This is a genomic window from Lysobacter capsici, assembly GCF_018732085.1.
In the GTDB taxonomy this organism is placed as follows: Bacteria; Pseudomonadota; Gammaproteobacteria; order Xanthomonadales; family Xanthomonadaceae; genus Lysobacter; species Lysobacter capsici_A.
This window is the reverse complement of sequence record NZ_CP076103.1, coordinates 5,276,308-5,333,978: the sequence shown is the minus strand read 5'-3', so window position 1 is coordinate 5,333,978 and position 57,671 is coordinate 5,276,308. Positions and strand designations below refer to the sequence as shown.

The 57,671-nt window shown below is 66.6% G+C and carries 40 protein-coding genes (2 of these 40 only partly in view); 25 read left to right on the top strand and 15 right to left on the bottom strand.

Annotation, left to right across the window (positions count from 1 at the left end; genetic code table 11):
• Window positions 1-214: the 5' end (the start) of a carboxymuconolactone decarboxylase family protein gene (locus KME82_RS22265; RefSeq protein WP_215495950.1), read on the bottom strand. It extends 233 nt beyond the left edge of the window; only the first 214 of its 447 coding nucleotides appear in the window; it begins with the start codon at window positions 212-214; its stop codon lies beyond the left edge, outside the window.
• A gap of 98 nt (window positions 215-312) precedes the next feature.
• On the opposite strand from KME82_RS22265, the gene KME82_RS22260 reads away from it, so the two are divergent.
• Window positions 313-1,218 carry a LysR family transcriptional regulator gene (locus KME82_RS22260; protein WP_215495949.1) on the top strand — a complete coding sequence of 302 codons (906 nt, stop codon included), beginning with the start codon at window positions 313-315 and terminating at the stop codon, window positions 1,216-1,218.
• A 285-nt stretch (window positions 1,219-1,503) separates the two neighbouring features.
• Window positions 1,504-1,719, top strand: coding sequence for a hypothetical protein (locus KME82_RS22255; RefSeq protein WP_215495948.1), 216 nt, complete (start codon window positions 1,504-1,506; stop codon window positions 1,717-1,719).
• A 428-nt stretch (window positions 1,720-2,147) separates the two neighbouring features.
• On the opposite strand, the gene KME82_RS22250 is transcribed toward KME82_RS22255, so the two are convergent.
• Both KME82_RS22250 and KME82_RS22245 read right to left on the bottom strand, forming a co-directional pair.
• Window positions 2,148-2,783, bottom strand: a complete 636-nt coding sequence (locus KME82_RS22250; protein ID WP_215495947.1) for a nucleotidyltransferase family protein — start codon at window positions 2,781-2,783, stop codon at window positions 2,148-2,150.
• Window positions 2,780-3,802, bottom strand: coding sequence for an XdhC family protein (locus tag KME82_RS22245; protein WP_215495946.1), 1,023 nt, complete (start codon window positions 3,800-3,802; stop codon window positions 2,780-2,782). The genes KME82_RS22250 and KME82_RS22245 overlap by 4 nt, the downstream gene beginning before the upstream one ends.
• Window positions 3,803-4,141: 339 nt before the next feature.
• On the opposite strand from KME82_RS22245, the gene KME82_RS22240 reads away from it, so the two are divergent.
• The 3 genes from KME82_RS22240 (at window position 4,142) to KME82_RS22230 (ending at window position 7,560) form a co-directional block, all read left to right on the top strand.
• The gene (locus tag KME82_RS22240) at window positions 4,142-4,597 is read left to right on the top strand and encodes a (2Fe-2S)-binding protein (protein WP_215495945.1); all 456 of its coding nucleotides are present in this window, start codon (window positions 4,142-4,144) and stop codon (window positions 4,595-4,597) included.
• 183 nt (window positions 4,598-4,780) lie between these two features.
• Window positions 4,781-6,967 carry a xanthine dehydrogenase family protein molybdopterin-binding subunit gene (locus KME82_RS22235; RefSeq protein ID WP_252255468.1) on the top strand — a complete coding sequence of 729 codons (2,187 nt, stop codon included), beginning with the start codon at window positions 4,781-4,783 and terminating at the stop codon, window positions 6,965-6,967.
• Window positions 6,968-6,987: 20 nt separating this feature from the next.
• Window positions 6,988-7,560, top strand: a complete 573-nt coding sequence (locus KME82_RS22230; RefSeq protein WP_215495943.1) for a hypothetical protein — start codon at window positions 6,988-6,990, stop codon at window positions 7,558-7,560.
• A gap of 394 nt (window positions 7,561-7,954) precedes the next feature.
• Here KME82_RS22230 and KME82_RS22225 read toward each other — a convergent pair whose 3' ends face one another.
• From KME82_RS22225 to KME82_RS22205, 5 genes are all read right to left on the bottom strand, one after another.
• Window positions 7,955-8,851, bottom strand: a complete 897-nt coding sequence (locus tag KME82_RS22225) for a cation diffusion facilitator family transporter (RefSeq protein WP_215495942.1) — start codon at window positions 8,849-8,851, stop codon at window positions 7,955-7,957.
• 126 nt (window positions 8,852-8,977) lie between these two features.
• Window positions 8,978-12,202 (bottom strand): efflux RND transporter permease subunit, encoded by a 3,225-nt coding sequence (locus tag KME82_RS22220; protein WP_215499171.1) that lies wholly within the window; start codon window positions 12,200-12,202, stop codon window positions 8,978-8,980.
• Window positions 12,203-12,257: 55 nt separating this feature from the next.
• Window positions 12,258-13,268: an efflux RND transporter periplasmic adaptor subunit gene (locus tag KME82_RS22215; RefSeq protein WP_215495941.1), complete on the bottom strand. Its 1,011-nt coding sequence runs from the start codon at window positions 13,266-13,268 to the stop codon at window positions 12,258-12,260.
• The gene (locus KME82_RS22210) at window positions 13,265-14,596 is read right to left on the bottom strand and encodes a TolC family protein (RefSeq protein WP_215495940.1); all 1,332 of its coding nucleotides are present in this window, start codon (window positions 14,594-14,596) and stop codon (window positions 13,265-13,267) included. Before KME82_RS22210 ends, KME82_RS22215 begins: the two co-directional genes overlap by 4 nt.
• A 128-nt stretch (window positions 14,597-14,724) precedes the next feature.
• Window positions 14,725-15,141: a hypothetical protein gene (locus tag KME82_RS22205; protein ID WP_215495939.1), complete on the bottom strand. Its 417-nt coding sequence runs from the start codon at window positions 15,139-15,141 to the stop codon at window positions 14,725-14,727.
• A gap of 301 nt (window positions 15,142-15,442) precedes the next feature.
• On the opposite strand from KME82_RS22205, the gene KME82_RS22200 reads away from it, so the two are divergent.
• The 5 genes from KME82_RS22200 to hemC all read left to right on the top strand — a co-directional run bounded on the left by KME82_RS22200 (window position 15,443) and on the right by hemC (window position 20,672).
• Window positions 15,443-16,480, top strand: a complete 1,038-nt coding sequence (locus KME82_RS22200) for a TonB family protein (RefSeq protein ID WP_215495938.1) — start codon at window positions 15,443-15,445, stop codon at window positions 16,478-16,480.
• Window positions 16,481-16,752: 272 nt separating this feature from the next.
• On the top strand, window positions 16,753-17,454 hold the full coding sequence (locus KME82_RS22195) for an alpha/beta hydrolase (protein WP_215495937.1): 702 nt from the start codon (window positions 16,753-16,755) through the stop codon (window positions 17,452-17,454).
• Window positions 17,455-17,487: 33 nt separating this feature from the next.
• Window positions 17,488-18,537 carry a sensor histidine kinase gene (locus KME82_RS22190; protein WP_430538864.1) on the top strand — a complete coding sequence of 350 codons (1,050 nt, stop codon included), beginning with the start codon at window positions 17,488-17,490 and terminating at the stop codon, window positions 18,535-18,537.
• Between the two features lie 20 nt (window positions 18,538-18,557).
• Window positions 18,558-19,292, top strand: coding sequence for a LytR/AlgR family response regulator transcription factor (locus KME82_RS22185; protein WP_036114843.1), 735 nt, complete (start codon window positions 18,558-18,560; stop codon window positions 19,290-19,292).
• A gap of 441 nt (window positions 19,293-19,733) precedes the next feature.
• Entirely contained in the window at window positions 19,734-20,672 is a 939-nt protein-coding gene (hemC, locus tag KME82_RS22180) for a hydroxymethylbilane synthase (RefSeq protein ID WP_215495936.1), read from the top strand.
• Between the two features lie 192 nt (window positions 20,673-20,864).
• Here the strand turns inward: hemC and KME82_RS22175 are convergent, their stop codons facing one another.
• The 5 genes from KME82_RS22175 to KME82_RS22155 all read right to left on the bottom strand — a co-directional run bounded on the left by KME82_RS22175 (window position 20,865) and on the right by KME82_RS22155 (window position 26,927).
• The gene (locus KME82_RS22175) at window positions 20,865-21,539 is read right to left on the bottom strand and encodes a DUF481 domain-containing protein (RefSeq protein WP_215495935.1); all 675 of its coding nucleotides are present in this window, start codon (window positions 21,537-21,539) and stop codon (window positions 20,865-20,867) included.
• A gap of 189 nt (window positions 21,540-21,728) precedes the next feature.
• Window positions 21,729-22,676, bottom strand: coding sequence for a dimethyl sulfoxide reductase anchor subunit family protein (locus tag KME82_RS22170; RefSeq protein ID WP_215495934.1), 948 nt, complete (start codon window positions 22,674-22,676; stop codon window positions 21,729-21,731).
• 102 nt (window positions 22,677-22,778) lie between these two features.
• Complete coding sequence (locus KME82_RS22165; RefSeq protein ID WP_215495933.1) at window positions 22,779-23,597, bottom strand: 4Fe-4S dicluster domain-containing protein; 819 nt, start codon at window positions 23,595-23,597, stop codon at window positions 22,779-22,781.
• Window positions 23,594-23,815, bottom strand: coding sequence for a hypothetical protein (locus KME82_RS22160; RefSeq protein ID WP_036114828.1), 222 nt, complete (start codon window positions 23,813-23,815; stop codon window positions 23,594-23,596). The genes KME82_RS22165 and KME82_RS22160 overlap by 4 nt, the downstream gene beginning before the upstream one ends.
• Window positions 23,816-23,897: 82 nt before the next feature.
• A complete protein-coding gene (locus KME82_RS22155; RefSeq protein WP_215495932.1) occupies window positions 23,898-26,927 on the bottom strand; it encodes a molybdopterin oxidoreductase family protein in 3,030 nt (1,009 codons plus the stop codon).
• Between the two features lie 119 nt (window positions 26,928-27,046).
• Between KME82_RS22155 and KME82_RS22150 the strand changes: the two genes are divergently transcribed.
• The gene (locus KME82_RS22150) at window positions 27,047-27,262 is read left to right on the top strand and encodes a hypothetical protein (RefSeq protein WP_215495931.1); all 216 of its coding nucleotides are present in this window, start codon (window positions 27,047-27,049) and stop codon (window positions 27,260-27,262) included.
• A 54-nt stretch (window positions 27,263-27,316) separates the two neighbouring features.
• Here KME82_RS22150 and KME82_RS22145 read toward each other — a convergent pair whose 3' ends face one another.
• Window positions 27,317-27,901 (bottom strand): hypothetical protein, encoded by a 585-nt coding sequence (locus tag KME82_RS22145; RefSeq protein ID WP_215495930.1) that lies wholly within the window; start codon window positions 27,899-27,901, stop codon window positions 27,317-27,319.
• 89 nt (window positions 27,902-27,990) lie between these two features.
• Between KME82_RS22145 and KME82_RS22140 the strand changes: the two genes are divergently transcribed.
• From KME82_RS22140 to KME82_RS22105, 8 genes are all read left to right on the top strand, one after another.
• Window positions 27,991-28,959 carry a helix-turn-helix transcriptional regulator gene (locus KME82_RS22140; RefSeq protein WP_036114817.1) on the top strand — a complete coding sequence of 323 codons (969 nt, stop codon included), beginning with the start codon at window positions 27,991-27,993 and terminating at the stop codon, window positions 28,957-28,959.
• On the top strand, window positions 28,959-29,900 hold the full coding sequence (locus KME82_RS22135) for a patatin-like phospholipase family protein (protein ID WP_215495929.1): 942 nt from the start codon (window positions 28,959-28,961) through the stop codon (window positions 29,898-29,900). The genes KME82_RS22140 and KME82_RS22135 overlap by 1 nt, the downstream gene beginning before the upstream one ends.
• A gap of 482 nt (window positions 29,901-30,382) precedes the next feature.
• Window positions 30,383-44,809: a putative Ig domain-containing protein gene (locus KME82_RS22130; protein WP_215495928.1), complete on the top strand. Its 14,427-nt coding sequence runs from the start codon at window positions 30,383-30,385 to the stop codon at window positions 44,807-44,809.
• A gap of 30 nt (window positions 44,810-44,839) precedes the next feature.
• The gene (locus KME82_RS22125) at window positions 44,840-45,205 is read left to right on the top strand and encodes a hypothetical protein (protein WP_215495927.1); all 366 of its coding nucleotides are present in this window, start codon (window positions 44,840-44,842) and stop codon (window positions 45,203-45,205) included.
• Window positions 45,206-46,670: 1,465 nt separating this feature from the next.
• Entirely contained in the window at window positions 46,671-47,033 is a 363-nt protein-coding gene (locus tag KME82_RS26705) for a hypothetical protein (protein ID WP_252255466.1), read from the top strand.
• A 441-nt stretch (window positions 47,034-47,474) separates the two neighbouring features.
• Entirely contained in the window at window positions 47,475-49,598 is a 2,124-nt protein-coding gene (locus KME82_RS22115) for a prolyl oligopeptidase family serine peptidase (protein WP_215495926.1), read from the top strand.
• Between the two features lie 159 nt (window positions 49,599-49,757).
• A complete protein-coding gene (locus tag KME82_RS22110) occupies window positions 49,758-51,908 on the top strand; it encodes a S9 family peptidase (RefSeq protein WP_215495925.1) in 2,151 nt (716 codons plus the stop codon).
• Window positions 51,909-52,494: 586 nt separating this feature from the next.
• On the top strand, window positions 52,495-52,869 hold the full coding sequence (locus tag KME82_RS22105; protein WP_252255856.1) for a YbaN family protein: 375 nt from the start codon (window positions 52,495-52,497) through the stop codon (window positions 52,867-52,869).
• A 126-nt stretch (window positions 52,870-52,995) separates the two neighbouring features.
• Here the strand turns inward: KME82_RS22105 and KME82_RS22100 are convergent, their stop codons facing one another.
• Window positions 52,996-53,214: a tautomerase family protein gene (locus KME82_RS22100; RefSeq protein WP_036101648.1), complete on the bottom strand. Its 219-nt coding sequence runs from the start codon at window positions 53,212-53,214 to the stop codon at window positions 52,996-52,998.
• A 233-nt stretch (window positions 53,215-53,447) separates the two neighbouring features.
• Between KME82_RS22100 and lptM the strand changes: the two genes are divergently transcribed.
• The 6 genes from lptM to hslU form a co-directional block, all read left to right on the top strand.
• The gene (lptM, locus tag KME82_RS27250; RefSeq protein WP_215495923.1) at window positions 53,448-53,798 is read left to right on the top strand and encodes an LPS translocon maturation chaperone LptM; all 351 of its coding nucleotides are present in this window, start codon (window positions 53,448-53,450) and stop codon (window positions 53,796-53,798) included.
• A gap of 4 nt (window positions 53,799-53,802) precedes the next feature.
• The gene (gene dapF / locus KME82_RS22090) at window positions 53,803-54,693 is read left to right on the top strand and encodes a diaminopimelate epimerase (RefSeq protein WP_252255464.1); all 891 of its coding nucleotides are present in this window, start codon (window positions 53,803-53,805) and stop codon (window positions 54,691-54,693) included.
• Entirely contained in the window at window positions 54,690-55,376 is a 687-nt protein-coding gene (locus KME82_RS22085; RefSeq protein WP_215495922.1) for a DUF484 family protein, read from the top strand. The genes dapF and KME82_RS22085 overlap by 4 nt, the downstream gene beginning before the upstream one ends.
• A gap of 73 nt (window positions 55,377-55,449) precedes the next feature.
• Window positions 55,450-56,346, top strand: coding sequence for a tyrosine recombinase XerC (gene xerC / locus KME82_RS22080; RefSeq protein ID WP_215495921.1), 897 nt, complete (start codon window positions 55,450-55,452; stop codon window positions 56,344-56,346).
• Window positions 56,347-56,566: 220 nt separating this feature from the next.
• On the top strand, window positions 56,567-57,118 hold the full coding sequence (gene hslV / locus KME82_RS22075) for an ATP-dependent protease subunit HslV (RefSeq protein ID WP_215495920.1): 552 nt from the start codon (window positions 56,567-56,569) through the stop codon (window positions 57,116-57,118).
• A 113-nt stretch (window positions 57,119-57,231) separates the two neighbouring features.
• Window positions 57,232-57,671 carry the 5' end (the start) of an ATP-dependent protease ATPase subunit HslU gene (gene hslU, locus KME82_RS22070; RefSeq protein ID WP_430538752.1) on the top strand. It continues 934 nt past the right edge of the window, so 440 of the gene's 1,374 nt are visible here — the first part of the coding sequence; the start codon lies at window positions 57,232-57,234; its stop codon lies beyond the right edge, outside the window.

Here is a 57,671-nt window from a genome sequence, read left to right as displayed (position 1 = left end):
GCAGATGCAGCCGGCGATGGCTTTCGCCGCGTTCCACCGCTTCCTCGGTGTGAAGGCGGATGCAATACGCGCAACCGTTGAGCTGCGACACGCGCACGTTGACCAGATCGATCAACGACGCTTCCAGCGAACTCTTGCCGACATGGTGGCTCAGGCCGGCTATCGCGAGGGTGCCTTGCGGGTCGATGGCGTTGTAATCCAGGCGAGCGGACATCGGAATTTCCTCGGCAGGGGCGTCGTGCGACGCGAGGCCGGCAGGTTAGGATGTTCATTGCTGAAATACATTCCGCCACCAATGCAAGGCCAGATTGCATGAATGAACAAGCCTTGGCCTGGGACGATTACCGCTTCGTGCTCGCGGTCGGCCGCGCCGGCTCGCTCAACGGCGCGGCCAGGCAACTGACGGTCAGCCATCCGACCGTATTCCGCCGGATCAACGCGATCGAACGCAGCCTGGGCGCGCGATTGTTCGAACGCGCGCGCGACGGCTACACGCCGACGCCGACCGGCGAGGAAGTCATCGCGGTCGCGGCGCAGATCGAAACCCGGATCGCCGCGACCGAACGTCGTCTGGCCGGCCTGGACGCGCGGCCGAGCGGCAAGGTCCGGCTGACCACGGTCGAGCCGCTGCTGCACGGCGTGCTGCCGCCGCTGTTGGCGCAGTTCCGCCGCGGTCACCCGGGCATCGTGCTGGAGTTGATCACCGACAACGCGGTGCATGACCTGAGCCGGCGCGAGGCCGACCTAGCCCTGCGTCCGGGCGCCAAGCCGCCGGAAGGCCTGATCGGCCGCAAGGTCGCGCGCATGGCCTCGGCGGTGTACCGGCCGCGTTCGCTGCGCCTGCCGCGAACGGCCCGGCCGGACGATCTGGCCGATTACGACTGGCTGGTGCCCGACGGTAACCTGGCCCATATCGCCATGGCCCAGTGGCTGCGGCACAAGCAGTACGACCGGCGCGCGGTATTCAGCGCCAACAGCCTGATCGCGTTGCGCGACGCCGCTGTCTGCGGGATGGGGCTGACGGTGCTGCCGTGCCACCTGGGCGATGCCGAGCGCCGGTTGGTGCGGGTCGGCGATCCGGTGCCCGGGATCGCGGTCGATCTGTGGCTGCTCAGTCACCCCGACCTGCGCCGCACCGAGCGCATCCGGGTCTTCGCCGACGCGCTGCGCGATGGGCTGGCGGCCTTGCAGCCGATATTCGACGGCCGCGGCGGTTAGCGCGGCGGCATGTGCCTGCGGGCGTACCCACGGTGGAATATTTCATCCGTGAAGCAGGTCCACATGAACAAAAGCTATGACAAGTCCACCGGTTCATTTTAAACCTGTGACGCAAGGCACATCAGATTAGGAAAATTCCTACACGCTTACAGGCGTTCCGACGACGGTTTCCTGTTCACGCAACAAGCATCTTTTAAACGCTCCGACGGCACCACCGAGTCATAGATCCGCCTCAAGGCGGGCACTCCCCCAGACCGGGCCGGCTGAACTTTACAAGGATGACCCATGTTCCGCGTCGAACTGAAGCAGCGTGACGGTAGCGACGACAGCGCGCTGACCGTGGCGATGGCCGAAATCCAGAAGGAATACCGCAGCGCCGAAGCGGCGTTGCGCGCTGTGCTGCCGCAGGCCCGCAAGTACGCCATGCATGCGCCCAAGGGCCTGTGGCTGCGGATCTACGACGCGGAATCGCAGCCCGTGTTTGGCACGCTGGTTCCCTAGGGCTGGCGTGCGGTTTGCGTCGCCCGGCTGACAGGATGTCCGGCCGGGCGGCGCGGGCCTCCAAGCGCGGTGCGCGGAGTTGCCGCGGACGCATCGGTCTAACGCCCTTTTTCGACCTTTTCGATTGAGACGCCCGGTGCGCGCGTCGGTGAGGCTGCCTCGAGCATTCGAAGCCCCTCTCCCGCGTGCGGGAGAGGGAAAAAGCGGGGCAGGACGATGTGTCGAGGCCTTGTATAGGAGCGGCCTGTAGGAGCGGCGTGAGCCGCGACCGCGATACCTAAGTAACGACGAAGGCCCGGCCGCAAGCCAATCGACATGCTTGCAACATCGTGGTCGCGTCATAAGCGAGGTATCGCGGTCGCGGCTCGCGCCGCTCCTACAGGGCAGTAGCGGACATGCGGCAGCAGCGGGTGTTCGGCGCGGGACGTCTATACGCCCGGTATCGCCGTGGTATCCGCATCGATCCAGCCGCGCTCGATCGCCACCGCCACATCGGCCGGCGTATCCAGGTCCCATTCCAGTTCCGGCGCCTGCAGCCGCCAGACCGCGCCCGGGATCTGCTGCGCCAGGGTCGCGCCGAAGCCGCGGTCGCCGTGCAGGCCGGTGCCCTGCCGCCACAACGCCGGCGCTAGCAACGCCGGTATGCCCAATGCATCGCCATGCGCGGTGGCCGCGCAGGCGCCGGGCGACCACGACGCGCCCGCGATCAGCGCGGCCAGGTGAGCGCCGTCCAACGCCGGCTGATCGCAGCCCAGCACCAGCACCGAGCCGGCGAAATCGTCGAGCGCGCGCGCGGCCGCGCGCAGGCTGCTCGACAAGCCTTGTTCCCAGTCGGGGTTGAACACGCTCTCCACCTCCAGCCCGGCCAAGGCCGCCTGCATCGCTTCGCGACGCGCGCCGAGCACGATCACGGTGCGCAAGGCGCCGCTCGCCACGACCAGCCGCGCCGCGCGGTGCAACAGGGTTTCGCCGTCGCGGGTCAGCAGTTGCTTGGGCCGGCCCAGGCGGCGGCTGGCGCCGGCGGCGAGCACCACGGCGGCGTGCGTCGCCGCGGCACGGGTCATGCCGGCACCTGCGCATGACGATGGCTCTGCAATTGCGCGGCGATGCTCAGCGCGATCGCTTCGGGCCCCTCGCCGCCGAGCTTGAGGCCGATCGGCGAATGCAGGCGTGGCAGCAAAGAAACACCCACCGAGGCCGGCAACACCCGGAACAAGTCCTCGCGCCGGCGCTGCGGACCGAGCAGGCCGACGAAGCCGATCGCCTGGCCGCTGAGGCTTTCGGCCAGATGCTCCAGCGCTTCGCGGTCGAGCTCGAAATGATGGTGCATGACCAGGGCCGCGTCGTGCGGTCGCGCGGTCGCCAGCGCCTGCGCGGGGCTGCGCGCGAGCGCGTGGTCGGCCAGCGCGCCCAGGCCGGACCAGCGCGGGCGGCGTTCGACCAAAGTGGTCATCCAGCCCAGCGTGCGCAGCAGGGGCAGCAGGGCCGGAGTTTCCGGGCCGGCGCCGAACACCAGCACCGACGGCGGCGTGGCGATGTCCAAGGTCCAGTGCGCGCCGCCGTCGATCGGCCACGGCAGGGACGTGACCGGCACGGTCCAGCGCATGCGCTCGTCGCCGACCGCGGCGCTGACCGCGCCGGTGCTGCGAATGTCCAGGCGCAGGTCGCCGTGGCCGCGCCGCCATTCGTCGATCAAGGCCGGCCAGCCGTCGAGCGCGGCCAGCGGCAACAACGCCAGGCGCAGCCGGCCGCGACAGCCGACCGCGGAACCGGCAAACAGGTCCTCGTCGCTGCGGGTGTCGATGTCCATCCACTCGATGCCCTGCGACGCAGCCGCTTCGGCCGCGCGCAGTTCGATCTCCGGTTCGATGCAGCCGCCGCTGAGCCAGCCGACCTGGCCGACGCGCGCACCGAACAAGGCCAGCGCACCGGGTCGCACATAGGTCGAGCCTTCGGTTTCCAGCACCACCGCCAGGGTGGCTCGATCGCCGCGCGTCGCCGCCGCGGCGCTGGCTTCGACCACCGCGCGCGCCCCGCCGGGCGCGGTTCGCGTCGCAGTGGGAGGTTCGGGCGAATCGGCCATCGCAGTGCGCCTCGCGGGCGGTGGATGCTTCGAGTCTAGAGCGATCGCGGGGAAAAAACGCATGCGCCGGTCGCGGCCGGCGCCGCGCCGTGGCGGTTTGGGCAAGCCCGGGCGAGCGGCAGGCGAGGGCGCGCAGGCTTTCGGCGGACGCGCTTAGGGCGATGACAGATTCATCCGCCCGTCGCGGCCGGCCGATCAAGCCGCCTGCAAGCCTGGAGGATCGTGCAACGCCGCCGAATCGACGTCGGTCACGCAGTGCCAAAGTCGTAGACCCGCAGGCTGGCCGTGGCTGCGAGGCGGGAGTAGGCTCGACCTACCCCAGCCGCCGCGAGGGATCCAATGAAGCTCAACGTCAACGGCACCGAACACGAGGTCGCCGCTCCGCCGGACATGCCGCTGCTGTGGGTCCTGCGCGACCTGATGCAGCTCACCGGCACCAAGTTCGGTTGCGGCATCGCTCAATGCGGTGCCTGCACGGTGCACGTCGACGGCTCGCCGCGCCGCGCCTGCGTGACCCCGGTCGCGACCGTCGAAGGCAAACAGATCACCACCATTGAGGGCCTGTCGAAGGACGGCAGCCACCCGGTGCAGCGCGCCTGGGCCGAGATCGACGTGGTCCAGTGCGGCTACTGCCAGTCCGGCCAGATCATGTCGGCGGCGGCGCTGCTGACCAAGATTCCCGCGCCGACCGATACCGATATCGATCAAGCCCTGTCCGGCAACATCTGCCGCTGCGGCACTTATCCGCGCATCCGCGCGGCGGTGAAGCGCGCGGCCGAGATCGGCAAGGCGTGAGCGGCGTGGGGTCGATCGCGATCGCGCATTCCCGCGGCGGCGATGTCGCCTGTGGCGGCGGCGCGCTCTCGATCGACATCAGCGCATCGGCCCGCACGAATCCAGGCCGCGCGCGCACGCCGCGGCCATCGACTTGAACCGGCGCCGCGAGCGCGCGCCGTCCCCTTTGCATCGGAGGTTCCCGTGAACGCCGTGCCATCGAATTCCCGCCGGCAATTTCTCAAGACCGGCGCGCTGATCGGCTCAGGACTCGTGGTCGGCTTCGTGCTGCCCGCGGCCAGCCGCTTCGCACAGGCCGATCCCGCCGCCGCCGCGGCGGCCGCCGCGCAACCCTTCGCACCGAACGCGTTCCTGCGCGTGGGCAGCGACGACAGCGTCACCGTGCTGCTGTCGCATTCGGAAATGGGCCAGGGCATCTGGACCGGCCTTGCGATGTTGATCGCCGAGGAACTCGATGCCGACTGGTCGACGATCAAGGTCGAACACGCGCCGGCGGCGCAGGCCTACGCGCACACCGCGTTCGGCATGCAGATGACCGGCGGTTCGACCAGCACATGGTCGGAGTTCGATCGCTACCGCCAGGCCGGCGCGACCGCGCGCGCCTTGCTGGTCGCCGCGGCGGCGCAGCGCTTCGGCGTGCCGGTCGATCAGGTGCGCACCGAGAACGGCGTGGCCATCGCCGGCGACAAGCGCGCGCGCTACGGCGAACTCGCGCTCGACGCGGCCAAGCTGCCGCCGCCGAAGGCGCCGCTGCCGCTCAAGGACGCGAAGGACTGGAAGATCATCGGCAAGTCGACCAAGCGCCTGGACGGGCCGGACAAGATCACCGGCAAGGCCAAGTTCGGCATGGACGTGCAGTTCGACGGGTTGTTCACCGCGGTGGTCGCGCGCTCGCCCGTGTTCGGCGGTTCGGTGAAATCCTTCGACGCGAGCAAGGCCAAGGCGGTGGCGGGTGTTCGCGACGTGGTGCAGGTGCCCAGCGGCGTGGCGGTGATCGCCGATCACTACTGGGCGGCCAAGCAGGGCCGCGACGCGCTGGTGATCGATTGGGATCTGGGTCCGAACGCCGGTCTGGACACGGTCAAGTTGCGCGAGCAGTTCCGCGCGCTCGCCGCGACCGAAGGCGCGGTCGCCGGCCAGGCCGGCGACGTCAAGGGCGCGCTGGCGAAAGCCGCCAAGACCCTCGAGGCCGAATACAACGTGCCGTACCTCGCGCATTCGCCGATGGAGCCGTTGAACTGCACGGTCAAGATCGACGCCGACGGTTGCGATGTCTGGACCGGCACCCAGTTCCAGACCGTGGACCAGAAGGTCGCCGCGGAAATCACTGGCCTCAAGCCCGAGCAGGTGCGCATCCACACCATGTTCCTCGGCGGCGGTTTCGGCCGTCGCGCCACGCCGACGTCGGACTTCGTGACCGAAGCGGTGCATGTGGCCAAGGCCGCCGGCAAGCCGGTCAAGACGGTGTGGTCGCGCGAGGACGACGTGCGCGGCGGCTACTACCGGCCGATGTACCTGCAACGCGCGCGCATCGGCCTGGATGCGCAGGGCCTGCCGATCGCGTGGGAGCACGTGCTGGTCGGGCAGTCGATCACCGCGGGCACGCCGTTCGAACCGATGATGGTCAAGAACGGCATCGACGCGACCTCGGTCGAGGGCGTGGCCGATTCGCCGTACATCACCGGGCTCAAGGATTTCCGCGTCGACCTGCATTCGCCGCGCACCGGTATTCCGGTGCTGTGGTGGCGTTCGGTCGGTCACAGCTACAACGCGTTCGTGATGGAGAGCCTGGTCGACGAACTGGCGTATGCGGCGGGCAAGGACCCGGTCGAGTACCGACGCACCTTGTTGAAAGATCATCCGCGTCATCTTGCGGCGCTGGACTTGGTCGCCGACAAGTCGCGTTGGGGTTCCAAGCTCGAACCCGGCCGCGGCCGCGGCGTGGCGGTGCATGAATCCTTCGGCAGCTATATCGCCCAGGTCGCCGAGGTGTCGCTGGTCGATCAGCCCGGCGGCGGCAAGGGCATTCGTGTGCACAAGTTCTTCTGCGCGATCGATTGCGGGATCGCGGTCAATCCCGACGGCGTGCATGCGCAGATGGAATCGGGGATCAACTTCGGTCTGGGCGCGGCGCTGCACAGCGCGCTGAGTTTCAAGGACGGCCGGGTGCAGGAATCGAACTACCACGACTACCGCGTGCTGCGGCTGGACGAAGCGCCGCAGATCGAAGTGCACATCGTGCCGAGCACCGAGAAGATGGGCGGCGCCGGCGAACCCGGCACCGCGCCGGTCGCGGCGGCGGTGGCCAACGCGGTGTATGCGCTCACCCAGCAGCGGTTGCGCGAACTGCCGCTGCGGCTGCCGGCCTGAGGAGAACGACGATGCGAGCGATGCCTATCGTTTTGACCATGCTGGCCGCCTTGGGCTTGAGCGCGTGCGGCGGTTCCAAGGTCACGCCCGAGCAACGCGATAAAGCGATCGCCGCGTTCGCGACGGTGCAGAAAGTGTTCCAGCATCCGCGCTGCCAGAACTGCCATATTCCCGGCGACCAGCCCTTGCAGTTCGATGCCGGCATTCCGCACGCGATGGGCGTGGTGCGTGGACCCGACGGCAAGGGCGCGGCCGGGTTGCCGTGTTCGACCTGTCACGGCGAAGCCAATCTGCCGGCGAGTTACGGCGTCAACGCGCCGCCGGGCGCGCCGCATTGGTCGCTGCCGCCGCCGGACCACAAGATGGCCTGGATCGGCCTGCCGGCGCCGAAGCTGTGCGAGATGATCAAGGACAAACGCAGCAACGGCGGCCGCGATTTCGCCGCATTGATCAAGCACGTCAGCGAAGACAAGCTGGTGCTGTGGGGCTGGGAACCCGGTGGCGAGCGCAAGCCGGTGTCGGTGCCGCATCCGGAATTCGTGGCGGCGTTCAAGACCTGGGCGCAGGCGGATGGGCCGTGTCCGGCGTCGTGATGTTGCGCTGAGGATTGTGTTGTAGCGCCGAGCCTTGAAGCCCCTCTCCCGCTTGCGGGAGAGGGGTTGGGGTGAGGGTTTCACGGCTGGCAATAGTTGCGGTCGCGACTACGCGAAAAGGCACGTGTAAAGGCATTCGCGCCGTTGGCGCTCGTTCCCTCACCCTGGCCCTCTCCCGCAAGCGGGAGAGGGAAAACAGCCGCGAGAGACGTGTGTCGAAGCCCCTGTAGGAGCGGCGCGAGCCGCGACCGCGACACCTCGCGTATGACGCGACTACGATGTTGCAAGTAGGTTGAACGGCTTGCGGCCTGGCTTGCGTCGTTAGCGACGTGTCGCGGTCGCGGCTTGCGCTGCTCCTACAGGCAGATAGCGAACATTCGCGCCAAGCGGGTATTCAGTGCGAGCTGTCGCAGGCTTCTCCGCAACTCGTGGTCTCGATCTGCAAGGTGCAATGCTCGATCTCGAACCGCTCGTCCAGCAGCGTGCTCAATTCGCGCCGCAGCGCCTCGCCGTCCACGCCATCGGCGATCACCAGATGCGCGGTCATCGCCGGCGTGCTCGATCCCAGCGACCACACGTGCAGGTCATGCACGTCGACCACGCCCGGCGCCGAGGTCAACAGGCTGCGCACCGCCTCCAGGTCGATGCCCTTGGGCACGCCTTCCATCAGCACGTTGCCGGCTTCGCGCAGCAGGGTCCAGGTGCGCGGCAGCACCCACAGGCCGATCAGCACGGCGAGGATCGGGTCGATCACGGTCCAGCCGGTGAAGCCGATCACGATCGCGCCGGCGATCACCGCGACCGAGCCGAGCATGTCGCTCCACACCTCCAGGTACGCGCCCTTCATGTTCAGGCTTTCGCCGCTGCCGGCCTTGAGCAGGCGCATCGCGATCAGGTTGATCGCCAGGCCGAGCGAGGCGATCACCAGCATGCCGGTGGTCGCGACCTGCGGCGGCTGGCTGAAACGGCCGACCGCTTCCCACAGGATGTACGCAGCGACCGCGAACAGCAGCAGGCCGTTGACCATCGCGCCGAGCGCTTCCATGCGCACGTAGCCGTAGCTGCGTTTGGCGTCGGGTGGCTTGCGGCTCAGCCGCACCGCGGTCAGCGCGATCATCAGCGCCAGCGTGTCGGTGCCCATGTGCGCGGCGTCCGACAGCAACGCCAGGCTGTTGGTGAGGAAGGCGCCGACGACTTCGGCGATCAGGAAGCCGCCGGTCAGGCCCAGCGCCCACCACAGGGGTTTTTCGTGACGGATCGCGGTGGTGCCGTGGTCGTGCCCGCTGCCCATGTCGTTTCTCCGGTTGTGAGCGCCGCCGCGCGGGCGAGCGCTCATGGAAGTGCTTATTGAATCCGACCGCCCGTGAGCGGCGCGCCAGTGAAGCGGACCGCCGGGTGGCGGTCCGCCGTGGATGGATCAGTGCGCGGGCGAAACCTGCGTGGCCGCACCGGGCGCAGGCCGCGATTCGAGTTCGCGCTCCTGCGCATCGTTGCGGTGCAGCCAGCGGTACAGCACCGGCAACACCAGCAAGGTCAGCAGGGTCGAGGAGACGATGCCGCCGATCACCACCGTCGCCAGCGGCCGCTGCACTTCCGAGCCGGCGCCGACGTTGAAGGCCATCGGGATGAAACCCAGCGATGCCACCAGCGCGGTCATCAACACCGGCCGCAGGCGGCCGAGCGCACCGTCGACGATCGCGTTGTCGAGCGGGTCGCCCTGTTCGCGCAGCTTGCGGATGAAGGCGATCATCACCAGGCCGTTGAGCACGGCCACGCCCGACAGCGCGATGAAGCCCACGCCGGCGGAGATCGACAGCGGTATCCCGCGCAGCGCCAATGCGATCACCCCGCCGGTCAACGCCAACGGCACGCCGCTGAACACGATCGCCGCATCCTTGGCCGAGCCGAACGCCATGAACAACAAGGCGAAGATCAGCACCAGCGTGACCGGCACCACCACCGCCAGGCGCTGGCTGGCCGAGATCAATTGCTCGAAGGTGCCGCCGTAGCCGATCCAGTAGCCTTCCGGCAGTTTCACCTGCGCATCGATGCGTTGCCGCAACTCGCCGACGAAGCCGCCCAGATCGCGATCGCGCACGTTCGCGGTCACCACGATGCGACGTTTGCCGTTCTCGCGATTGATCTGGTTCGGGCCGAGCACCGAGCGGATCGTGGCGACTTCGCGCAGCGGCACCGTGCGCGGCGCGCCGGTGGCCCAGGTGGCGTCGCGGCTGGATTCGTCGCGATCGGCGCCGGCGGCCGGCAACGGAATCGGCAGGTCCTCGAGCGCGGACGGGTCCTGGCGCAAGGCCTCGGGCAGGCGCACGATCAGGTCGAAACGGCGGTCGCCTTCGAACAACTGCCCGGCCACTTCGCCGCCGACCGCGGTCGCCACCGTGTCCTGCACCGCGGCCGGGTTGAGCCCGTACACCGACAGCGCGCGGTGATCGGGTTCGATGCTCAGCATCGGCAGCCCGGTGACCTGCTCGGTCTTGACGTCGGCCGCGCCGGGTACCTGCTTGGCCACCGCTTCGATCTGCTGCGCGACCTTGAGCAATTGCTGCAGATCGTCGCCGTAGACCTTGACCGCCACGTCGGCGCGCACCCCGGAGATCAACTCGTTGGTGCGCATCTGGATCGGCTGAGTGAATTCGAAGTTGCTGCCGGGTAGGGTGCCGGCGATGGATTCGATTTCTTCGGTCAGCGCGTCCTTGGTCTTGTTCGGATTGGGCCATTGCTTGCGCGGCTTGAGCATGACGAAGGTGTCGGCGACCGACGGCGGCATCGGGTCGCTGGCGACTTCGGAGGTGCCGATCTTGCTGAAGACGCGTTCGACCTCGGGCATCGCCAGGAACGCTTGCTCCATGGTTTTCTGCATCGTCACCGACTGGGTCAGGCTGGTGCCGGGGATGCGCATGGCCTGCACCGCGACATCGCCTTCGTCCAGGCTCGGGACGAACTCGGTGCCCATGCGCATCGCCAGCGCGCCGCTGAAGATCACCAGCGCGGCGGTGCCGGCGACGACGATCATGCGGCTGCGCAGCGCCCAGGCCAGAGTCGGCTCGTAGCGGCGCTTGATCCAGGCCATCGCGCGGTTTTCCTTCTCGGCGACCTTGCCGCCGAGGAACAGCGCCACCGCCGCCGGCACGAACGTGAGCGACAACACCATCGCACCGGTCAGCGCGAGCACCACGGTGATCGCCATCGGGTGGAACATTTTTCCTTCGATGCCGCTGAGCGCGAAGATCGGCAGGTACACCGCGGCGATGATGCCCAGGCCGAACAGGCTGGGGCGGATCACTTCGGCGGTGGCCGAGGCGGTGAGGTCGTGGCGTTCGTCGTCGGTCATCTGCCGGCCGAGCAGATGCTGTTGTTCGCCGAAACGGCGCAGGCAGTTTTCGATGATGATGACCGCGCCGTCGACGATCAGGCCGAAGTCGAGCGCGCCCAGGCTCATCAGGTTGCCCGACACGCCGCCGCGGACCATGCCGGTGATGGTGAACAGCATCGCCAGCGGGATCACCGCGGCGGTGATCAGTGCCGCGCGGAAATTGCCGAGCAAGAGGAACAGCACCACCACCACCAGCAATGCGCCTTCGACCAGATTCTTCGAGACCGTGGCGATGGTGCGGTCGACCAGGGACGTGCGGTCGTACACGGGGCTGGCGGTCACGCCCTTGGGCAGGCTGGCGTTGGCGACCTTGAGCTTTTCCGCCGAGGCCAGCGACACGTCGCGGCTGTTCGAGCCGACCAGCATGAACACCGTGCCGAGCACGACTTCGTGACCGTTCTGGGTGGCCGCGCCGCTGCGCAGCTCAGGACCTTCGCCGACGCTGGCGACATCGCGCACGCGGATCGGCACGCCGTCGCGGCGGTCGAGCACGATCTCGCCGATCGCTTCGAGGTTGGCGATCTGTCCGGGCACCCGCACCAGGAACTGCTCGCCGTTGCGTTCGATATAACCGGCGCCGACGTTCTGGTTGTTGGCCGCGAGCGCGGCGACGAGGTCGCGCTGGGTCAGGTTGAGCGCGCGCAGCCGCGCCGGGTCGGGGGTGATGTGGATCTGCCGCGCGTAGCCGCCGATGGTGTTGACCTCGGTGACACCGGGCGTGTTGCGCAACTGCGGGCGGATCACCCAATCCTGCAGGGTGCGCAGATCGGTCGCGGTGTAGGCCGAACCGTCGGGCTTGCGCGCCTTGGGATCGGCATCGACCGTGTACATGAAGATCTCGCCCAACCCCGTCGCGGTCGGGCCGAGCTCGGGTTCCAGGCCGTCGGGAATCTGCGACTTCACCTGCTGCAATCGCTCGGCCACCTGTTGCCGGGCGAAGTACAGGTCGGTGCCGTCCTTGAACACCACGGTCACCTGCGACAGGCCGTAGCGCGACAGCGAGCGGGTGTAGTCGAGCTTGGGCAGGCCGGCGAGCGCGGTTTCGATCGGGAAGGTGACGCGCTGTTCGGATTCCAGCGGCGAATAACCCGGCGCCTGGGTGTTGATCTGCACCTGCACGTTGGTGATGTCGGGCGTGGCGTCGATCGGCAGCTTGCCGAAACTCCACACGCCCAGGCCGATCAGCGCCACGGTCATGGCGAGCATCAGCCAGCGCTGGCGGATCGCGAAGCGCAGGATGCGTTCGAGCAGGCCGACGTTCGAATCGTGCGATGGCGGTGTGGATGCGGGCGCAGTGGGCCGGGACTCAGTGTTCATGCGAGGCCCCCGCTTTTTCGATGTCGGCCTTGATCAGGAAGCTCTGTTCGACCACTACCTGTTCGCCGGCCTTCAGGCCCGACAGCACCTGCACGCGTCGCGCGTCGCGGCGGCCGAGTTTCACCGGCCGCGCGCTGTAGCGCTCGCCTTCGCGCACGAACACCACATCGCTATCGTCCATGCGCTGCAAGGCGGTCAGCGGCACCGCCAGATCGACCGGCAGTTGTTCCACCGTGACCCGCGCGCGCACCGCCGAACCCGGACGCCACAGGCCGTCGGCGTTCTTGATCGAGGCGCGCGCGACGGTGCTCTGGCTGGCGGTCGCGGTGCCGGGCAGGATCCGGTCGAGCGTGGTCTCCACGCCGTTGTCGTCGCCCATGCGCATCACCGTGACCGGCAGGCCCGGGCGCAGATGGGTGGCGTCTTCGCCGAACACGTGCAGGTCGACCCACAAGGTCGACAGGTCGGCGATTTCGAACAGCGCCATGCCTTCGACCGCGACTTCGCCGACCGAGGCGTTGCGCGCGAGCACCACGCCGGAGATCGGCGCGGCGATGCTGTAGGTGGTCAGGCTGAGGTTGCTGTCGATGGTCGCCAGCGCTTGGCCGGCGCTGACGCGATCGCCGACGTTGGCGCGCAGCGAACGCACCGGCCCGGGGTAGCGCGCGGTGATGCGCGCGATCCGGCCTTCCAGCGGGGTGAGCAGGCCTTGCACTTCGTGTTCGTCGGCGATGGTGCCGGCGCCGACCGCGACCACGCCGATGCCGGAGCGGCGCGCGATCTCGGTGCGGATCACCGTGCTTTCGACTTCGGCTTGCTCGCCGTGCCCGGCTTCGCCTTCGGCGTGTTCGTGGCTGTCGGCGGCTTCGTCGGCGTGTTCGCCCTTGGCGGATTTCGTTTCGGCCGATGCCTGCGCGGCGGCGTTTGGATCAGACCCGCCGCCGCAAGCGCTCAGGCTCAGGGCCAGCAGGCCCGCGACGATCATCAATTCGGGCTTCATCGGGTGGCTCCTGCGGGAATGGGCGAGGCGGCGAGGAAGGACTCGCCGGTGAGGCGCTGGATTTCGATCAGCGCCAGTTGCGCGTCGAGCGCGGCGTCCAGGCGCTGCGTGCGCACCGCGACGCTTTCGGCCTGCAGCAGCGCCAGTTCCAGATAACTGATCGCGCCGGCGCGATAGGCGTATTCGGCCGCCTTTTCGGCGCGGACCATGCGCGGCAGCACGTCGTCCTTGAGCCGCGCGACTTCCAGCGCGCCGACCCGGTAGCGGCCGTGCGCTTCGACCAGGGTCGAGTACAGCGACAGGCCCTTGGCTTCGCGTTCGATGTCGAGCAAGGCCAGTTCGGCCTGGGCGCCGCGGATGCCGGGTTCGGCGCGGGCGCGCGCGCCCAGCGGCATCGACACGCTGCCGATCAGTGCCATGTCGTTGCCGTCCTGCAGGCGGCGCAGGCCGACCTGCCAGTCCAGGTCGGGCGAGGCCTGGCTTTGCGCCAGGCGCACCCGCGCCTCGCCGATCCGGCGCGCGTCGACGAAGCGGCCCAGTTCGGGATTGCGGTCGAGCAGGCCGGCCAGCGCGGCGGCGTCCTCGATCTGCGGCAGGGCGTACGGATCGCCGGCCACGGTGGCGAAATCCGGATCGCGTTCGCCCCACAGCGCGGCCAGGTGCTGGCGCGCGGCCAGCAGACTGCGTTCGCCGCGCGCGCGGTCGAGTTCGGCGCGCGCCTGCGCGGCCTGCGCGGTCAGCAGGCCCGATTCGGGCGAGGCGCCGGCCTGCAGGCGCACGCGCGCGGCCTCGACGCTGCGCTTGCGCTGGCCGATGTCGAACTGGGCCAGTTCGATCCGGCGCTGCGCGGCGAGCACGGCCAGATAGCGGCGCGCGGTTTCCGCCAGCAGGTCCAGGCGGCGGCTTTCGCGCTCGACCGCGAGCGCATCGATACGGCTCTGGGCGAAGGTGCGGCGGGCGTCGAGCTTGCCGCCGCGTTCGAACACCGAGGCCAGGCTCAGGGTGATCTCGGCGCCCTTGACCCCGCTCAGCGCGCCGCTGCCGAAGATGTTTTCGACCGACACGCCGCCGACCAGCGCCGGCCGTTGCGCGGCGCCGTCGCGCTCGGCTTCGAGCACGCGGCGTTGGCCGCCGAACAGGCGCAGGTCGGGGTGGGCGTCGCCGATGCGCGCGAACGCGTCGTCGAGGGTGAACACCGAGCCGGCGCGTTGCGGCGCGGCGGTTTCGGTCGGGGCGGTGGGACTTGTGGGGGCGAGAGGCGGCCGCGCCTGTGCCGGAAAGCACAGCGCAGCCGTCAGGGCGGCCAAGGCCGCCGGACGTAACCGCATGGGGAATTCTCCTGAAACTCGAACGGCGCCGCGGCGGCGCGAGGCCGCACGGCGATGACCGATGCCGATGGCGGCCGACGCGAAGCCAGCCGACACGGCAGCGGGCCGGCGCTAGGCCGGGCTCGGGATCAGGCGAAGATGGGTGGGCGGAACGGGACCGCGGTCGGGCTGGGCACGAACGAGGTCGCGGCGGCCGGCTTGGGCGCGGCGGCGCTGAGCAACGACAGGCCGATGTGGAAACGCGGCATCAGCGCGGCCTGCATGGCGCAGCAGTGGCTCAGGTGCCACTGGGTGTCGCCGCAGCCGTCGGGGTCGTGATCGTTGGCCGGGTCGGTCTGGGCGGTGGCGGCGTCGGACGTATCGGTGGTGTCCGCGGTGCCGTGCCCGATCCGGGCCTGCGCGTGATCGTGGGCCGCGACGGCCGGGACGGCGAGTTCGCCGATCTCGGTCGCGAACGCCAGCACCGGTTTGATCAGCATCACCGCGATCAACACGCCGTAGGCGAGGTGGCGCAGAGCGATCGCGAGGGAGGGCAGGCCGGGCATGGCGGCGATCATAGGAGCCGCGGCCGGCGCAATACAATTTCAGCGCGTCGGCCGCGTTCAGCCCGGTCCCGGCGAAGGTCGCCGCGCGGCACGGGCGCGGGCCGCCGGATTGCGCATCGCGCCGGTCCGGCCGCTGCGTCCATAATCCGCGCCGCGCGGCAGGAGGCTCGGCATCGGGAGACGGTCACCGTCGAACAGGATGAGCAAACTGCTGAGCAGCAACGCCGTCACATGCCGTACCTAGTCTGCGCGCGCAGTTCGCAGTTTCTGGGTAAGGGGTTGTGCAGTGAAGGTTGTGAGCATGCCGACGCGCGCTGGCGCGGTCGGTCGCTGTAAAACGATGGCGCCGACGGGCGCGCGGGTGCTGTCGAAGGCCGCTTCGGCGCGCGCGGCCGGTACCGGCCTGTGGTTGGCGCTGTGCCTGGGCCTGGCTGGCTGCGGCGCGGCGGCGCCGGCCGATCCGCCGCAGGCCGCGGCGGCGCAGGCCGACGCGGCGGCCTTGCCCGAGCCGCTGGTCGAGCTCGACGGCGAAGGCTTGCGCGCCCGCGCCGCCCAGGCGCTGCGCGAGCAACGCATCCACACCCCGGCCGGCGACAGCGCGGTCGACTACTACCTGGCGTTGCGCGACAAGGAGCCGGGCCAGATCGACGTAATCAGCGCGCTCGGCGAGTTGCAGCCCTATGTGGTGATCGCCGGCGAACAGGCATTGCTCGACGACGACCTGGCCGAATCGCAGCGCCTGCTGCATCTGCTCGAACGCATGGACCCGCAGGCGCCGGCGCTGCCGCGCCTGCGCGAGGGCCTGCGCACCGCGACCGCCGCGCGCGATCGCAAGGCGCGCGAGGAGACCCAGCGCCTGCTGTCCGAACGCGCCGATACCGCGCCCGGCACGCCGGCCACGCGGCCCTTGCCGGCCGCCGCCAGCGCCGCGATCAAGGCCGACGCGGTCGCCAGCGCGCTCGCCGCCGACGAGGCCGCGGCCCGGGCGAGCACGCCGGTCGCATCGGCCGCGTCGATCGCGACCCCGTCCGCGAACCCGCCGCCCGCGCTCGCGACCGCCGTCGCCAGTGCGCCGGCACGCGCGATGCCGCGCCTGATCGCCGACGCCAGCCCGCGCTATCCCTTGCCGGCGCTCAATCGCAAGATCGAAGGCAGCGTCGAGATCAGCTTCACCATCCTGCCCGACGGCCGCACCGGCGCGGCCCGGCTGGTGAGCGCCGAGCCGGCCGGGGTGTTCGACGACGCGGCCCTGGCGGCGGTCGCGCGGCTGCGTTTCGAGCCCAGCGGGCAATCGCATGCGGCCCGGCGGACCTTGAATTTCAAGCTGCCGTCGCGCTGAAGGCCGGCGGCGTCCGCTTTCATGGAAGCGGCTTCGAGCTCATGAGGGAGGGCTTCGGGCTTTGTGGGAGGGGCTTCAAGGCTTTTGTGGGAGGGGCTTGAGCCCCGACGCTTTTCGCTCAGCCGCTGCGATCTGAAAGGAAAGCGTCGGGGCTCAAACCCCTCCCACAAAAGTGTCCGCGGCCATGGCCCGGCCTGTCAGCGGCGATCAGCCAGTCCACCCGCATCCCCGCAACTTGGCGCGACACACACCGACCGGCCACAATGCGGCGCATGGAGACTTCCCCCACCGCATCCCCCGAACTGCTCGACGCCGTCATCCGCGAAACCGGTCCGAACCCCGCCTGGAGCGTGCTGTGGCTGCACGGCCTGGGCGACAGCGGCGATGGGTTCGCGCCGATCGTGCCCGAACTGCTGCGCCCCGACTGGCCGGTGCTGCGTTTCGTGTTCCCGCATGCGCCGGTGCGCGCGGTCACGATCAACAACGGCATGCGCATGCGCGCCTGGTACGACATCCGCGATTTCAGCGACCTGGCCAACCGCGCCGACGAAGCCGGGGTCGACGAATCGGTGCGGCAGGTCGAGGCGCTGATCGAGCGCGAAATCGAACGCGGCGTCCCGGCCTCGCGCATCGTGCTGGCCGGGTTCTCGCAGGGTGGGGCGATCACTCTCGCCACCGCATTGCGACGCAAACAGCCGCTGGGCGGGCTGATCGCGCTATCGACCTACCTGCCGATGGCCGACCGCCTGATCCGCGAGGCGACCGCGGTCGCGCACACCCAGCCGATGTTCATGGCCCACGGCCAGCACGATCCGGTGGTGCCGTACCGCGGCGGCGAGATGGCCGCCGCGCGCCTGCGCACCCTGGGCTTCACGATCGACTGGCACGCCTATCCGATGGCGCATCAGGTCTGCGCCGAGGAAATCGACGCCTTGGGCGACTGGATGTCGCAGCGGTTCGCGGCCCAGCGCTGAGCCCCGCCGACCGTGGCCGCGCCGCCCACCGGTCTGCCCCTGGCCGAGCACGAGCCCTGGCTGCCGGACCTGTGCCGGTTGCCGCGGCTGGTGGTGATGCTGAGCATGGCCGAGCTGATCGTGATCGTGCTGGCGCTGTCGCCCGACGGCACCCGCTGGGATCTGGGCCGGTTCGTGTCCTCCAGCGCCTTCGCGCTGTGGCTGGCGCTGGCGATCTCGGTGCTGCTGTGCGTGTCGCGCAAATGGCTGTCGCGGCTGCCGCCGGGCGTGGGCGGCTTCATCGCCACCGCGACCGCCGCGGCGATCGCCGCCGCGGTGGCCGGGGTCACCCACACCATCGACACGGTGACCAGCATCGGCCTGGTGCCGGCCGGGGTCTCGTTCCTGCGCTTCGTGCTGGGCACCGCGGCGATCGCGATCCTGGCCGTCGGCGTGGTCCTGCGCTACCTCTACATCAACGACAGCTGGAAGGCCCAGGTCCGCGCCAACGCGCGCGCCGAGGTCGAGGCGCTGCAGGCGCGGATCAAGCCGCACTTCCTTTTCAACAGCATGAACACCATCGCCGGGCTGGTGCGCAGCGACCCTGACGTGGCCGAGCGCACCGTACTGGACCTGTCGGACCTGTTCCGCGCCGCGCTGGGCGCGTCCAAGAGCGATTCCAGCCTGGCCGAGGAGGTCGAGCTGGCCGAGCGCTACCTGGCGATCGAGCAACTGCGCCTGCGCGAGCGCCTGCGGGTGGTCTGGCGCAAGCGCGAGCCGCTGCCGTGGAAGATGCCGCTGCCGCGGCTGATCCTGCAGCCGCTGGTCGAGAACGCCGTGCTGCACGGGATTTCGCCCTTGCCGGGCGGCGGCGAGATCGAAATCGAGCTGACCCAGCTCAGCGATCACCTGCTGCTGCGCATCCGCAACCCGTCCCCGGCCCCGACCGAAGCCCGCGCCGGATCGCGCCATGCCCAGCACAGCATCGTCCAGCGTCTGCGTTATGCCTATGGACCTACGGCGCGAATGACCTCAGGCTGGGAGCGGGGATACTATCTGTGCGAACTGCACGTGCCGACCGGGGTGGAGGCGCAGAGTCGATGAAGGGTGCGACGAGGCTGGCCATGAGAGTGGTGATCGCTGACGACGAACCGTTGGCGCGCGAGCGGCTGCGCGCGCTGCTGGCCTTGCGGCCGGACGTGGAGATCGTCGCCGAAGCGGTCGACGGCCAGCACGCCCTGCACGCCTGCGCCGAACACCGGCCGGATCTGGTGCTGCTGGACATCGCCATGCCCGGCATCGACGGCCTGGAGGCCGCGCGCCACCTGGCCGCGTTCGATCCGCGCCCGGCGGTGGTGTTCTGCACCGCCTACGACGCGCATGCGCTGTCGGCGTTCGACGCCGAAGCGATCGATTACCTGGTCAAGCCGGTGCGGGCCGAACGCCTGGACGCCGCGCTCGAACGCGTGCGCACCTTCGCCGCCGGTCGCGAACGCCACGACGGCGGCGAGACCGCGCCGGGCCAGATCCGCAGCCACCTGTGCGCGCGCCTGCGCGGCAGCCTGCGCCTGATCCCGATCGACGACGTGCATTACCTGCACGCCGAAGAGAAGTACGTGATCGTGCATCACGCCCGCGGCGAGGACCTGATCGAGGAATCGCTGAAATCGCTGGAAGACGAATTCGGCGAGCGTTTCGTGCGCATCCACCGCAACTGCCTGGTGGCCCGGCACGAGATCGTCGAACTCAAGCGCAACGCCGAAGGTCACGTACAGGCGGTGCTGCGCCACGGCAAGCAGCCGCTGGAAGTGAGCCGGCGGTGCGTGGCGGCGTTGCGGGAGACGCTCAAGCATCTTTGAATCTTGGGATTCGGGATTCGGGATTCGGGATTCGGGAATCGGGAATCGGGAATCGGGAATCGGGAATCGGGAATCGGGAGTCGGGAGTCGGGAGTCGGGAGTCGGGAGTCGGCGCAACCCTCCTACCGTCATTCCCGCGAAGGCGGGAATCCAGAGCCTTCAGCGCCATCCTTCCAGACCGTCATTCCCGCGAAAGCGGGCTCCGCTTTACTTCGGCGCAGCCGAATATCCAGCGACTTCAAACGTTCTCGCCCGAAGGCCCAGGATGTTCGCCTGCGCCGAAGTAAAGCCAAACTCGCCTTCTCGGGAATGACGAGCTATAAGCGGCAGCATCCGTCATTGCTCTAACAAACCAGCGTTGCGCCCCAATCTCGTCCCTCACTTTTCCACTCGTTCCTCGGCCTTTGGCCTCAAGCCCCCAACAGCGGCGATAATGCCGCCATGAAGACCCTGCGCATCGCCACCCGCAAGAGCCCGCTCGCCCTGTGGCAGAGCGAGCACGTCGCCGACCGCCTGCGCGCCCTGCATCCCGGCCTGACGGTCACCCTGGTGCCGATGAGCACCCGCGGCGACGAGGTGCTGGACCGCTCGCTGGCCGCGATCGGCGGCAAGGGCCTGTTCCTCAAGGAACTGGAACTGGCGATGCTGCGCGGGGAAGCCGACTGCGCGGTGCATTCGCTCAAGGACGTACCGATGGAGCTCGAACCGGGTTTCGCCATGCCGGCGATCCTGGAACGCGCCGACTACGCCGACGCCTTCGTCAGCAACGCCTTCGACGGCATCGACGCGCTGCCGACCGGCGCCCGCGTCGGCACCTCCTCGCTGCGCCGCCAGGCCCAGTTGCGCGCGCTGCGCCCGGACCTGGAACTGCGCGACCTGCGCGGCAACGTCAACACCCGGCTCGGGCGCCTGGACGCGGGCGAGTACGACGCCATCATCCTGGCCTGCGCGGGCCTGCAGCGGCTCGGCCTGGACGCACGCATCCGCGCGCGCCTGGAATCGCCGTACTGGCTGCCGGCGCCGGCGCAGGGCGCGATCGCGATCGAATGCCGCGAGGACGACCTGTCCACCCGCGAGCTATGCGCCGCGCTCGATCACGCCGCCACCCGCACCTGCGTGGAAGCCGAGCGCGGCATGAACCGCGCACTGCACGGCAGCTGCCACGTGCCGGTCGCCGCGTATGCACGTCTGGACGGCGAGCACCTGCGCCTGGACGGGCAGGTCGGTTCGGCCAGCGACGGTCGCGCGGTGCGCGCGCACGGCGAGGGCCGCGGCGACGCGCCCGAGTGCCTGGGCATCGAAGTCGCGCAGAAGCTGCTGGCGCAGGGCGCGGGTGAGTTCATCGCCGATTCGCTGGGCGACGGGGGCGATCAGGATTGAGGCGTTGCGTCGGTTACGGGCGCGGGCGGATCGCGGTCTGACGTCGAAGTTGCGTCATGTCCGAAGTGTCGCGGTCGCGGCTTGCGCCGCTCCTACAGGCAGCCCATGTAGGAGCGGCGCAAGCCGCGACCGCGAAACCTCAAACAACGGCGCAGGCACGTGATGCCCGCGCTCGGCAAACCACAGCAGCCCTCAAAACCGCCGAATCAACTCGATCGAACTCTCCGCACTCTCGCTGCCACCGCCGCCGTTGTTGTCGTGGCGGATCGCGAAATCGGTCTCCAGCTTCCAGTTCTGCCACACCTCCACGTCCAGCCGCACCGACTGCTTGACGAAGGTGTCGCCGCGGCCGCTTTCGACCTGCACGCTCTGGGTGAAACGCGCGCGGTCGCCGATGCGCTGGCCGAGGTTGAGTTCGCCGCGGAACACCGCGCCGGGACGGTTGATGCCGTCGTCGTACAACGGCGCGAGGCGGTAGCCGGCGCCGAACTGCAGGCCGATCTGGGTCGGGCCGTCGCGCACTGCCTGCACGCCGTAGCGGGTGCCGATGCGGTAGTCGTTGGAGTACATCGAGCGGCTTTCGCGCGAGGTCGCCGGGGCGCTGACGCCGCCGATCACGCGTTGCTGGCCCGGCAACTGCACCTTGCGCAGCGGCGGCAGGTCGGCCGGGTCGATATCGGGCGCGCGTTGCCGCGTCGCCATCGCCGACTTCCATTCCTCGTCGCCGCAACGGGTCGAGAAGCAGAACAGGCGCATCTGCGCCGGATCGCTCGCAATCGCGATCAGGATCGGGTCGCCACCGAAGGCGGGATTCGGCAATGTGACCAGAGGCGCGCCCAGCAGGGCGAGCCCGATTGCACCGAGCATCGTCTGAGTCAGGCTGGAAGGACGGCCCAGGATAATGCCATGAAATCGATTACAGACCTGCGACGCCGGGCACGTCGGATAGGTTCGATTAATCCTGCGGTGGCACGCAAGTGATTGATGCGAATGGCCGGACGCCTTGCGCCACGGGGCGATGGCCGGGTTCGCGGCTGCGATCGATGGCCCGGAGGCTCAGTAGTACAGCGTGACCAGATGTTTGGCCTGGGCGAAGAACAGCCAGCGCTCGACCACCGCGCCCAGCAACACCGACAACGCGCTCAGCGCGGTTACGACCGCGGCCGTCTCAGGCGACCCGGTCACCTGCATCAGGCCGGCGACGAACATGCCGGCCACCGGCAGCAGCGCGAACAACACCAGCGCGATCGCGCGCAGCTTGCGCGCGTGCTTGCGCGCAAGCACGTAGCCCATTTCGCGCGTCAGGTAATTGTCTTCGGTGTGCGGGCGCTCGAACACCGACAATTCGCGGTCGGGCAGGCCGACCGCTTCGCCGCGGGTGACCGGCAGGGGCGTGCGGTCGATCGCGCGCCAGTACACCAGCTTGAGCAGCGCGGTCAGCGGCGCCAGCAGCACCACCGCCGTCATCGCCCAGCGTCCGGCCGCGGCCGTGGTGGGTAGCGCGGCCAGCAAGGCCGCGCCGCTGAGCAGGGCGAAGGCCAGATAGCCCGGCACCACCAGCCAATGCCGCCACGCCGGGATCGGCTTGAGCGAGGCGTAGATCATCGCCGTGCAGGCCACGGTGAGCAGTGCGCACACCACCACCGCCGCCGACAGCAGCATCGGCATCGCCGCGCCGCTTTCGCGCACCGCGCCCAGCAGCAAGCCCAATGCGGGCAGGTAGGCGACGATCGCCATCACGCCCTCGCGCGACAGCCACGAGGTCCGCCATTGCGAGAACGCGCGCCAGGCGCGCAGCGGCTTGCCCAGGTGCAGGGTCGAGCTGAGCAGGCCGACGGTGACCAGGATCAAGGCCGTCAGCATCGCGAACGCCAATACGCGCATGGGCTCGACCGGCGATCCGCCGGCGTAATGGTAGAAGGCGATCGCGCCGACCCACGCCATCAGCCCATACCCGGCGCCCGACAAGGTGGTAAAGAAAATGACCGAGAACGCCGGATGCATATCAGCCTGCGCGAGCGAAACGAAGGGAAATGAGATGCGCGTGTGCGCGGACGCACTCGCCACGCGTGCAGTCGCGCAATCGCCACCTACCGCGCAAACGCATCATCGCGACAACACCCGATCCAGCCAGCGCAACACCGTCGGCAGGGCCTGAGCGTCCAGCGTTTCCGCGGCCGGCGCCGATTCGGGTTCCGTCGCACCGTTGCGGCGTGCGCGCGGCGGCAGGTATTTGTTGGTCGGCTGGTAACCCAGCGAGGCCATCAGGTCGACGCCGCCGCGTTCGGCGACGAGCTTGGACACCTTCGACTCCGGATCGGCGAAGTCGCCGAAATGGCGCGCGCGGGTCGGGCAGGCCTGCACGCAGGCCGGCTGGCGTTCGGATTCTTCAAGGTTCTCGTTGTAGATGCGGTCGATGCACAGCGTGCATTTCTTCATCACGCCCTCGACCGGGCTGTACTCGCGCGCACCGTAGGGGCAGGCCCAGGAGCACAGCTTGCAACCGATGCACTTGTCCTCGTCGACCAGCACGATGCCGTCCTCTGCGCGTTTGTAGCTCGCGCCGGTCGGGCACACGGTCACGCAGGCCGGCTGTTCGCAATGCAGGCACGAGCGCGGGAAGTGCAGGGTCATCGCCGGTTGCGGCGTAGTGTCGGCGGCCGCCGCGGCGCTGCCGCAGCCGCGCACCGGATCGGCGATCGGCAATGCGGCGACGGTGGTGGCTTCGACTTCGTAGCTGTGGACGCGATTGAACCAAACGCCCGACGGGTCCTTGCCGTAAGGCTGCTCATCGGTCAGCGGCGCGGAAAAACCGCCGGCGTTCCATTCCTTGCAGCTCACCGCGCAGGCATGGCAACCCACGCAGGTGTCCAGGTCGATCACCAGACCCAGTTTCTTCTTCGACGGCGGTGGCAGACCGGTCATCGTTTTCTCCCGGTCGATATCAGCCATACCCCGAGCGCAAACACAGCCAGGCCGACGGTCACGCTCGGCATCAACGCGATCAACACTGGCGTCACCGAGCCGTTGGCGCTCGCGGCCGCGTCGCGAGTGGGATCGAACATGCCCAGGCCGAGCAACAGCACCAGGCCGAAGCTCAGCGCGATGCACAGCAGGCCGGCGAATACGCGGGCCGGTTTCATGCTCGCTCCATCAGGATTCGAATCCGCGTAGCGGCCGACGCAGCGCCATCTCGGCAACAACATGGACTGGCGATGCATCCGTTCATCGGTTTTTCCTGAACTGCGCGCCGTAGCGCAAGGGCCGGTTGTCGGCGGGCTCGAACGACAATGCGGCGAACTGCGGCTGCGAGACCGCCTGCGCATCGTCGGCCGCGTCGAGTCTGCGGATCGACACGCGCAGATCGAACCAGGCCGCCTGGCCAGTGACCGGGTCGGCGTTGGCGTAGTCGCCCTTGGGCGTGATGTCGGAAATCAGATGATTGAGCAGGAAACCCTTGCGGCTTTCCGGCGCGTCCTTGTTCAAGCGCCAGGCGCCGCGGCGCTTGCCGATCGCGTTCCAGGTCCAGACCGTGTCGGGCTGCACGTTGGCGGCGAATTTCGCCTGCACCTGGATGCGGCCGTGGTGCGATTGCACCGCGATCCAGTCTTCGTCGGCGATGCCGTGGCGCGCGCCGGTGTCGGGATGCAGGTAGAGGAAATTGCGCGCGCTGATCTGCCGCAGCCACGCGTTCTGCGAACCCCAGGCGTGGTACATGAACATCGGCCGCTGGGTCACCGCGCTGAGCGGGAAACGCGTGGCGCCGTCGGCGATCTGCGCGCCTTCGAAGGGTTCGTACCAGATCGGCAACGGATCGAAGTAGGTCGCCACGCGCTCGCGGTGTTCGGCCGGCGGCTGCTTGGCACCGTGGCCCTGCGCGGCGAGGCGGAACTTCTGCATCGTCTCGGAATACAGCTGCAGCACGATCGGATCGGCGTGGCCGAGAAAACCCATCTTCTGCGCCCAGTCCAGATAGCCGCGGTTGGCCATCTTGAAGTAGCGCGCCGACTCGGGCACGTGGCTGCGCCAGAAGCCGCCGTTGTCGATGTAGCGTTGCAGCTGCTCCGGGTTCGGCGGGCCCTTGGCTTCGAGTTCGCCGTGTTCGCCGCGCCAGCCGGCGAGCAGGCCGACCCCGGGCGCGCGTTCGTGGCGCACGATGTAGTCAGCGTAGTCGCGATAGCGCGGGCTGCCGTCTTCCGACACCATGCCTGGAAGTCCAAGGCGTGCGCCGATGTCGAGCAGGACAGACTGGAAGCCGCGCACGTCGCGGGCTTCGTCGCTTGCGTGCAGGCGTTGCGTGGCCGAATCCACGATGGGATGCCGTATCGCATCGCAGGCCGAATCCGCATCGGAGATCGGCCGGTCGAGCAGGCTGATCGCGTCGAAGCGTTCCAGATACGTGGTGTCGGGCAGGACCAGATCGGCGTAGGCGGTCATCTCCGAGGCGTAGGCGTCGGCGTAGATGATGTGCGGGATGCGGTACTCGCCGTCTTCGCCGCGATCGGTGAGCCAGTGCATGGTCTCGCCGGTGTTCATCGCCGAGTTCCAGCTCATGTTGGCCATGAACATCATCAGCGTGTCGATCTTGTACGGATCGCCGGCCCAGGCGTTGCGGATCACCGTGTGCATCATGCCGTGCGCCGACAGCGGGTACGCCCACGAGAACGCGTGGTCGATGCGACGCGGCTGACCGTGTTCGTCGACGACGAGGTCTTCGGGGCCGTGGACGAAACCGAGCGGGGCGGCGTCCAGCGCGCCATTGGCTTGACGCTGTTTTCCGGGCCGGTTCGGCGGCGGGAGTGGCTTGGGGAACGGCGGCTGATAGCGGAACGATCCGGGCGTGTCGACCGCGCCGAGCAGCAACTGCAACAAGTGCAGCGCGCGGCAGGTGTGGAAGCCGTTGCTGTGCGCGCTGATCCCGCGCATCGCGTGCATGCTGACCGGACGGCCGACCATCTGACTGTGTTCGCGGCCGTGCGCATCGGTCCAGGCGATCGGCAGGGTGACGGGGTTGTCGAACGCGGCCTGTGCGAGTTCGCGGGCGATGCGGCGGATGGTGTCGGCGGGAATGCCGCAGCGTTCGCTGACCGCGTCGGGTGCGTATTGCGGGTCGAGGTAGCGTTCGACGAGCAGGTGGAACACGGGCACGGCGCGGCGGCCGTCGGGCAGGGTGTATTCGCCTACGACGGCGGGGGAGATGTCGATGGTGTCGGCGGGGCAGGCGCGGCCCTCACCCCGGCCCTCTCCCGCGGGCGGGAGAGGGAGCTCTTCGGCGGTGTTCGGGATGTTTCGCGGAGCCGCATCTTCGGATGCATGCGTCGCATCCGACCGCTTCGTCGGTGTTCCCTCTCCCGCTTGCGGGAGAGGGCTAGGGTGAGGGCCGCTAACCCAACACAACGCACGCCCCAGCTCATCGCGAGCAAACAACCCATCATCCGCCCCACCCGGATTGCGGATCACCAGCCAATGCGCATTCGCATACCGCACCAGATAATCCAGATCGATCCGATCGGCCTTCAGCAATTCGTGGATCAGCGCGAACGCAAACAATCCATCGGTCCCAGGCCGGATCCCGATCCACTCATCGGCGATCGCACCATAGCCGCTGCGCACCGGATTGACCGCGACGATCTTCGCGCCGCGCGCCTTCAACTTGCCCAGGCCGAGCTTGATCGGGTTGGAGTCGTGATCCTCGGCCACGCCCCACAGCATCAGATAACGCGAATGCTCCCAGTCGGGTTCGCCGAATTCCCAGAACGAGCCGCCCAGCGTATACAACCCGCCCGCGGCCATGTTGACCGAGCAGAACCCGCCGTGCGCAGCGTAGTTGACCGTGCCGAACTGCTGCGCCCACCAGCCGGTCAGCGCCTGCGACTGATCGCGGCCGGTGAAAAACGCGAGCTCGTCGGGATTGCGTTCGCGGATCGGTGCCAGCCAGCCGGCGGCGATGTCCAGCGCCTGGTCCCATTCGATTTCGCGGAACTCGCCCTTGCCGCGCTCGCCCACGCGCAACAAAGGTTTGCTCAGCCGCGCCGGCGAATAGTGCTGCATGATCCCGGCCGATCCCTTGGCGCACAGCACGCCCTGGTTGACCGGATGATCGGGATTGCCCTGGATGTAACGGATCTTGCCGTCGGCCAGCCAGACCTTGATGCCGCATCGGCATGCGCACATGTAACAGGTCGTGGTCTTGACCTCGTCGCCGGGCGAGGGCGACAGGTCGATGGCTGGCTCGGAGGGAGCGTGCTCTCGCATCGGGTCATTGTGCCTATCGCGCCGGGATCCGGCGAGTCTGCCGGCGGCGCTTGGCGTTGCCGCAAGGATCCGGACATACTCCGGTGTTGTCACACGCGCACAAGGACAGGCACGAACGCATGGAACTGCTGTGGGCGCTGTTCGTGGTCGCCTCGCATGGCGGGCTGTTCGTCGTCGCGGCGTGGTCGGCCTGGGTCGGCTACCGCCAGCGCGCGCGCCGGCCGGGCTTCAATCGCTGGCATCTGGGCGCGGCCGTCGCGGCGGCGCTGGGCATCGCGGCGATCTACGGCTGGCAGCAATTGGGCCTGGCGATGCGCGGCGCGATCACCGGCTGAATGCGCAGCCGGCCACCGCAGTCGCAATCGATGCGACTGCGGTGGTGTCTAATGTCACTTCACCGCCGGGGCCTGGATCTTGATACTGGGGTCGTTGAAACGCGAATACTTCAAGGTCGAGGTGTACTGCTTGCCGTTGACGTCGGCGATGTTGACCGATTGCACCGGATAACCGTCGGCGTTGACCCAGAAGGTCGAGGAGGACTTGGGTTGGGTGTTGTCGATCTTGTACTTCTTGGTCGCCACGCCGCTCAGGTTCTCGTTGCCGGCCGCGGTCACCTTGAGGGTCGTCAGGTTGCCGAGAACTTTGTCGCGGGTACGCAATTGGGCGATGCCGCCGTTGGGCGCGGCCTGTTTGCTGGTCTTGCCCTGGATGGTCAGGTACAAGGTGTTGCCGATCATGATCTGCTCGCCCATCGTGCCCATCTTCACGCGCATGCGGTCGGGGGCGACGAAGTCGGTTTCGGTGCCCGGTCCCGGGCCCATGCTCATGACGGCGTGGTAGCTCTTGGCGGCGAGGAATTTGTCGACTGCGGCCACGACCTCCTCTTTCGGTCCGGCCCAGGCCAGACTGGAGGCGCTCAGACCCAGCAGCAGCACCGGGGTGGTCAGCGTTGCGGATAATGAGGTCTTGATCACGTAGGATCCTTAGGTTCGATGGTGGCGGCCGGACAGAGGCCGATGCCATGCTAGTTGTGTCCCCACCGCCTCTACCAGACCCCGCCGACATGGAACGTATCGAACGCATCCACGCGCTGCACCGGATTCTCACTGCGGCCAGGTATCCGGTCACAGTTCAGCGCCTCCAGGAGGACCTGGAATGCTCGCGCGCGACCGTCTATCGGGATCTGGCCTACCTGCGCGATTACCTGATGGCCCCGGTGGTCGGCAACGGCGAAGCCGGTTTCCGCTACGACACCAGCGAAGGCGACCGCTTCGAGCTGCCCGGCCTGTGGCTGAGCTCGGAGGAACTGCATTCGCTGCTCGCCGCGCAACAGCTGCTGATGCGCAGCGGCGGCGGGGTGTTGTCGAACGCGCTCGCGCCGTTGCAGCAGCGCATCGAAAAACTGCTCGACGAACACGCCGGCGGCCGGCGCCTGCCGGTCGAGCGCGTGCGGGTCATCCCGCACCGCACCCGTCGGCTCGACGAAACCGCGTTCCGCGCCGTCGCCACGGCGGTGCTCGATCGCAAGCCGCTGACGTTCGAATACCGCGCGCGCTCCACCGACGAGCGCACCCGTCGCAGCGTGTCGCCGCAACGGCTCACCCATTACCGCGAAAACTGGTACCTCGACGCCTGGGATCACGAGCGCGACGCCCTGCGCAGCTTCTCGGTCGACCGGATCAGCGCGGCCAAGATCGGCGACGTGCCGGCGCGCGATGTCGCCGACGAGGAACTCGATCAGCACCTCGCCTCGAGCTACGGCATTTTCTCCGGCGCGCCAAAGGGCTGGGCGACGATCGTGTTCAGCGCCAAGGCCGCGCGCTGGGTCGCCGACGAACACTGGCATTCGCAGCAGCAGGGCCGCTTCCTCGCCGACGGCCGCTACGAGCTCAAGGTGCCGTACAGCGCCGGGCGCGAGTTGCTGATGGACGTGATGCATTACGGCAGCGACGCCGAGATCGTCGAGCCGGTGGTGCTGCGCGAGCAGGCCAAGTCGATGCTGGAACTGGCGCTGAGCAACTACGGTCACTGATGCCCGGCGCGGATCCTCCGAAGATCGAAAGCGGCGAAGCGGTCGCGCTGGTGCTCGGCGCCGGCGGCGCGCGCGGGCTGGCGCAGATCGGCGTGATCGAAGCGTTGCAGGCGCGCGGGCTGCGCATCGTCACCGTCGCCGGTTCCTCCAGCGGCGCGCTGGTCGGCGGTTTGTTCGCGGCCGGCAAGATGGAGGCGTACCGCGACTGGCTGTTCGGCATGAGCCGCACCGCGATGCTGCGCTTGCTCGATCCGGTGTTCGGCCAGTCCTCGCTGTTCCGCGGCGAGCGGCTGATGCACAGCCTGCGCGAACTGACCGGCGATGTACGCATCGAGGACCTGCCGATCGGCTTCACCGCGGTCGCGGTCGATCTGATGCGGCAGCGCGAAGTGTGGCTGCGCGAGGGCGACCTGTGGGACGCGATCCGCGCTTCGATCGCGATCCCGGGTGTGTTCACGCCCTACGAATTGCACGGCCGCGAATTGGTCGACGGCGGCCTGCTGGCGCCGTTGCCGATCACCGCGACGCGTTTGTCCGACGCGCACCGCCTGGTCGCGGTCGACATGCACGGCTGGCCCGCGCAACCGCCCGGCGCCTTGGCCCAGCAGAACGGCAACAAGACCGAGTTGACCACGCAGGGCGGCGGCGACGCCAAGCCGCCGTCCTTGTTCAATCACTGGTTCCGGCGCAAGGCCAGCGAATCGCACGATGAAGTCGAGGAAGACGCGCCGCACGAGATGGGCTTCACCGAATTGATGGCGCGCTCGCTGGACACGATGCAGGCGCAGATCGCGCGCGTGCAGTTGGCGTTGGACCCGCCCGAACTGGTGATCCGCATTCCGCGCGACGCCTGCCAGTTCTACGAATTCTGGCGGGCCAAGGAACTGATCGAGATCGGGCGCGAGGAAGCGGAAAAGGCGCTGGACAAGGCTGGGTATTGAGTTTGGCCGGGGTGTTCGCTCCCCCGGTTTTTCGTGTTGCTCCGAATTCTTCACGCCTGCCGTCGTGGTCACTTGGTGACTGCGTGGCCGCGGAGTTTGCCGTCGCCGGGGCCGCCGCTTTGATTCTGGCAGTTTGCTCTGACGCAGCGGCGTAATCGAATCGTTTTGGCGGAGAGCGCCTGGAGCGCGGTATGCCTGCTTCCGCATGGCGCTCATGGATACTATTCGAAGCGTTGGGGCGTTTTCTTCGCTGATTTTCTATGCTGTCTTGGGCTAAATATTACCTGCCATTTGCGGAAAATATAGATCCTGAGCTTCCGGGTCGTGTGTGTTACAGGCCATTGTAGGGTTCAAATAATCCGTTTTATTTACTCGATGCGTAAAAAATACAAAAAAAGTAACACCTAAACAGCTTGCGTACCCCCTGGATTAGTTAGGCAGAGCCGCCCGGAAGGCGGTGCGCCATCTTGGGGGACGTTGATATGTCGGCAGTGATTTCGGGTAACGGTCTGGGTCTGTTCAACGGCTCGGCGAGTCAGATCGGGACCGGTCTGGGCGGTGGCGTGCGGCTGGGGCAAGGTCGGGACAACCAATACGTCAACATCGCCACCGGCAACCTGCTGCTGCAAAGCCAGGACGAGCAGTTGCTGTTCCGCGGCATGAGCATCGCCGCGCAGCGCACCTACAACAGCCGCGGCCTGCTGGCCGATGTCGGCGCCGACGCGTGGATCACCGGTTTCGAACGCCGGGTCGAGTTGCTGTCGGGCACGCTCAACGCCGCCGGCAGCGTGATGCGCCGCTACACCGGCGATGGTTCGTACCAGGACTTCGCGTTCGTCAGCGCCGACCTGTACCGCTCGACCACCGGCGATGGCGCGCACGACACGCTCAACCGCGACGGCGCGACCAGCACCTGGACCTGGGTCGAAGGCAGCACCCGCCGCGAGGAGCAGTACGCCAATCATGCCGACGCCACGCTCAAGGGACGGCTGACGCGGATTCGCGATTTGAAGTCCGATGGCGTGTCGGCCGCGACCTGGAATGTCGTGTACGACGCCAGCAACCGCATCAGCGAAGTGCAGGCGGTCGAAGGCGGGCCGCAGGAAGCGCTGATCTTCGGTTACGACGCCAATGGCCGGCTGAGCACGTTGTCGACCCGCATCAATGGCGTGGTCAATGAGCAAGTCACCTACGGTTACGACGGCTCGGGTCGGTTGAGTTCGGTGCTGGTCGACCTGACCCCGGCCGATGCCGCGGGCGATCGCGACGTCTGGGACACCAGCAACTTCGCCAACAACGACGGCTACCGTTTCCACACGGTCTATACCTATGTCGACGTCAGCAGCCTGCAACTGAGCCAGGTACGGCAGAGCGACGGCACGCTGGTCAGCTACACCTACGACGCGCAAGGCCGGGTGCGCACGCTGACCCGCGGCGACGTCAACACCGACGACAGCGACGGCGACGGCGCCGGCCAGACCCTGACCTTCACCTACGACACCGCCGACCGCAGCACCGAAGTCGCCGACTCGACCGGACGCTCGTGGGGCTATGTCTACGACGCAGCGGGGCAGTTGATCGAAGTGCGTTCGCCGGCGGTGTCGGGCGTGCGCGACCTGACCCAGTACAGCTACGACGCCAGCGGTAACGTCACCCGGGTCAAGGCCGTGCGCGGCAGCGCCACCTTGAGCGAGACCGTGTACCAGTACGACGCCAACGGCAACGTGCTGTGGCAGTGGAATACCGTCAACCCCGCTTCGGGCACGGCAGCGACCGCGGTGCAGCGCACCTACACCGCGAGCAACCAGCTGGCCAGCGAGACGGTCTACACCGGCCTGGACGCCGACCGCGAACTGGGCGCGCAGGCACCCAGCGGCGGCCTGACCACCTCGTATGTCTACGACGCGCAGGACCGCGTGCGCTTCGTGATCGACGCGCTCGGCGCGGTGCATGAGTTCGAGTACGAGACCGTTGGCGCCGGCGCGGGCCAGGTGTCGAAGTCGCGCCAATACCTGGGCGCGGCCTACAGCGGCGTGATGACCCTGGCCGGATTGACCGCCTGGGCCACCACGGCGCAACGCGCGCAGAGCACGCTGAGCGAATCCAGTTACGACCTCAAGGGCCGGCTGTCGGGCACCAAGGTCTATGCCGCGGTCGACGGCTCCGGCAACGGCGTCGAAAACGACGCGACCGAGATCGTCCAGTACCAATACGACGCGCATGGACAGCTGACCCAGCGCCGCGCGCTGCGCAGCTCCACCGTCGCCGCCAACGACGGCCGCGACATCGTCCAGACCACGACCTATCTGTACGACGGCATGGGCCGCCTGCTGTCGGAAGTGATCAGCGAAAAGGTCGGCGCCGGCAGCGACGAGGTACGGCGCACGACCTCGCGATGGACCTACCAGGACTCCGGCGCCAGCGTGCGCATGGTGATCGAGGGCGGCACGGTCAACGACGGGGTGACCAGCAACGACCTGCTGCGGGTCGAAGTGCGCGACAAGGCCGGCCAACTGATCAGCGTCACCGATTCCGCATTCAGCGGCGGCGCGGCGCGGACGGTGTCGAAGAACTACTACGACACCGCCGGGCGCTTGCGCGCGAGCGAGGATGCGGGCGGTGCGCGCAGCTATTTCTTCTACGACGAAGAGGGTCAGCTGGCGGCCCAGGTCGATGAAACCGGCGCGGTGATCGAATTCATCCGCGACGACTTGGGCCGGGTGATCCAGACCAAGGCCTACGCAACCCGGGTCGATGCCAGCACGTGGTTGACGGCCGGCAAGGTCGTACCCGCGACGGTCGCCGCGATCCGGCCGGCCGCGACCGCCGACGACCGGACGAGCACGAACACCTACGACGCGCTGGGCCGCCTGCTCACCCAGAAATCCGGCAGCGACGGCGCGACCACCACCCACAGCTACGACGGCGCGGGCCGCCTGTTGCAGACGACCGCCCAGGACAGCGCCGGCAACACGCGCACGATCCGCTATTTCTACGACGCCAGCGGCCGCCAGACCGGCCTGCTCGACGCCGAAGGCTATCTGGTCGAACACAGCTACGACCCCGCCGGCCGCCGCATCGCCAGCAGGGCCTACGCGACCGTGACCGCGAGCGCGCAGCGCGCCGCCGGCACGCTCACTCAATTGCGCCCGGCGAACGCCGCCGCCGATCAACTCACCCGCTGGTTCTACGATGGCCGCGGCAATGTCGTCGGCCAGTTGAACGCCGAGGGCTACCTGACCGAATTCGTGTTCGACGAAGCGCGCAACGAACGCGCGGTGCTGGCCTACGCCAAGCAGCTGACCGGCCTGAGCGGCAGCGAAACCCTGGCGACCCTGCACGCGTCGGCGATCACCGGCACGCTGCAGGAAACCCGCCGCAGCTACGACAGCCTGGGCCGGCTGAGCACCGAGCGCAACGCCGAAGGCACGGTGACCCGTTATACCTACGACGTGCAAGGTCACTTGGTCCGCAGCGAAACGGCGGCCGATACCAGCGAGGTGCGCGAAGGGCGCTTTCGCTACAATGTGTTCGGCGAACTGATCGGCGAACTGGGAGGCGAAGGCGCGGCCCATATAAAAGCCGGCATGATCGAAGCGCAAATCGACGCGGTGTATGCGCAATATGGCGTTCGCCACAGTTACGATTCCTTGGGCCGACGCATCGAAAGCATCGATGCTCAGGGCAACAAGGTCTGGTACTTCTATTACGGCGAAAAACAACCGACCTACATCATCAAGGGCGTAGCAAACGCAGCGGGTGTTTCCAACGCCGAAGGTGAACTTCAGAAAATCGAATATAACGCATTCGGCGAAATTTCCGACCGTTACAATCTGAAGCAGCGCCTGGTGTTGGCCACTGCGGGAAGTCGCACTGCAGCGTCCAACGCAATAGCCACCTTGGTCGTCGACGCCACGCGCGACAGCCGACAGGCTTACCGCTATACCAATCGCGGCCAGATCTGGCGATCAATCGATGCCGAAGGTAACGAGGCCCGCTACACCTACAGCGCGTTCAACGAGCGGATCCGCGAGGAACGCGCCTATGGTACCGCCGCCGCATCGATCAGCGACTATCAGTACGACAAGCGTGGGCTGCTGACAACCCGAGCCGACGCGGTGGGAAAGACCGAACAGCGCAGCGTCGGCTCGGTCTATGACGCATTCGGCCGGGTCACCAGTGCGACCGATGGCCGCGGCATCGCAACGACCTACACCTATGATCGGCTCGGTCGCCAGCTCAGCCGAACCAGCCGAGTTACGTATAACCAGGCGACGACTTGGACGACCACCTACGACGCCTATGGACGCAGTCTGACGACCACCGATCCCGGCGGCGCAGTTACGACCTACAGCTACGATGACGCCAGTCGCAGCATGATTGTGATCGCGCCCGGCGGCGGTCGGATCGTTACTGTACATAACCGTCACGGTCAGAACGTGTCGGTGACAGAGAGCGTTACCGCCAGCAAGGCCATTACCCGCACCTGGATTTACGATCGCGACGGGCAACTGCTCGAGTCGCACGACGGCTTGAACAACATCGTCCGCAACGAGTACGACCCTCGCGGCCTGCTCAACGCCACGATCGACGCCAGCGGTCGGAGGGTCGAGTTGCGCTACGACGCCGTGGGGCGCGTGCTCAAGCGCATTGAAGATCCTGCCGGCCTGGGCCTGACCACTACCTACACCTACGATGCGCAGGGCCGTCAGCTCAGCGTCACCGACGCCAGTGGCCGGGTCAGCCAGCAGCGCTACGACCGCAACGGACGTCTGATCGAAGTTGCCACCGATCCATCAGGTCTGAACCTGCGTACGACCTATGGTTACGACGCGCAAGGCCGCCAGATCACCGTCACCGATCCTGGCGGGCAAGTCGTGCGCTACGACTACGACGCCCTGGGCCGCCGCATTGCCGAACACATCGATCCGGCTGGCTTGAATCTGACCACGACCTACGTCTACGACAAGAACGACAACCTGATCCGCCGCACCGACGCAGCCGGTGGTGTCACCCGCCATGTCTACGACGAAGGCAATCAGCTGATCTATATCACCGATCCGTTGGGCGCGATCACGCGTCAATGGTTCGATGTCAACGGCCGCCTGATTTCCGTGCGGACGTTCGCAGTGGTAACCGACCCCGCGACGCTGACCGACGGCATGACCGTCGGCCAGATGGATGCCAAATTGGTCTGGCGCACCGACGATGCCCACACATTCAGCGTCTATGACAAAAACGGCCAAGTGCGTTTCGTGTTGAACAACATAGACCACACAGTCTACGGCGTTACCGAGATGCTCTACGATCAGGCCAGTCGCCTGGTCGGCACGCGCCGCTACGCGACACAGATCAGCACTACCAATGACATTCGGCAAGAGCTTTACGCCGGGCGCCTGACGCCAGAGGCCTTGCTCGCGCTCACCACCATGCTCGCCCGCAACGACGCGCTCGACCAGACCGAATACCGCGTCTACGACGACGCCGGCCGTGTCCGGCTGGTCATGAACGGCCTGGGCGCGGTGATCGCCTATGGCTACGACGCCGATGGCCGCGTGGTCGAGGAAAAGCGCTACGCCAATCCTGTTGCGAGCGCGAACTTGGCTGCGGCCAAAGCCGCGATCCTGGCCAACACCGCCAGCCTCGCCACGATTGTGTCCTACATCCCCGCCGGCCAGGATCCGGTGACATACCGAGTCTTCGATGCCGCCGGCCGCGCGCGCTATACCATCGACGCGATCGGGGCGGTCACCGAACTGGTCCTCGACGGCGCCGGTCGCACCGTCGGCAGCCGCGCCTACGCAAAAACTTTGACCCTGCCGGCCGCGCTGCTGAGCAAGATCCGCGGTGGCGACAAGACCGCGCAGGCCGATCTGGCCGCGCAGATCGCCACGGCCGCCTTGGCCGACGATGCCCGCGACGTGCGCAACTATCAGGTGTTCGATGCGGCCGGACGGGTTCGCCAGAGCATCGATGCACTCGGCTTCGTACGCACTTACGGCTACGATGCCGCCGGCCGGATCGTATCGGAAAAGCAATACTCCAAAGCTGCGGCATTGACCGCCGCCCTGCGCACGCGTCTGCTGGCCGGCACGGCGACGCCGGCCGAACTCGACGCGGTGATCACTGCGACCTCCGCAGAAGACCGCAACGTCGAACGCATCTACGATGCCGGCGGCCGATTGCGTTATGAGCTGGTCTGGTCCAGCAGCAGCGCCAAGACAATCAGCGAACGCCGTTACGATGCCGCCGGGCGGATGATCGAAGCGATCGCTTACGGCATCACCATTCCCGTATCCACGGCTTCGACCCTCGGCGCCGCGGCGACGGCGATCGCCGCCGCCGGCGGAAATTCGGCCGCGAAACAGCATCAGACCCGCTACGTCTACGACGCCGCCGATCAATTGCGTTTCAGCATGGACGACGCCGGTGCCGTCACCGAGCAGCGCTACGACGGCGTCGGCCGAGTCGTCGAGACCCGCCGCTACGGCGCGCTGATCCCGACCGCCACCGCGATGACCGAAGCGGCGATCGCCGCTGCGATCGCCGGCCAGACCGACACCCGCAGCGTCCGCACCACCTACGATGCCGTAGGCCATGTGCTGACCGTCAACGACGCACTGAATCAGGTCGAACGTTACGTCTACGACGCGCTGGGCCAGGTCACGAGCTACACCAACAAAAGCGGCAACGCCTGGACGTATACCTACGATCTGGCCGGACGCCGCGTTTCGGAAACCAGCCCGGACGTATGGATCGCCACCGTCGATGCCGCCGGCAACCAGAGCTATGGCGTGCGTCGCGTCATCACCCGGACCGCATACGACGCACTGGGCAACGTCGTCACCCGGATCGAGAACGCCGACACCGCCCAGAGCCGCAGCACCCGCTACGAGTACGACAGTCGCGGTCATCAGATCCGCACCATCTTCCCCGATGCCGGCAAGATCGATCCGGCCAGCGGACAACTGATCGCGTCCGGCATTCAGCCGACCATCGAGATTGGCTACGACGCACTCGGCCGCGCCGTGGTACAGAAGGACGTGCGTGGCAACTACAGCTACAAGGTCTATGACGCGCTCGGCCAACTGCTGTACGACGTCGATGCGGAAGCCTACGTCACCCGCAACAGCTACGACGGCTTCGGACAAAAGACCCAACTGCGTCGCCACGAAGCCAGGCTGAACACCGCCGCGATGGCGGGCTGGAGCGCGGGCCAGCCGATCACGCTGGCGCAGATCCAAACCGCGGGCGCCGTCGCCGCAAGCGGCAACGACCGTACCATCACCACCGTTTACGATCAGCGCGGATTCGCGGTGCGCGTTGAGCAGGCGCAGGTTACGTATTACACCGCCGCCGGCAATGCCGCGACCGGTACGCCGACGGTGCAGGTCGAGTACGACGCCTACGGCCAGAAGGTCAAGGAATCGGTGCTGCTCGAGGGCGCCGCCGGCCAGCCGAGCGCCCGCTGGGCCGACACCTACACCTACTACGACGAACTCGGCCGGGTCGTGATGACCGTCGACGCCGAAGGCTACGTCACCCGCACCCAGTACAACGCCACCGGCGAAGTCACCGAAACCGTCGAGTTCGCCCGCGCCGTGTCGACCATCGGCCTGACCACGCTGGCACCGCCCAACCCGCCGCCGGCCGGCGACGACGTCAGCGGCTACGATCGCGCGATCCGTTACGGCTACGACGCATTGGGCCGCAAGTCGATCCAAGCCGTGGTGCGCCACTTCCAGCGCAACGACGGCAGCTCCGGCGTGCGCGATGTGTTCACCCAGTTCCGCTACAACGGCGAAAACCGCGTCACCGAAGTCATCGACGATACCGGCATCACCAAGACCGACTACGACTCGCTCGGCAACGCGGTCAGCGTGACCGAGCCGGTGCGCGCCGTCATCAACGATACGACCTTCTCCTTGCTGGGCAGCGGCACCGACCGGGATCTGACGACGTCGTGGATGTACGAATACGTCTCGCCGTATACCGGCATGATCTACGATGCCTTCGGCAATATCGTGCTGACTCGCCGGTTCGCCAGCGGCAAGAGCGCCGCGGGCGCCGTCGTCGAAGACGCCAACAAAGACCAGATCGATCGGATCCGATACGACTGGCAGGGTCGCGCGGTCGCCACCAGCAACAGTCACGGCGACACGTCCTACAGCGACTACGACGCGGCGGACAATGTCGTCCATCGCTGGTACATACTCAACGGCGCCATAAGCGGCCGCGACGTGCGCGTGCATGGCTGGTACAGCTACGACAAGGCCGGCCGCCAGACCGGCAACAGCCAGACGCGCGACCTGCTCAATGGCGCCGGTTCCGGCACCGACCAGTCCGAGGCGGTGGTCTACAACGCGTTTGGCGAGATCGTCCAGAAGACTTATGCCGGCATCGCGGGCAGCCTGAACTACGGTTACGACGGCGCCGGTCGCTTGGTCACGTCGAACGAAACATTCGTGATCAAGAACTTCGGCTACAACCTCGCCGGACATCAAGTGCGCGAAACCCACGTGGTCGCCACGTCCGACGGACAGAAAGTAGACGCGATCACCTGGAACACCACCGATCGCCTGGGCCGCACCACCGCCACTCGCCTGCCGTCGCACACCGCCGACCCGAACGCCACATCCAACATCCAGCAACGCCTGGACCGCTGGGGCAACGTGCTGGAAGTGATCGACGCACGCGGCTACCGCACCAACTACCAGTACAACGAGTCCAACCAGGTCGTGCGCGACGAGCGCCCGATCGTCCAGGTCGTGTCCGATACCGGCGCGGTCAGCTGGGTGCGCCCGGTCAACCAGTGGTTCTACGACGCGCTCGGCCGCCTGATCGGCACCCGCGACGCCAACGGCAACACCCGCAGCAACGAGTACGACGCGGCAGGCCGCCTGATCGTCACACACGACGCGCTCGGCCAGACGACTCGTTTCGGTTTCGATGCACTGGGCAACCAGCGCATCACCCAGAACCCGCTCGGCTACCTGACCTACCAGGACTACGATCGCCTTGGCCGGGTGGTCGAGATTGGTGACTACCTCGCCAACGGTGCCGGCGGGCGCGCGCGCGCGGCATTGCAGCGCTATGGTCTGAACCAGAACGGCGACCGTATCCACGTGTTCGATGCGCTCAACAATCTGTCGTTCTACGACTACGACAGCCGCCATCTCATGCTGCGCTCGCAGACCGCGATGGGGGTGGTGACCGGCTATGCTCATGACGTGCAAGGTCGCAAGATATTCGAGACCAACGCACGGTCGGGCTCGGCGACCATCACCGATCGCGATGGCGAAGCGGTGCGGGTGGACGAGTTGGCATGGAACTACGACATCCACGGCCGCCTAATCGACCACAACAACCTCAGCGGCCGCGATTTCGATTACGCCTACGACGCTACGACCGGACAGATCACCGCGGAAAGTCAGACGGGCGGTCCGGCCGCGTATGCCATCCGCTACACCACCTACTACGCCAATGGCTTGATCAAAGCGCTGCACGAGAACGGCGCCGCCCCGACTCACCGCTACGAGTACGACGCCGCCGGCAACCGCACGCTCGAAGAAAACAACACCACCGACGCCGGCGGCAAGGTCGTGCATACGATCACCCGCACCTGGTACGACAGCAACAACCGCGTCCAGCGCGTAGTCCAGGACGACCTGTCCAACGGCGCGGCCAAGCGCGCGTTCGACCTGACCTACAGCTACGACGCCGTCGGCAACCGACGCCGTGTGCAGGCCTCGGCCGGTTACGGCGCCGACTCGGCCGAAGTGCCCGCGATAAACACTGCCCCGCAGCTGGTGAAATCGCCGCCCCCGCGCTCGGTCCACAAGGGCGCGACCACCGAGTTCGCGCTGGTGTTCAACGAGATCTTCCTGGATGCCCAGCAGGACCCGCTGACCCTGCAGATCAGCCTGTTCGACGGTAACCCCCTGCCACCGTGGCTGACCGCGCGCCGCGATGCCGCCACCGGCCAGATCATCTTCACCGCCCAGCCCGCCGCCAACGCCGCGGATCAGGACCTGGGCATCCGCCTGGTCGTCTCGGAAACCGGCAACCCCGGCAACGCGGCCGCGACCTCGTTCACCTTGTACGTGCGCAGCAACGCCGGCCCGGAAGTGTTCAACACCGCGCCGGAGACGATCCCGGTCAAGGTCGGTACGAGTCTCACCAAGACCCTGCGCGCCAGCGACTATTTCTACGACCTCGACATCGGCGATCAACTGCGCCTGAGCATCGACAACCTGAGTTCGTTGCCGGCCTGGCTGCAGATCGATCCGGCCACGATGCTGCTGCGCGCCAACCCGACCGCCGTCGGCGTGTTCGCGGTGATGCTGCGCGCGACCGACCAGAACGGCCAATCGGTGGTCAAGACCATTCACGTCAACGCCGCCGCCAACAGCGCGCCGACCGGTCCGTCGCCGCTGCCCGCCGCGGTCGCGATGCGCAACAACGACTTCAGCTGGTCGAGTCCGCTGGCGCAGGCGTTCACCGACCCCGATGGCGACAGCTTCACCGTTGCTGCCAGCGGCCTACCCGCGTGGCTGTCGTTCCAGCGCATCGACAATCCTGCACGCCCGGAACTGCGCCTGATCGGGCAAGTACCCGGCGACATTCCCGCGGGCACGGTCTACACCATCAGCTTCACCGCCACCGACACCAGCGGCGCGACCAAGACCACGACCCTCGCGATCACCGTGCGTAACGGCAATGAGGCTCCACGCGCGCCCACCAGTTTCGGTTTGTCTCCCGCCGCGGTCGGCTACCCGTACAGCGCACAACTGCCCGCCTTCACCGATCCAGAAGGCGATGCGATCACCTATCAGATCGCCCCGCTGCCGCCGGGTCTAAGCTTCGATGCTGCAAGCCGCACCATCAGCGGCGTGGCCACCACGGCAGGCGAGTTCAACGTGTTCTATACCGCCACCGACCAGTTCGGGGCCAGTACCCGCATGAGCTTCTTCATGCGCAGCTTCGTCAACCGCCCGCCGGTGGCCTCGTCGATTCCGAACCAGACGACGAGTGTCGGCACACCGTTCGTCTACGAGATTCCGCGGTTCAGCGACCCCGACGGTGGGGTGATCCATACCGCCACCGGTCTGCCGTCGGGCATGTACCTGAGCAGCGACGGTTTCATCGAAGGCACCGCGAGCACCGCCGGCAGCTACACCGTCACCGTGACCGGCAGCGATGGGTACGCCAGCGCCAGCACCAGTTTCGTTCTCACCGTCAACGCCGTCGCCCCGCCCAACCGCGCACCACAGCGCAACTACACCCCGCAAGATGTATACATCGAAGTATCCGAGAGTACCGGCGTCAGTGGAGGCACCGGATGGCCGGCGGATGCTTTCATCGATGCAGACGGTAATCCGTTGACGTATCAGCTGGTCAACTCGCCGGCGTGGGTCGAGTACGGCTACGGTCGCGGCGGTTTCGCCGGCCACCAGTTCGACTTTTTCCCGCCGGGTCAGACCAAGACCTACACCGTCACCGTGCGTGCCACCGACAGTTTCGGCGCGTTCGCGGACATGAGCTTCACTGTCCGCGTCTTCTACCGCGCTGGTGGTGGCGTACCGCTGTCGCAACCCGGCGGCCCAGCCGAAAGCAGCCTGAGCTTCGACATGGCGCCCGAGTCCGAGAGCGCCGGCACGGCAACCGCCGCCAGCACCATGGCGAGCACGCCCACCCCGATCGACGTGCGCGACTACTGGTTCACCTACGACGCCGAAAACCGCATCGCGATCAACAACGGTCGCCTGGTCAACGGCCAGATCGTGCTGGCGGCGCAGGGCGGCGACTCGTATCAACTGGGCTACGACGCCGCCGGCCATGCGGTCACCCGCACCTTCTACCGCGGCAACGATCTCAAAGTGCAGCGCAGCGACTTCGATCTGCGCGGCAATCGTACCGTCGAATTCCAGGAGCAGTACGGCGGCGGCAGCTACTACGGTGGTATCGAGCGCGTCTTCAGCTACGACGCCAACAACCGCCAACTCGGTAGCCGCTCTTACATCGCCGCGGGCGAGACCTACACCTATACCTCCAGGCCCGGCGAGATCCACGAGGAGTACGAGACCTACGACATCGGTGGTTGGCTCTCGCAGGCGGAGAACTTCGCCTACGACGCCGATGGCCGCCTGATCTATCAGGAACACTGGACCCGCAACGGCGACCTGGCCAACTGGGTCCGCCAGGCCGCGCGGAATAACGAGAACGGCCGCCAGGCCACCGACACCAGCGTGCTCAATGTTCGCAAGAGCCGCGTCGACTACCTCGACAGCAACAACCAGAGCACCTATGACGTCACCGGCAAGGCCTGGAGTTACCGTACCTTCGCTCCTGGCTACACGCACACCTACACCGTCACCTACGAAGGCTGGGAGAGCTACCAGGAGAAGAGCGTCAGCGGCGTCAGCACCGACAACAACTACAAGCCCACCACCAACACGCTGACGTACGACGCCTACGGCCGCCTGATCTCGCAGGTCGAAAACACCCGCCTGAAGAACGGCACCCTCGACGACCGCGTGCGCTACTACGCCTACAACGGCGACGGCCAGGTCCAGACCCGCCGCGAAGGCACGCTAAACAACGGCCAGTTCACCCAGACCGGCACGACCAAACCGAACTACCTGTTCGCCTACGCCGGCGGCCAGCAGATGGCGCAAGTGCGCGAAGGCGAGCGCGGCATCGTCAGCCTCAACGGCATGGGCATGTACGAAGCCGGCGGCGGCAAGGTCAGCGCGCTGGCCGGCGAGACCCTGCGCGACCTGGCTCGTCGCGTGTACGGCAACGAACAGCAGTGGTACGTGCTGGCGCAGGCGAACGGCTTGGGCGATCCGGATCAGGAAATCGGTGGCGGTTTGCAGTTGGAAGCGCCGAACGTTGATGTCAGTCGCAACGATGCGGGTACGTTCAAGCCGTATAACCCGTCCGAAGCGATTGGGTCGACTACGCCGAGTTTGCCCCATATACCGCCGCCGAAGGCCGCCTGCAGCAGCGTCGCCAAGGTGATCGTCTTAGTCATCGTTGTAGCCGTTGCTGTCTTTACGGGCGGCACCATCCTGGCTGCGCTGCCTACAGCAGGCACGCTAGGACTAGGTACCGCCATGTTCATTGGCGGCGTCGCTGGTGCAGCTGGCGCTCTGGCTGGCCAAGCCGCCGGCAGCTTCATGGGAATATCCAGTTTCAGCTGGCGGGCGGTTGCGGCCGGAGCAATTACAGGCGCTATTACAGGCGGCATTGCCGAGATCGCTGGTGGAGCCGCTGCAGGATTTGGTAGTACCGTCGATGGCGCAGAGCAGGCGGTCAGTGCAACAGCTGGATTTGGCAGAGTGGCCGCTCAAGCCATCGGTAATCCGCTGGCAGCGTATGCCGGTGACAAGATTGCCGGGCTGGATACCAGCTTCAGTTGGCGAAATATCGTTGCAGGTACCTTTACGAATCTGGTCGCATCTTATGCAGGTCCGGCAATCAGCGATCGACTCAAACTTAATTCGAACTTCAGCAGAAGCTTTACCGAAGGCATGACCGCAGGTGTGGTCAGCGCCGCAACTCGCAACGTTATGGGTATTGGTGATGGGTTCGACTTGCGTTCAATCGTCAGCGACGCATTCGGCAATGCTTTAGGAAATTTGATCGGCAATGCAATAGGTGGCACCGAAAATCAAGCAATAGACCGCGCGAGAGGCAATGTCACCAACAGTAATGATAATTCGGTGGTATCTGTCTCGGTGCCCGCAAGGCAACAAAACGTCGACGGCATCGCCACTCTGGATACAGTTACCGCGACCATCGACGGAAGCGCATGGCAATTTTGGGCGAGGAACATCCACTCCAAGAGCATCGTAAATGTTACTCATGGAGGAACATTCGACCAAGATGGCGAACATTATGACGTGCGAGTACCCGAAAGAATTAAAATTGAATCATCAAGCCGTTACAAAGCCACAGACGATATGCCTTGGTATGACCGGCCGATTTACGATGTAGCGAATGGAGCTGCACGCACCGTGCTGGATCGCGTTGCCCCCGGCATCACCTATCTACATGATCACAAGAACACCATTACGGATGCAACACGCGGCGGGACCGCCATCGGCTTAGTTAAAGCCGCTACGCATGCGCTTGTAGACATCCTAGGTACTTTTGAAGGCACTACACCGTTCGGATTTATTAGCGGCGGTCAGAGACCACTTACAGACACTCTTCATCAGAAAATACCGGAATATGAAGATGACGAACGGGTTGGCGCTGCAATTTTTGGCGTCGGCTCCACCGCCCGAAACCTAATTAGGGGTAGCGCCTTACGTGATTTTGCTGCATCTTCCGCCGAGTCACTTGCAACCAACGAGAGTCCGGTAGAAAGTGACGCTTCAGAACCCTTGTATGAGGATCAAACCAGTTCCAGCGGAATCAGTCAGACTGTAGAGATCGATGGTTCTCGCGCGAATGAAACCCCCTACTCACACCTCTCTTTATCCATGAGGCATTTTTATGGAAAGTTCACAAAACCCAATCGCTCGGGAAACTCAATATTCCTGGGTCCGCGTCAAGCGGCCTACGACGATCTAGCGGAAATTCGAGCTGGCCTAGCAACCAAGAAAGGAGAATTCTTCTATACATCATCTGGTCGTGTCTGGGGAACGCATAGCGGAACTACAACCATACATCCCGTATCCGGCGACAACATCGTAAATGTCACGAGTCAAGAGTACAACGCACTGGTTATTTATCAACGTGAGGGAAAAGATACCGCACTCAATTATATATCCCGCCTCGATGATGGAGTAAAACTAACATATGAAAATGCCAGGCGCGTCCGCTGGATTATCGGAGCATTGGAGTCGGAAAAATCTGGAGATATAAATATTTACAAACTAAGAGATCATAAATTCTAAGTTCGACTCTAATAACCCGGAGCGCAAACGATGGGCAATCAAGAATTTCAATTTTTCTTAAAAGACAACATTGATGAACTTACACTAATAACGGCTCTAAGCGACATTTTGGGCTTTAGTGTCGCGTCGCCCCTGTATTACTTTCCAAATCCCGACGGGATCGCCCAAATCACCACATTTGACGTCGGATTCAAATGCGGATGCCTTGTCACATATACTGATAAAGACAAGATAGACGAACGCATCGTGGCCCTCGCTCTGGCAAAAAAACTCCACATCGAACTAATATTTGAAATGGAAGAATCTGATAAGTGGCTACACGTTCAGCCGACCGGGGAACAAAGAGAGGTAACCGTAATCGATATCGATGTCGGAGTTGACATAGCACCCGACTGAAATAAAAAAGGGGGCAGCGAAGAGGGCAGAGTGGAATTTTCGAATCACTCCGAAGCAGATTGCAAAACAGGGCGCAGAATGGACTTTTCCTTCCACTCTCAGAGACCGGCCGAACCTTGGATAGACGTTCGATCTTTGTCGAGCCCGCGTGCCGCCGTAACTGGGCTTCGATCATGACTAGAAACCTGTCGGTACCGAAGGCATGTTGTCGTTGCAGTCGTACCCAAGTGAGGAGTTAGTTCGCCTGGATTTAGCACTTCTGCGACCAGGCCGGCATAAGCCTGCAGACGGCTTGCATCGTTTTCGCCCAAGGCGAGATAGGCCGGATGCGGAGTATGCAGAGCATCAGGTTCGCCTAACGCATTCGCTCGATATCTGGACCAGCAGTAATCGCCTGGTGCACTGCTCATTCCCGCGTGCAATGGGTTTAGTTCGATCTACCGACAGCAACGCGGCGGATAACTAACGCTGTCGACCGGATACGCCTTGCACCGCCATTTTTACAAGGTGCGGGACGCCCTCTCAAAAGGCCATGGCGCGATGACAGCTAGTCGAGATCAGACGCGCCCTCGTGCGAATTGCCCAGGCCTCTTCTAGTCAAACCCCGCCATCTACTTTCAGAACTGCTATGGCAAAGATGTAGAGCACGACAATCACAACAGATATCGCCAGAAATCGATGCTCGGGAAACAGGTGCCAGACCAGCAGAACCGCCGCGGTTCGTGCGACGACGTGAACCAATCCGATCCAGTGCTCGAAAACAGGGGGCAGAGTGGACTTTCATATCCACTCTCCGAAACCAGTCGATCTTTAGACGGACGCCCGATCTTTGCCGGACCTGCGCGTCGCTGTAGCTGGGATCATTGCCCGGAGCCGCTCGGTGCCGAGCGCGTGTTGTCGCTGTAGTCTCAATCGAATAAGAGCTAGCTCGTCTGGATTTAGCGCCTCTACAACCACACTGGCATACGCGTGCCGACGGTTTGCACTGTCCGCACCCAGGGCCAAATAAACCGGGTGTGGGTAAGCAAAGCATTGAGTTTGCCTGACGCTTTCGTGCGATAGCTGGAGCAACGATAATTCCCCGGCCCCCTCATCGTCCCCGCGCGCACCGGCTTGAGTTCAATGTAACGATAGCTATGCAGCAGATGGCTATTGGAAACAGGGGCGGAGTTATCGTCACTCCTTCTTCCAAAGAAACTTGAGCTTCGCGTAAATATTTGCACAGGCATGGCGGATGGTCGCCGCGAGCGGGCCGAAAAGTTTCGCAGTTGGATATTTCGACCGATGCGACCGCCTCGCACGCCGCTCGGCGTTGGAACTCTCGCTCCGTTCCGGCAGCCCGTCACCCGGTGCGCTCACGGCCCCACCCCGACCAACGGTCGTGAGCATCGCAACCTCTGAGACGCCACGGCAGGAAGGTAGGGACAACGTCGTCCCATCCCTTGCACCGTTCCGGAGTCAGGTCATGCCCGTCACCGCCGCCGATACCCGTTCCGCCGCCGATCAGGCCGATTTCATCCAGGCCGGTTTCGTCCGCGCCGACCTCGACACCGCCCTGCGTTACGCCCTGGCCATCGGCGCGCTGCTGGTGCTGATGCTGCCGGCCGCGCGCGGCAGCCAGAGCGCGATCGGTTGGTTGCCGATGTGGCTGGTGGCGATGCCGGCGATGGCGTGGTGGGCGCTGCATCGGTTCCGTTTGCCGAGTTGGCGCCGGGTGGCGCCGGCCGAGGCCGGGCAGGCGGTGCGCCGCCGCCGTCGCGGCGCGGTCCAGGCGCGTCGCCGGGCTCGTCCGGCGGTGATCGCGCGGCCGCTGCCGCGCGTGGCTTGAGCGCGCCGCCTGAATCGCTCCATCTGAATCGGTCCATCTAAAAAAGCGCTGCGCCTGAATCGGTCCACCTAAATCGATGCCGGCCGCGCCGGGCGCGCCTGTCCGCGCCGCGGCCGGCGAGTGTCGCAATCGCCCGAACGGGCTTGAGGTCGCGCAGAGACCAGGCTTGAGCAGGCATGAGCCCGCACAGCCCTGCGCTCAAACAGCCCTGGACCCCAAACAGGCCCCGACCAGGCAGGCCTCGACGAAACACGCCCCGAGCCAAGGCATGAACCCGACCTAATTCGGCAAGCGCGCGAAGCAGAAAAAGCACATCGCCGCGGGCCCGCGACATCGCCCGCCAACGCAGCCAACCCCGCAACTCCCTACATGACCATGGACAGGGCGGCCGCCCCGGCGCCCTGTGCTAGCGTGGCGGCCTTCCTTTGTTCCGGAACCGCCATGCCCGTTCTCCCGAAGACCTGTCAGTCCCTGTTGCTAGCGGCCGGTCTCGCGGCTGCATCGGCCTGCGGCGCCGTCATCGCCAAGGAGGCGACCGTGACCGACGATCCCTACGCGTGGCTCGAAGACGTCGACGGCAAGCGCGCGCTCGACTGGGTGCATGCGCGCAACGCCAAGACCGAAGCCGAATACACCGGCAGCGCGCAGTTCAAGCAGCTCGAAGCGAGCATCCTCGAGATCCTCGATTCCGACGCCAAGATCCCCGACGTACAGAAGATCGGCGATCACTATTACAACTTCTGGCAGGACGCCCAGCACCCGCGCGGCCTGTGGCGCCGCACCACCCTGGCCGAGTACCGCAAGGACAAGCCGGCCTGGGAAACGGTGCTCGACCTGGACGCGCTCAACGCCCAGGAGAACGAGCAATGGGTCTGGCACGGCGCCGAATGCCTGCGCCCGGATTTCCAGCGCTGCCTGATTTCGCTGTCGCGCGGCGGATCCGACGCCGACGTCACCCGCGAATTCGACCTGGTCGCCAAGACCTGGATCAAGGACGGTTTCTACCGCCCCGAAGCCAAGGGCAGCCTGACCTGGATCGATCGCGATCACGTCTACGTCGCCACCGATTTCGGCAAGGGCAGCATGACCAGCTCGGGCTATGCGCGCACGGTCAAGCTGTGGACGCGCGGCACCCCGATGGCCCAGGCCGCGCCGGTCTACGAGGGTCGGGACAGCGACATGATGGTCGGCGCCTGGCACGACCCGACGCCGGGCTTCGAGCGCGACTTCGTCGAACGCACCATCGCGTTCTACAACAACGAACTGTTCCTGCGCGGCGCCGACGGCAAGCTCAGCAAGCTCGATCTGCCCAACTCCGCGAACAAGGAAGTGCGCCGCGAGTGGTTGTTGCTGGAACTGCGCGATCCTTACGAAGCCGGCGGCAAGACGTATCCCGCCGGCAGCCTGATCGCCACGCGTCTGGACGATTTCCAGGCCGGCAAGCGCGATTTCGTCAGCCTGTTCGCGCCCACCGACACCAGTTCGCTGGCCGGCACGACCTGGACCCGCCATCACCTCATCATCAACGTCCTCGACGACGTCAAGAACAAGCTCACCGTGTTGACCCCGCCGGACGCGGGGCAGGGCGAGTGGACGCGCGCAGCGTTCGTCGGCGCGCCGACGTTCGGCACGGTCATGGTCGGCGCGGTCGACGGCATCGACAGCGATGCGGTCTGGCTCAGCGCGGCGGATTACCTGACCCCGACCACGCTGGCATTGGCCGAGCCCGGGCAGACGCCCGAAGTGCTCAAGACCATGCCGACCTTCTTCGATGCGTCGAAGGACACGATCGAACAGCACTTCGCCAAGAGCCAGGACGGCACCCGCGTGCCGTACTTCCTGGTGCGGCCGAAGGACCTCAAGTACGACGGCAAGGCGCCGACGCTGCTGTACGGCTACGGCGGTTTCGAAGTGTCGATGACCCCGAAGTATTCCGGCGGAATCGGCAGGGGCTGGCTGGCAAAGGGCGGCGTGTACGCGGTCGCCAACATCCGCGGCGGCGGCGAGTACGGCCCGCGCTGGCACCAGGCCGCGCTCAAGGCCAACCGGCACAAGGCGTATGAGGACTTCGCCGCGGTCGGCCGCGACCTGATCGAACGCAAGATCACCAGCACCCCGCACCTGGGCGTGCAGGGCGGCAGCAACGGCGGCCTGCTCACCGGCAACATGCTGACCCAGTACCCGGAGCTGTTCGGCGCGGTCGTGGTGCAGGTGCCGCTGCTCGACATGAAGCGCTACAGCCACCTGCTGGCCGGCGCCTCGTGGATGGCCGAATACGGCAACCCCGACACCGACGACTGGTCCTTCATCAAGACCTTCTCGCCGTATCACCTGTTCGACCCCAAGCGCGAGTACCCGCCGGTGATCTTCATGACCTCGACCAAGGACGATCGCGTCCATCCGGGCCATGCGCGCAAGATGGCGGCGAAGATGCTCGATGCCGGCAAGAACGTGACCTACTACGAAAACATCGAAGGCGGCCACGGCGGCGCGGCCAACAACGCCCAGCAGGCGCATATGAGCGCGCTGGCCCTGACCTTCCTGTGGCAGCAGTTGGCCAAATGAGTCGTGCGCGCCGGGTCGCCGCCAGGCCCGCGTGAGCCGTGACCGAACGGGCGCTGCGGCGCCCGTTCGGCCGATCGGCCCCCGCGCACTGAACCCATCCCGCGACGAAGTCCCCAATCCGCGTCTTGCCCCGTTGCGCAACCCGTCCTCGGACCCTATATGAAACCGACCCTGTTAACGCTTGCGGCCACGCTACTGATGACCACCACCCTCAACGCTCCCGCCGCCGACCTGCCCGCGCCGCCCGATGTGGCCAAGAAGCCCTACACCGTCAAGGCGCCGCACGGCGCCCAGCGCGGCGACGAGTACTACTGGCTGCGCGACGACAAGCGCAAGAACCCCGAAATGCTGGCGTACCTCAATGCCGAGAACGCCTACGTCGACACGGTGATGAAGCCGCTCAAGCCGCTGGAGGACAAGCTCTACGGCGAAATCGTCGGCCGCATCAAGCAAGACGACAGCTCGGTGCCGTACCGCGAACGCGGCTACTGGTACTACACCCGCTTCGAGACCGGCCAGGATTACCCGATCCACGCGCGCCGCAAGGGCAGCATGGAGGACGCCGAGCAGGTCCTGCTCGACGTCAACGCGATGGCCAAGGGCAAGGACTACTTCAGCGTCGGCGCGATGGAGGTCACCCAGGACAATCAGGTGCTGGCCTGGGCCGACGATGCGGTCGGCCGTCGCCAGTACAAGATCCGGTTCAAGAATCTGGCCACCGGCGAGATCTATCCGGACGTCATTGAAAATGCGTCCACCGACCTGGTCTGGGCCGACGACAACAAGACCCTGTTCTACGTCGAGAACGATCCCAAGACCCTGCTGACCGTGCGGATCAAGAAGCACGTGCTCGGCACGCCCGCATCCAAGGACGCGCTGGTCTACGAGGAAAAGGACGACAGCTTCTACATGGGCATCGAGCGCAGCCGCGACGACGCCTACATCTGCATCAACATCCACAGCACCGTGTCGAGCGAAGTGCGTTGCGCGCCGGCCGCCGATCCGAAGGCGTTCTTCGTGCTCGCGCCGCGCCAGCGCGATGTCGAATACGACGCCGACCATCTCGGCGGCCGCTGGGTGATCCGCACCAACGCGCCCGGCGCCGACGGCAAGCCGGCGCCGAACTTCAAGCTGGTCACCGCCGACGACGGCGCGCGTTCGATCAAGGAGTGGAAGGACTGGATCGCGCACCGCGACGACGTGTTCGTCGAGGGCTTCGAACTGTTCGACGGCTTCACCGCCGTGGCCGAGCGCTCCAACGCGCTCGAGCGTCTGCGCCTGATCGGCAAGGACGGCAAGGAAGAGTTCGTCAAGGCCGACGAGCCGGCGTTCTCGATGGGCCTGTCGGTCAATTCCGAACACGACACGCCGTGGCTGCGCTACACCTACACTTCGCTGACCACGCCGGCGACCACCTACGAACTCAACACCCAGACCGGTGAGCGCAAGCTGCTCAAGCGCCAGCCGGTGATCGGCTACGACAGCGAGAAGTACGTGACCGAGCGCTTCTGGGCGACCGCGCGCGACGGCGTCAAGGTGCCGGTGTCGCTGGTCTACAAGAAGGGCTTCGAGAAGAACGGCAAGGCCGCGTTGCTGCAGTACGCCTACGGCAGCTACGGCATGTCGATGGACCCGGGCTTCAACAGCACCGTCGTCAGCCTGCTCGATCGCGGCATGGTCTATGCGATCGCGCACATCCGCGGCGGCCAGGAAATCGGCCGCAAGTGGTACGACGACGGCAAGCTGTTCCACAAGCAGAACACGTTCAACGATTTCGTCGACGTCACCGCCGATCTGGTCAAGGCCGGTTACGCCGCGCCCGATCGCGTCGCCGCGTACGGCGGCAGCGCGGGCGGCCTGTTGATGGGGGCGGTGGCGAACATGGCGCCGGACAAGTACCGCGTGGTGCTGTCGCAGGTGCCGTTCGTCGATGTGGTCACCACCATGCTCGACGCCAGCATCCCGCTGACCACCAACGAGTACGACGAGTGGGGCAACCCGGAGAAGAAGGACTACTACGACTACATGCTGTCGTACTCGCCTTACGACAATCTCAAGAAGCAGGCGTATCCGGCGATGTTCGTCGGCACCGGCCTGTGGGATTCGCAGGTGCAGTACTGGGAGCCGGCGAAGTACGTGGCGCGGCTGCGCGACCTCGACACCGGCAAGCAGCCGGTGCTGTTCCGCACCAACATGGACGCCGGCCACGGCGGCAAGTCGGGCCGCTTCCGCCGTTTCCGCGAACAGGCGGAGATGTACTCGTTCATGATCGACCAGATGCAGGTCAGCGCGGACGTGCTGGCGAAGTGAACCGACGGATGCGCTCGCGCCGGTAGCGGCGTGGCGATCGGACAAGCCCGGCGATGCCGGGCTTGTTCGTTTCTGGGGATTGGGTGAGGTGGGTGTCCTGCTTGATGCGGAAGTTCGGCGCCGGTTGAGCGAACAGTGGTGCGATAGGCGGGGTCGGCCTGGGCTGAGCGAAAAGCTTCGGGGCTGAAGCCCCTCCCACAAAAGACCTCGCGGCTGAAACCCCTCCACAAAGACAACTCGCGGCCGAAACCCTTCCTACAAAACACCTGGCGGGTATCGCTCCGCCTTCCGATCAACAAGACCCGAGCATCGCATCGAGGTCTTTTGTGGGAGGGGCTTCAGCCCCGACGCACTCGGCCCCGATCGCGAGAGCCCTCCAAGCAACCCATCCACAGCGCTTGAAACCGCGCCGACACCCGCCATGTGTCTCCCACCCACCGCTCGGCTGCATACTTCCGGCATGTCCGTTCCACCTTCTCCCTCCGATCCGGACGCCGCACCCGGCGCCGGACCGCGAGCCGGCCTCGCCACACCCGAGCCGCCACCGTCGCCGAGCGAGCCGGCCGCCTCGCGCCCGCGCAGTCGCTTGCGCTGGGCCTGGTGGCTGCTGGCCTATGCCAGCCTGGGCCTGGGCATCATCGGCATCGTCGTGCCCGGCCTGCCGACCGTGCCGTTCGTGCTGCTGTCGGCGTTCGCCGCCGCGCGCGGCTCCGAGCGCCTGCACGCGCGGCTGCTCGCGCACCGCCAGTTCGGCCCGATGATCCGCGACTGGCAGGCGCACGGCGCGGTCCGCCGGCGGGCCAAGTGGCTGGCGGTGTCGATGATGTCGGCCTGCGCGGTGATCATGTTCCTGACCTCGCCCAAGCTGTGGATGGCGATGACCGGCACCTCGATCATGACCGTGGTGGCGATCTGGCTGTGGCGTCGGCCGGAGCCGCCGGACGATCGCGGCGCGCGTTGAGCGCCGGCCGAGGTTCGATGCCCGTCCAACTGCCGCCCACACCGGCAGAATCGGCGCTAGGCCGCACGCACCGGCCACTTCCGCGGGCACGACGCCCGTTGCGAGCGACGCCGGACCCCGCCGAACCTAGCCCGCCTTAGGCGCCATCCCCATCTTCTCCAGGGTCAACGTCTCGTCGGCCCGGCCCCAGCCGCCGTCGGCGACTTCCTCGACCAGCACCATCGAATACGGACGCACGCCCTCGCCGAAATATTCGACGAACATCGCGGTGGTGCGGTGGATGATCTCCTCCTTGCGGGCGTGATCGAGAATGCCTTCGGGGAATTTGTAGTTTGCGAACGGCATGGCGCTCTCCTGGTTCGGGGGTGGACGCGAGGTCCGTGCGGCGCATTGTTCTTGTGCGCTCCGGCGCGATAAAGCCGCCCGGGTTGGGAAGTGAATTCATCCAGCCGCAACAATCGCCGCGCGGCCGCCGCGCCCGCGCCCGGGCCATCAGCTGAACCCGTCCATGCCCGCGGGCTCGGTCGTCCCCGCCCGTGGGTTCGTTTCCGCCGCCCCTGCGGGCTACACTTCGGCCCATGAATGCACGCCACGCCACGCCCCTCGTTCTGACCGCGTTGACCCTCGCCCTGGCCGCCTGCGGCAACAAGGGCCCGTTGGTCCTGCCGACCCAGCCCGCGCCGCAGGAAGCGCCGCCGGCCAAGCCCGGCGAAGTGCCGGTGACCATTTCCAAGGCCAACGACCCGCCGGTCGCGACCGCGCCGGTGCCCAAGTCGCTGCCCACGCCGCCGCTGGACAGCGTGCTGACCCCGCCGACCACCCAGGACGGCAAGGGCAGCAAGGACGCCAAGGACAAGGACGGCAAGACCCAGGACGGCGACGGTTCCGACGCGACCAAGCCGGCCGAGCCGACGCCCGCCGGCGGCTGAGCCCATGGCCGAGTCGACCACCGCCGCGTCCGCGCCGTCGCGCCCGGGCGCCATCGGTTTCAGCAAGATGCACGGCGCCGGCAACGACTTCGTGGTGCTGGACCTGCGCGGCGGCCTCGCGCCGCCTGATGCCGACAGCTGCCGCCGCCTCGCCGACCGCCATTTCGGGGTCGGCTGCGACCAGATCCTGACCATCGAAGACCCGCTCAGCGACGGTTCCGTCGCCTCGTACCGGATCTGGAACGCCGACGGCTCGACTTCGCAGCAATGCGGCAACGGCGCGCGCTGCATCGCCGCGTGGCTGGTGCGCGACGGCGCGGCCGCGCGCGGCGCCGAGGCCGACGGCGGCTTCTTCGTCGACAGCCCGGCCGGTCGCCACGCGGTGCAACCCTTGGGCGGCGACGCCTACCGCATCGGCATGGGCCGGCCCGAGTTCGAACCCGCGCTGATTCCGCTGCTCGGTTACCCCGCGCGCCAGGATCAATACGTGCTCGACATCCACGACACCGTGTTCGGTTTCGGCGCGGTGTCGATGGGCAATCCGCATGCGGTGATCGAAGTCGACGACGTCGACGCCGCGCCGGTCGAAGGCATCGGCCCGCTGCTGCAATCGAGCGCGGCGTTTCCCGAATCGGCCAACGTCGGTTTCGCCCAGGTGATCGCGCCGGACCGGATCAAGCTGCGGGTGTACGAGCGCGGCTCCGGCGAAACCCTCGCCTGCGGCAGCGGCGCCTGCGCCGCCGCCGCGGTGCTGATGCAACGCGGCCGCATCGGCCGCGACGTGCGCGTGCAGTTGCCCGGCGGCGAACTGCGCATCGTCTGGCCCGACCCCGAGTCGGCGCTGTCGATGTCCGGCCCGACCGCATTCGTCTTCGAAGGAGAGTGGAACCGATGAGCGACAGATTCGGCGACAAGCCGGCCGACCAGCTCGGCGCGCACGAAATCGCCAACTGGCTGCGCCGCCATCCGCGCTTCCTGCAGCAGTTTCCCGACCTGTCGCTGAGCCTGGTGGTGCCGCGCGAGGAAGGCTCGGCCGCGTCGCTGGCGAGCTATCAGCTCGAAGTGCTGCGCGACAAGAACCGCGAACTCTCGCGCCGCCTGCACGAACTGTTCGCCAACGCCCAGGACAACGAACGCCTGGCCGTGCGCACCCATCAATTGACCCTCGCGCTGATGCGCCAGGACAACGCCGCCGACACCCTGCGCGCGATGGCCGCGAGCCTGGCCGAGGATTTCAACGGCGATCTGGTCCGGCTGATCGCGTTCAAGCCCTATGACGGCTTGAGCGACAACGAGTGGCTGCAGATCATCGAAGAATCCGATCCGCGCCTGCAGCCGTTCCGCGACGCGCTGAGCGACGGCGAGCCGCTGTGCGGTCGCCTGCAGCCGGAAAAGCACGCGGTGCTGTACGGCGAGCGCGCCGCCGACGTGCAGTCCACCGCCTTGCTGCCGTTGCCGGGCAGCGGCCTGATCGCGGTCGGCAGCCGCGACCCGAACCGTTTCTTCCCCGGCATGGGCACGCTGTTCCTGCGCATGATGGGCGAATCGCTGGCGGTGGCCTTGCGCCGTTACGACTGAGCCGCGCCATCCGGCGCCGCGGCGCGAAACCAGCGCGATCGCCGCGACGCGCAAGCGAGTACGATCGCAAGGCATGAACGCCGTCGAAACATTTCTCGACCATCTGCGCGTGGAACGGCGCATGTCCGCGCATACGCTCGATGCGTACCAGCGCGATCTCGCCGCGCTGTGGCTGTGGGCCGAAGAAAGCGGACGCGGCGAGGTGATGGCGCTGCAGGCCGAAGACCTGCGCGCGTTCATCGCTGCCGAACGCCGGCGCGGACTCACGCCCAAGAGCCTGCAGCGGCGCTTGTCGGCGTGTCGCAGTTTCTATCTGTGGCAGGTCAAGCAAGGTCATCTGGCCGCCAGCCCGGCCGCGGCGATCCGCGCGCCGAAGGCGCCGCGCAAACTGCCGCAGGTGCTCGATCCCGACGAAGCCAAGGTGCTGGTCGAAGTGCCGACCGACGTGCCGCTGGGCCTGCGCGACCGCGCCGTGCTGGAGCTGTTCTATTCCTCCGGCGTGCGCCTGAGCGAACTGTGCGCGCTGCGTTGGCGCGACCTCGACCTCGACGACGGCCTGGTCACCGTGCTCGGCAAGGGCAGCAAGCAGCGCATCGTGCCGCTGGGCTCGCACGCGCGCGCCGCCTTGCGCGAGTGGCGCGCATCGACCGGCGCCGGCAACGACGCGCAAGTGTTTCCCGGTCGCGGCGGCGGCCCGATCACGCCGCGCGCGGTGCAGTTGCGCATCCGCCAACTCGCCCAGCGGCAGGGCTTGTTCAAGCGCGTACATCCGCATCTGCTGCGGCATTCCTTCGCCAGCCACATCCTGGAATCCTCCGGCGATCTGCGCGGCGTGCAGGAACTGCTCGGCCACGCCGACATCGCCACCACCCAGATCTATACGCATCTGGATTTCCAGCATCTGGCCAAGGTGTACGACGCGGCGCATCCGCGGGCCAAACGCAAGAAAGGTACCGGCGACAGCGAGTAAGCGCGCTGCACTGAATCTGCGCGGGCTTTTGCGGGAGCTGCTCTTGTGGGAGGGGCTTCAGCCCCGACGCTCTTCGGTCCGGCGCGGCGAACTGAACCAAGAGCGTCGGGGCTGAAGCCCCTCCCACAAAAGCATCGCTGCGTCGAGGCAACACCAGGGCCGGGGACTTGACTCGCCGCCCCGCGCCCCCATCCAGGAATTCAGTATCCCGGAGGTCGCAATGGACCCGAGTCAGAATCCCAACGTGTTTCACGCCACCACGATCGTCTCGGTACGCCGCGACGGTCGCGTCGCCGTGGCCGGCGACGGCCAGGTGACGCTCGGTCACACCGTCATGAAGTCGAACGCGCGCAAGGTGCGTCGCCTGGGCCGCGACGGCCAGGTATTGGCCGGTTTCGCCGGCGCCGCCGCCGACGCGTTCACCTTGTTCGAATTGTTCGAAGCCAAGCTGGAAAAACACGGCCAGCTGACCCGCGCCGCGGTCGAACTGGCCAAGGACTGGCGCACCGAACGCCGCCTTGGAAAACTCGAAGCGCTGCTCGCGGTGGCCGACAGGGAAACCTCCTTGATCATCAGCGGCACGGGCGATGTGATCGAGCCCGAAGACGGCATCATCGCGATCGGTTCGGGCGGCATGTACGCGTTGTCCGCCGCGCGCGCACTGATGGCCCACACCCAGCTCGACGCGCGCACCATCGCCACCGAGTCGATCGGCATCGCGGGCGACGTGTGCATCTATACGAATCGCAATGTGGTGGTTGAGGAGCTTTGAAGCCGGGAATGGAGAATCGGGAATAGGGAATCGCAAGAGCGTTTCTCCCCGACCTCGTTTCACCGCGTGCTTTGACCATTCCCGATTCCCTATTCCTTATTCCCGAATACGCCATGAAACCCGACAACACCCACGCCACCATGACCCCGCGCGAAATCGTGCAGGAACTCGATCGCCACATCGTCGGCCAGCACGCGGCCAAGCGCGCGGTCGCGATCGCGCTGCGCAACCGTTGGCGGCGCATGCAGCTCGATGACGATCTGCGCAACGAAGTCATGCCCAAGAACATCCTGATGATCGGTCCGACCGGCGTCGGCAAGACCGAGATCGCGCGCCGCCTGGCGACGCTCGCCAACGCGCCGTTCGTCAAGGTCGAGGCCACGCGCTTCACCGAGGTCGGCTACGTCGGCAAGGACGTCGAACAGATCGTGCGCGATCTGGCCGACACCGCGGTCAAGCTGTATCGCGAGCAGGCCAAGAGCCGCGTGCGCACCCAGGCCGAAGACCGCGCCGAGGACCGCATCCTCGATGCGCTGCTGCCCAAGCGCGTGCC

Coding starts and splice junctions, on each gene's coding strand:
- KME82_RS22205 (WP_215495939.1), bottom strand. CDS start 15,141: ATGCCCGGCCTGCCCTCCCTCGCGATCGCTCTGCGCCACCTCGCCTAC.
- KME82_RS22250 (WP_215495947.1), bottom strand. CDS start 2,783: ATGACCCGTGCCGCGGCGACGCACGCCGCCGTGGTGCTCGCCGCCGGC.
- KME82_RS22150 (WP_215495931.1), top strand. CDS start 27,047: ATGGAACTGCTGTGGGCGCTGTTCGTGGTCGCCTCGCATGGCGGGCTG.
- KME82_RS22210 (WP_215495940.1), bottom strand. CDS start 14,596: ATGCGGTTACGTCCGGCGGCCTTGGCCGCCCTGACGGCTGCGCTGTGC.
- KME82_RS22130 (WP_215495928.1), top strand. CDS start 30,383: ATGTCGGCAGTGATTTCGGGTAACGGTCTGGGTCTGTTCAACGGCTCG.
- dapF (WP_252255464.1), top strand. CDS start 53,803: ATGGCCGAGTCGACCACCGCCGCGTCCGCGCCGTCGCGCCCGGGCGCC.
- lptM (WP_215495923.1), top strand. CDS start 53,448: ATGAATGCACGCCACGCCACGCCCCTCGTTCTGACCGCGTTGACCCTC.
- KME82_RS22215 (WP_215495941.1), bottom strand. CDS start 13,268: ATGAAGCCCGAATTGATGATCGTCGCGGGCCTGCTGGCCCTGAGCCTG.
- KME82_RS22115 (WP_215495926.1), top strand. CDS start 47,475: ATGCCCGTTCTCCCGAAGACCTGTCAGTCCCTGTTGCTAGCGGCCGGT.
- KME82_RS22135 (WP_215495929.1), top strand. CDS start 28,959: ATGCCCGGCGCGGATCCTCCGAAGATCGAAAGCGGCGAAGCGGTCGCG.
- KME82_RS22185 (WP_036114843.1), top strand. CDS start 18,558: ATGAGAGTGGTGATCGCTGACGACGAACCGTTGGCGCGCGAGCGGCTG.
- KME82_RS22260 (WP_215495949.1), top strand. CDS start 313: ATGAATGAACAAGCCTTGGCCTGGGACGATTACCGCTTCGTGCTCGCG.
- KME82_RS22255 (WP_215495948.1), top strand. CDS start 1,504: ATGTTCCGCGTCGAACTGAAGCAGCGTGACGGTAGCGACGACAGCGCG.
- hemC (WP_215495936.1), top strand. CDS start 19,734: ATGAAGACCCTGCGCATCGCCACCCGCAAGAGCCCGCTCGCCCTGTGG.
- KME82_RS22240 (WP_215495945.1), top strand. CDS start 4,142: ATGAAGCTCAACGTCAACGGCACCGAACACGAGGTCGCCGCTCCGCCG.
- KME82_RS22100 (WP_036101648.1), bottom strand. CDS start 53,214: ATGCCGTTCGCAAACTACAAATTCCCCGAAGGCATTCTCGATCACGCC.
- KME82_RS22170 (WP_215495934.1), bottom strand. CDS start 22,676: ATGCATCCGGCGTTCTCGGTCATTTTCTTTACCACCTTGTCGGGCGCC.
- KME82_RS22125 (WP_215495927.1), top strand. CDS start 44,840: ATGGGCAATCAAGAATTTCAATTTTTCTTAAAAGACAACATTGATGAA.
- KME82_RS22165 (WP_215495933.1), bottom strand. CDS start 23,597: ATGACCGGTCTGCCACCGCCGTCGAAGAAGAAACTGGGTCTGGTGATC.
- hslV (WP_215495920.1), top strand. CDS start 56,567: ATGGACCCGAGTCAGAATCCCAACGTGTTTCACGCCACCACGATCGTC.
- KME82_RS22195 (WP_215495937.1), top strand. CDS start 16,753: ATGGAGACTTCCCCCACCGCATCCCCCGAACTGCTCGACGCCGTCATC.
- KME82_RS22230 (WP_215495943.1), top strand. CDS start 6,988: ATGCCTATCGTTTTGACCATGCTGGCCGCCTTGGGCTTGAGCGCGTGC.
- KME82_RS22175 (WP_215495935.1), bottom strand. CDS start 21,539: ATGCTCGGTGCAATCGGGCTCGCCCTGCTGGGCGCGCCTCTGGTCACA.
- KME82_RS22085 (WP_215495922.1), top strand. CDS start 54,690: ATGAGCGACAGATTCGGCGACAAGCCGGCCGACCAGCTCGGCGCGCAC.
- KME82_RS22200 (WP_215495938.1), top strand. CDS start 15,443: ATGCCGACGCGCGCTGGCGCGGTCGGTCGCTGTAAAACGATGGCGCCG.
- xerC (WP_215495921.1), top strand. CDS start 55,450: ATGAACGCCGTCGAAACATTTCTCGACCATCTGCGCGTGGAACGGCGC.
- KME82_RS22160 (WP_036114828.1), bottom strand. CDS start 23,815: ATGAAACCGGCCCGCGTATTCGCCGGCCTGCTGTGCATCGCGCTGAGC.
- KME82_RS22225 (WP_215495942.1), bottom strand. CDS start 8,851: ATGGGCAGCGGGCACGACCACGGCACCACCGCGATCCGTCACGAAAAA.
- KME82_RS22245 (WP_215495946.1), bottom strand. CDS start 3,802: ATGGCCGATTCGCCCGAACCTCCCACTGCGACGCGAACCGCGCCCGGC.
- KME82_RS26705 (WP_252255466.1), top strand. CDS start 46,671: ATGCCCGTCACCGCCGCCGATACCCGTTCCGCCGCCGATCAGGCCGAT.
- KME82_RS22155 (WP_215495932.1), bottom strand. CDS start 26,927: ATGCGAGAGCACGCTCCCTCCGAGCCAGCCATCGACCTGTCGCCCTCG.
- KME82_RS22140 (WP_036114817.1), top strand. CDS start 27,991: ATGGAACGTATCGAACGCATCCACGCGCTGCACCGGATTCTCACTGCG.
- KME82_RS22110 (WP_215495925.1), top strand. CDS start 49,758: ATGAAACCGACCCTGTTAACGCTTGCGGCCACGCTACTGATGACCACC.